Origin of the sequence: Streptomyces sp. NPDC098101, from assembly GCF_044760185.1 — a bacterium.
In the GTDB taxonomy this organism is placed as follows: Bacteria; Actinomycetota; Actinomycetes; order Streptomycetales; family Streptomycetaceae; genus Streptomyces.
Genome location: NZ_JBIWAS010000008.1, coordinates 1 through 57,671, shown reverse-complemented (window position 1 = coordinate 57,671; position 57,671 = coordinate 1). Strand labels below are relative to the sequence as shown.

General features: G+C 72.7%; 17 protein-coding genes and 2 pseudogenes (1 of these 19 running past the window's edge). All 19 read left to right on the top strand.

The window, feature by feature from the left end:
- Window positions 1–310, top strand: the 3' end of a protein-coding gene (locus tag ACIQVI_RS29335; protein ID WP_403601288.1) for a cytochrome P450. Its footprint begins 920 nt before the window's first position; the window shows 310 of its 1,230 coding nt (coding positions 921–1,230); its start codon lies beyond the left edge, outside the window; the stop codon is at window positions 308–310.
- A gap of 14 nt (window positions 311–324) precedes the next feature.
- The gene (locus tag ACIQVI_RS29330) at window positions 325–534 is read left to right on the top strand and encodes a ferredoxin (protein WP_053650170.1); all 210 of its coding nucleotides are present in this window, start codon (window positions 325–327) and stop codon (window positions 532–534) included.
- On the top strand, window positions 531–2,033 hold the full coding sequence (locus tag ACIQVI_RS29325) for an MFS transporter (protein WP_403601285.1): 1,503 nt from the start codon (window positions 531–533) through the stop codon (window positions 2,031–2,033). The genes ACIQVI_RS29330 and ACIQVI_RS29325 overlap by 4 nt, the downstream gene beginning before the upstream one ends.
- 7 nt (window positions 2,034–2,040) lie before the next feature.
- Window positions 2,041–3,951 carry a 2-oxoacid:acceptor oxidoreductase subunit alpha gene (locus ACIQVI_RS29320; protein ID WP_403601283.1) on the top strand — a complete coding sequence of 637 codons (1,911 nt, stop codon included), beginning with the start codon at window positions 2,041–2,043 and terminating at the stop codon, window positions 3,949–3,951.
- Window positions 3,944–4,996: a 2-oxoacid:ferredoxin oxidoreductase subunit beta gene (locus tag ACIQVI_RS29315; RefSeq protein WP_403601280.1), complete on the top strand. Its 1,053-nt coding sequence runs from the start codon at window positions 3,944–3,946 to the stop codon at window positions 4,994–4,996. Before ACIQVI_RS29320 ends, ACIQVI_RS29315 begins: the two co-directional genes overlap by 8 nt.
- 160 nt (window positions 4,997–5,156) lie before the next feature.
- A complete protein-coding gene (locus ACIQVI_RS29310) occupies window positions 5,157–6,782 on the top strand; it encodes an FAD-dependent oxidoreductase (protein WP_403601277.1) in 1,626 nt (541 codons plus the stop codon).
- A complete protein-coding gene (locus tag ACIQVI_RS29305; protein ID WP_403601274.1) occupies window positions 6,779–7,579 on the top strand; it encodes an SDR family NAD(P)-dependent oxidoreductase in 801 nt (266 codons plus the stop codon). Before ACIQVI_RS29310 ends, ACIQVI_RS29305 begins: the two co-directional genes overlap by 4 nt.
- A 47-nt stretch (window positions 7,580–7,626) precedes the next feature.
- Window positions 7,627–8,733 (top strand): NAD(P)-dependent alcohol dehydrogenase, encoded by a 1,107-nt coding sequence (locus ACIQVI_RS29300; RefSeq protein WP_403601271.1) that lies wholly within the window; start codon window positions 7,627–7,629, stop codon window positions 8,731–8,733.
- A gap of 186 nt (window positions 8,734–8,919) precedes the next feature.
- The gene (locus ACIQVI_RS29295) at window positions 8,920–23,604 is read left to right on the top strand and encodes an SDR family NAD(P)-dependent oxidoreductase (RefSeq protein ID WP_403601268.1); all 14,685 of its coding nucleotides are present in this window, start codon (window positions 8,920–8,922) and stop codon (window positions 23,602–23,604) included.
- Between the two features lie 171 nt (window positions 23,605–23,775).
- Window positions 23,776–32,100: pseudogene (locus tag ACIQVI_RS29290) on the top strand (type I polyketide synthase); the annotation flags it as partial.
- Between the two features lie 151 nt (window positions 32,101–32,251).
- The gene (locus ACIQVI_RS29285) at window positions 32,252–43,072 is read left to right on the top strand and encodes an SDR family NAD(P)-dependent oxidoreductase (protein ID WP_403601640.1); all 10,821 of its coding nucleotides are present in this window, start codon (window positions 32,252–32,254) and stop codon (window positions 43,070–43,072) included.
- A 124-nt stretch (window positions 43,073–43,196) separates the two neighbouring features.
- A pseudogene (locus ACIQVI_RS29280) lies at window positions 43,197–48,683 on the top strand (type I polyketide synthase); the annotation flags it as partial.
- Window positions 48,684–48,730: 47 nt separating this feature from the next.
- Window positions 48,731–52,516 carry a type I polyketide synthase gene (locus tag ACIQVI_RS29275; RefSeq protein ID WP_403601638.1) on the top strand — a complete coding sequence of 1,262 codons (3,786 nt, stop codon included), beginning with the start codon at window positions 48,731–48,733 and terminating at the stop codon, window positions 52,514–52,516.
- 29 nt (window positions 52,517–52,545) lie between these two features.
- The gene (locus tag ACIQVI_RS29270; protein WP_403601265.1) at window positions 52,546–53,766 is read left to right on the top strand and encodes a cytochrome P450; all 1,221 of its coding nucleotides are present in this window, start codon (window positions 52,546–52,548) and stop codon (window positions 53,764–53,766) included.
- Window positions 53,767–53,851: 85 nt separating this feature from the next.
- On the top strand, window positions 53,852–54,214 hold the full coding sequence (locus tag ACIQVI_RS29265) for a nuclear transport factor 2 family protein (RefSeq protein WP_403601262.1): 363 nt from the start codon (window positions 53,852–53,854) through the stop codon (window positions 54,212–54,214).
- Between the two features lie 60 nt (window positions 54,215–54,274).
- On the top strand, window positions 54,275–55,054 hold the full coding sequence (locus ACIQVI_RS29260; RefSeq protein WP_403601259.1) for a thioesterase II family protein: 780 nt from the start codon (window positions 54,275–54,277) through the stop codon (window positions 55,052–55,054).
- A 12-nt stretch (window positions 55,055–55,066) separates the two neighbouring features.
- Complete coding sequence (locus ACIQVI_RS29255) at window positions 55,067–56,011, top strand: metallophosphoesterase family protein (protein WP_403601256.1); 945 nt, start codon at window positions 55,067–55,069, stop codon at window positions 56,009–56,011.
- Window positions 56,008–56,721: a 4'-phosphopantetheinyl transferase gene (locus tag ACIQVI_RS29250; protein ID WP_403601253.1), complete on the top strand. Its 714-nt coding sequence runs from the start codon at window positions 56,008–56,010 to the stop codon at window positions 56,719–56,721. The genes ACIQVI_RS29255 and ACIQVI_RS29250 overlap by 4 nt, the downstream gene beginning before the upstream one ends.
- Before the next feature lie 3 nt (window positions 56,722–56,724).
- Window positions 56,725–57,671 (top strand): acyl-CoA carboxylase subunit beta (locus ACIQVI_RS29245; RefSeq protein ID WP_403601250.1); only part of this gene is annotated, 947 nt, incomplete at its 3' end.

Genomic DNA, 57,671 nt, shown 5'->3' with positions numbered 1-57,671 from the left:
CGAGGTCGGCGGCGTCACCATCCGCGAGGGCGACGGGATCATCTTCCTCAACCCCGCCGCCAACCGCGACGAGGCGCAGTTCGAGCGCCCCAACGAGCTCGACATCCACCGCAACGTCCGCAACCACCTCAGCTTCGGCTTCGGCATCCACCAGTGCATCGGCCAGAACCTGGCCCGCGTCGAACTCGACGTCGCCCTGCGCACCCTCTTCGACCGCGTCCCGGACCTCCGGCTCGACCGGCCCGTGGACGAGATCGAGGTCAAGCAGGGACTGGTGTTCGGCCTCGCCGAACTGCCGGTCGCCTGGTGACGGGGAGGCCGGCCGTGCCGCTCCGCATCACCGCGGACACCTCCGTCTGCATCGGCGCCGGACAGTGCGTCATGACCGCACCCGACCTCTTCGACCAGGACGACATCGGCACCGTCGTCGTCCTGCGCGACCGGGCCGTCCCCGCCGAGGCCGAGTCGGTCCACGAGGCCGCCTACCTGTGCCCCTCCCGGGCCATCACCTACACCGAGACGAGCGAGAAGTGACGACGAACACCGCGACCGGCAGCGCGAGCGGCAGCGCGAGCGACGAAGCCGGAGCCAAGCGGGACTCCCGCTGGTGGGGCCTGGTGGTCATCTCCCTCGCCCAGCTGATGGTGTGGCTCGACGCCACCATCATCGCCGTGGCCCTGCCCTCCGCACAGGAGGCCGTCGGCCTCACCGACGTGTCCCGCCAGTGGACCGTCACCGCCTACGCCCTCACCTTCGGCGGCCTGCTGCTGCTCGGCGGACGCATCGGCGACATCATCGGCGTCAAGCGCTCCCTGATGATCGGCGTCGTCGGCTTCGCCCTCGCCTCCGCGCTCGGCGGCATCGCGACCACCCCCGCGATGCTCATCGGATCCCGCGCGGCCCAGGGCGTCTTCGCCGCCCTCATCGCGCCCTCGACGCTCTCCCTGATCAGCAGCACCTTCACCGACGCCGCCGAACGCGCCAAGGCGTTCGGCATCTTCACCGCCATCTCGATGTCCGGCGGCGCCACCGGCCTCATCCTCGGCGGCGCCCTCACCGACTACCTCGACTGGCGCTGGTGCTTCTACATCAACATCCTCTTCGCCGCCGCGATCGTCGTCGGCGGCTACCTCGCCCTGCCCACCCCGAAGCGCAACCCCGAGACCAGGCTCGACGTCCCCGGCGCGGTCCTCGCCACCGGCGGAATGCTCGCCCTCATCTACGGCCTGGGCGAAGGCGGTACGAAGGGCTGGGGCTCGCCCGTCATCGTCGGCTCGCTGGTCGCGGCGGTGGTCCTGCTCGGCGCGTTCGTCGTCGTCCAGGCCAAGTCCGCGCGCCCCCTGCTGCCGCTGCGGGTCATCACCAACCGCAACAGCGGGGGCGCTTTCCTCGCCATGGCGATCTCCGCGTTCTGTATGCTCGGCATGTTCCTCGGCATGACGTACCAGCTCCAGACCGTCATGGAGTACTCGCCCCTGAAGGCCGGCCTGGCCTTCCTCGCGTACATCGTCACCGCCGCCGTCTACTCCACGAAGGTCGCCAGCAAGCTGCTGCTGCGCCTGCGGCCCAACGTGATGATCGTGGCCGGACTGGTGATCTCGGCGCTCGGCCTCCTCGTGCTGACCCGCCTCACCCCCGAGAGCGACTACCTGACCGGCGTGTTCCCCGCCCTGTTCCTCTTCGGGATCGGCGTCGGCAACCTGGCCGTGCCCGTCTTCCAGACGGCCATGTCCGCGACCGAGGCCCGCGACGCCGGAATCGTCTCCGCGGTCGTCAACACCTCGCAGCAGGTGGGCGGTTCGATCGGAACGGCCCTGCTCAACACCATCTCGACGAGCGCCGCGGCCACCTACCTCGGCTCCCGCGCCGTCACCGCCACGACGACGCAGGAGGCCTCCGTGCACGGCCTGGCCGTGGCCTGCGCGTTCGCCGCGGGCGTGGCCCTGCTCGGAGCGGTGCTCGCCGGCACGCTGATCAACGTGCGGCCGCAGCGGCCCGCGGCGCCCGCCGCCGCGAAGACGGACCAGGAGTAGCGGGCGGATGCGCACGTCGGAGAAGGCCGAGACGTCCGGGGAGACGGGGGAGTTCGCGGATCCCGTGAAGGAAGTGCGTCGGCTCGATCGGGTGATCATTCGTTTCGCGGGTGATTCGGGTGACGGGATGCAGTTGACGGGTGACCGGTTCACCTCGGAGACGGCGTCGTTCGGGAACGATCTGTCGACGCTGCCGAACTTCCCGGCCGAGATCCGGGCGCCGGCCGGGACCCTGCCCGGCGTCTCCTCGTTCCAGCTGCACTTCGCCGACCACGACATCCTCACCCCCGGTGACGCGCCGAACGTGCTGGTCGCGATGAACCCCGCCGCCCTGAAGGCGAATCTGGCCGATGTGCCGCGGGGCGGGGAGATCATCGTCAACACGGACGAGTTCGCGAAGCGGGCGATGGCGAAGGTCGGCTATGCGGTCTCGCCGCTGGAGGACGGTTCACTGGAGGGCTACCGGGTGCATCCGGTGCCGCTGACGACCCTGACGATCGAGGCGCTGAAGGACTTCGGGCTGTCCCGCAAGGAGGCCGAGCGGTCGAAGAACATGTTCGCGCTGGGTTTGCTGTCGTGGATGTATCACCGGCCGACCGAGGGCACGGAAGCGTTCCTGCGGGCGAAGTTCGCGAAGAAGCCGCGGATCGCGGAGGCGAACGTGGCCGCGTTCCGGGCCGGCTGGAACTTCGGCGAGACCACCGAGGACTTCGCCGTCTCCTACGAGATCGCCCCCGCCACCGCCGCCTTCCCGCCCGGCACCTACCGCAACATCTCCGGCAACCTGGCCCTGTCCTACGGGCTGGTCGCGGCGTCCCGGCAGGCCGACCTGCCGCTCTACCTCGGCTCGTATCCGATCACACCGGCCTCCGACATCCTGCACGAACTGTCGAAGCACAAGAACTTCGGCGTGCGCACCTTCCAGGCCGAGGACGAGATCGCCGGCATCGGCGCCGCCCTCGGGGCCGCGTTCGGCGGCTCGCTGGCGGTGACGACGACGTCGGGGCCGGGGGTGGCGCTCAAGAGCGAGACGATCGGTCTGGCGGTGTCCCTGGAGTTGCCGTTGCTGATCGTGGACATTCAGCGTGGTGGCCCCTCGACGGGGTTGCCGACGAAGACCGAGCAGGCCGATCTGCTGCAGGCGATGTACGGGCGCAACGGTGAGGCGCCGGTGCCGGTGGTCGCGCCCCGGACCCCGGGGGACTGCTTCGACGCGGCCCTGGAAGCCGCCCGGATCGCCCTGACGTACCGCACCCCGGTCTTCCTGCTGTCCGACGGCTACCTCGCCAACGGCTCCGAGCCCTGGCGTATCCCGGACACCGGGGAGCTGCCGGACTTGCGGACCGCGTTCGCCACCGGCCCCAACCACGAACTGGCCGACGGCAGTGAGGTGTTCTGGCCCTACAAGCGTGATCCGGAGACGCTGGCGCGGCCGTGGGCGGTGCCGGGGACGGCGGGGCTGGAGCACCGGATCGGCGGGATCGAGAAGCAGGACGGCACCGGGAACATCTCCTACGACCCGGCCAACCACGACTTCATGGTCCGCACCCGCCAGGCCAAAATCGACAACATCACCGTCCCCGACGTCGAGGTCGACGACCCCGACCGGGCCCGCACCCTGGTGCTTGGGTGGGGTTCCACCTACGGGCCCATCACCGCGGCCGTGCGCCGGATCCGCCGCGAGGGCGGGGCGATCGCGCAGGCGCATCTGCGGCACCTCAACCCGTTCCCGAAGAACCTCGGCGAGGTGCTCCAGCAGTACGACACGGTGGTGGTGCCGGAGATGAACCTCGGCCAGCTCGCCACCCTGCTGCGGGCGAAGTATCTGGTGGACGCGCGCAGTCACACCCAGGTCAACGGGATGCCGTTCAAGGCCGAACAGCTCGCCGCCGTCCTGAAGGAGGCCATCGATGCCTGAGCCACTGCTGAGCCTGGTCCCCCGGGCCGAGGCCGCCCAGTCGATGAAGGACTTCAAGTCCGACCAGGAAGTGCGCTGGTGCCCCGGCTGCGGCGACTACGCCGTCCTGGCCGCCGTCCAGGGCTTCATGCCCGAACTCGGCCTCGCCAGGGAGAACATCGTCTTCGTCTCCGGCATCGGCTGCTCCTCCCGCTTCCCCTACTACATGAACACCTACGGGATGCACTCCATCCACGGCCGCGCCCCCGCCATCGCCACCGGCCTCGCGACCTCGCGCCGTGACCTGTCGGTCTGGGTCGTCACCGGCGACGGCGACGCCCTGTCCATCGGCGGCAACCACCTCATCCACGCCCTGCGCCGCAACGTCAACCTCACCATCCTGCTCTTCAACAACCGCATCTACGGCCTCACCAAAGGCCAGTACTCCCCCACCTCCGAGACCGGGAAGATCACCAAATCCACCCCGATGGGCTCCCTGGACGCCCCGTTCAACCCGGTCTCCCTCGCACTCGGCGCCGAAGCCTCCTTCGTGGCCCGCACCATCGACTCCGACCGCAAACACCTCACCGACGTCCTGCGCCAGGCCGCCGACCACAACGGCACCGCACTCGTCGAGATCTACCAGAACTGCAACATCTTCAACGACGGCGCCTTCGACACCCTCAAAGACAAAGACCAGGCCCAAGAAGCCGTCATCCGCCTCGAACACGGACAGCCGATCCGCTTCGGCACCGACCACACCAGAGGCGTCGTGCGCAACCCGGCCACCGGCGACCTCGACGTCGTGGACATCACCCCCGAAAACGAGGACGACATCCTCATCCACGACGCCCACGCCACCACCCCCACCACCGCCTTCGCCCTCTCCCGCCTCGCCGACCCCGACACCCTCCACCGCACCCCCATCGGCGTCTTCCGCGCCATCGACCGGCCCGTCTACGACACCCTCATGGCCGAACAACTCGACACCGCCGTCGAACAACACGGCAAGGGCGACCTCACCCACCTCCTCACCGGCAACGACACCTGGACCGTCACCGACTGAACGAGCGACAGCCGGCAGCCTCACACCTCTCCCGGGGGTTTATAGGGGATGGATAGGGGACGGATAGGGGCTCCCTAGGGGATTGAATTCGGCCAGGGGCCGATAATCTCCTATCGAGCCGTTCGCGTTCTTTCCCATTCATGCTCAGGGGGGCTTTTCCATGTCTGTTCACACCAGACGAAAAGTAATAGTGGGGGCCGGTGCGGTGGCCGCAGGGCTCACCGTGGCCAATCAGGCGTCGGCCGTGGACGGTCCCGCGTCCATATCCACCGAATCCGCGGCGCCGGCCGTCACCGTACTTCCCAATGACCCGCGGTACGCGGATCTCCAGCTGCGCAACTGGAACAAGCTCTACAAAGCCGCTCCCGAGTCGTTCCGCATCGTGCGGGACACCTCCCAGGTGGCCAAGGCGGTGTACGAGGCGGTCGCCGCCGGAAAGCGCATCGCGGTCCGTTCCGGCGGGCACGGACTGGACGGTCTGGTCGAGGACCCGGCCACGCAGATCGTCATCGACTTCTCCGAGATGCGCGCGGTGACGTACGACTCCGGCCGCAAGGCGTTCTGCATCGAGCCCGGCGCCACGCTCGGCCAGATCTACCGCACGCTCGACTTCGGCTGGGGCGTCACCCTCCCCGCCGGCCTGTGCCCCGCCGTCGGCGCCGGCGGCCACATCATCGGCGGCGGCGTCGGGGCGCTCTCCCGCCAGTACGGCCTGGTCGCCGACCACCTGTACGCGGTCGAGGTCGTCACCGTCAACGCCTCGGGCGGCGTCAGCACCGTCATCGCCACCCGCGAGCCCAACGACCCCAACCGCGAGCTGTGGTGGGCCCACGCCGGTGGTGGCGGCGGCAACTTCGGCGTCGTCACCCGCTTCTGGATGCGCTCGCCCGGCGTCACCTCCACCAAGCCCGGCGACGCGCTGCCCAAGCGCCCGGCCGCCCTCATGACCGGCCGCGCCATCTGGAACTGGGCCGACATGGACAAGGTCTCCTTCGTCCAGCTGCTCAAGAACTTCGGCACCTGGCACGAGCAGAACAGCGCCCCCGGCCAGGCCGGCAACCAGCTCTACGCCTCGATGATCGCGCCCCGCAAGGAGGCCGGCCGCATCTTCGTCTCGGCCCAGGTCGACCCGACCGTCCCGGGCAACGAGCAGCTGCTCAACGGCTTCCTCACCGCCCTGACCGCCAACGTCACCCCGCGCGCCACCCTGATCAACACCGGCAGGCAGGCCTGGCAGTACACCACGGTCAACGCCCCCGACACCGCCGTCGCCATGGGAGTCCAGGGCCCGCCCCGGTCCCGCACCAAGGGCGGCCTGCTCGTCAAGCGGTACTCCGACGACCAGGCGGCCACCGTCTACGAGTACCTGACCTCGGCGACGTACTCCCACACCGCCTCCAGCTTCAGCCTGGGCTCCTTCGGCGGCCAGATCAACGCCCAGGCGGAGTCGGCGACCGCCTCCTCGCACCGCACCGCCATCATGCTGGCCTCGGTCTTCAGCTGCTGGGACGTGCCGGCCGACGACGCCCGCCACCTCGCCTGGAACAGGGAGTTCTACCGGGCCCTGTACGCCGACACCGGCGGCTACCCCGTCCCGAACGACCGCTACGACGGCCTCTTCGTCAACTGGCCGGACACCGACGTCCTCGACCCGGCGTGGAACTCCTCCACCGTGCCCTGGCCGACCCTCTACTACAAGGGCAACTACGCCCGGCTGCAGAAGGCCAAGGCCAAGTGGGACCCGCGCAACGTCTTCCGCCACAAGCTCTCCGTGCAGCTGCCGTGACCCCGGCCGCGCACTCCTTCGAGAACGCCGTCGTCCTGGTGACCGGCGGGGCGAGCGGCATCGGCGCCGCCGCCGTCCGCCGGTTCGCCGGGCACGGCAGCCGGGTCGTCGTCGCCGACGTGGACACCGGGCGCGGCGAGGCCCTGGCCGCCGAGACGGGCGCCCTCTTCGTCCGTACCGACGTCACGGAACTCGCCGACAACGAGGCGGCGGTCGCGGCCGCCGTGGAGGCGTACGGCCGGCTCGACGTCGTCCACCTCAACGCGGGCACCATCAGCGGCACGACCATCGGCGAGGCGTTCGCACCCGAGCGCTACCGCCGGCTGATGGGCGTCAACCTGGACTCGGTGGTCTTCGGCGTCCAGGCGGCGTACGGCCCGCTCAAGGCGAGCGGCGGCTCCGTCGTCGTCACCGCCAGCGCCACCGGGATGCGCCCCTCGTACGAGGTCTTCTACGCGGCCAGCAAGCACGCGGTCGTCGGACTCGTACGGTCCCTGGGGCCGGTCCTGGAGGCGGACGGCATCTCCATCAACGCCCTGTGCCCCGGGCTCGTCGACACCCCGCTCATCGCCGAGCGGATGGACGAGCTCACCCGGGCCGGCCTTCCCATCGCGACCTCGGCCGACGTGGTTGACGCCCTGGAGACCGTCCTCGCCGACCGGCGCACCGGGCAGGCCTGGCTCGTCATGGCCGACCGCGACGTCGCCCCGTTCGCCTTCGCGGACCTGCCCGTACCGCACGAGAAGAACCTGGCCTTCGAGAACGGAGGCGTCAGGGCCGTGCACCAGGCCGGCTGACCCGGCCACCGGTCACCGGTACCCCGCACCACGAGGAAGGAACTCCGATGTCTGTCACCAAGGCGGCGATCGTCAGGGAGAAGGGGGGCCCGTTCCTGATCGAGGACCTCCACCTGGAGGAACCCCGCATCGACGAAGTGACGGTCCGCCTCGTCGCGACCGGCCTGTGCCACACCGACCTGCTGGCCCGCGACCAGATCATGCCCCCCGGCGTCCCGGCCGTTCTCGGCCACGAAGGCAGCGGAGTCGTCACGGCCGTCGGGGCGGGCGTCGGCTCGGTCGCCGTGGGCGACCGGGTCGTCCTCGCCCCGATGAGCTGCGGCCAGTGCCGCAACTGCCGCAGCGGCCACCCCATGCACTGCGCCAAGTTCCTCGGCATGAACCTGTACGGCCGGCGCAAGGACGGCACCACCGCCTACCGCGACGCCGACGGCGGCGAACTCGGCGCGCACTTCTTCGGCCAGTCCTCCTTCAGCAACGAGGTCGTGGTCCACGAACGCAGCGTCGTCCGCGTCGAGGACGACATCGGCGACGCCCCCCTGGAACTCCTCGGCCCCATGGGCTGCGGGCTCCAGACCGGCGCCGGCACCGTCCTCGACTCGCTCGCGCCGCCGCCCGGCAGCAGCATCGTCGTCTTCGGCGCCGGAGCGGTCGGCCTGGCCGCCGTCATGGCGGCCCGCATCGCCGGCTGCGACCGGATCCTGGTCACCGACCACCACGACCACCGGCTCGACCTCGCCCTCGACCTGGGCGCCACCCACGTCCTGCGCGCCGGCTCCGACACCCTCAACCGGGACGTCGTCCACCTCACCGGCTCGGGCGCCGACTTCGCCGTCGACGCCGTCGGCGTCCCGCAGACCGTCCGCGCCTCCGTCGACGTCCTCAACACCGGCGGCACGGCGGCGATCGTCGGCTCGGGCGGCACCGGACAGGAGGTGTCCCTCGGCATCTCCCAGCTCTTCGGCCGCACCCTGAAGGCCGTCGTGGAGGGCGACACCGTTCCCGCGCTCTTCATCCCGCGGCTCATCGCCTTCCACCGGGCCGGCCGCTTCCCCTTCGACCGCCTCATCCAGACCTATCCCTTCGACGACATCAACAAGGCCGCCGAGGATTCCGAGCGGGGACGGACGGTCAAGCCCGTTCTCGTGTACTGAACATTTCGTACCGTGCGCGGCACCGTTAAATCGGTGCCGCGCCTTTGTCGTGCCCGCAGGACAAAGACCTGTAGGGGATTGTTAGGGGCTCACAAGGGGGTGCCGTCCGGCTACGGTGCAACGTAAGGAAGCAGTATTGGGTGCAAATTCAGAATGCCGTTGATTACTTAGTGGTGAGGTCGAGTGATGAGTGACACTGCATTCGTCGTGAATGGCGACTCGGACGACTCCGTCGATGTCGAGGTCGATCAGAATGACGCGATCGCAGTGGTCGGGATGGCCTGCCGCTTCCCGCAGGCCCCGACGCCGGGATCCCTCTGGGAACTCCTCCGCAGCGGAGCACACGCGATCACCGGGGTCCCCGAGGACCGCTGGGCCGGCGACACGCAGGGCGCCTTCCTCGACCGGATCGACCGGTTCGACCCCGGCTTCTTCGGCATCTCCCCGCGCGAGGCCTCCTTCATGGACCCGCAGCAGCGGCTCATGCTCGAACTCGCCTGGGAGGTCCTCGAAGACGCGGGCACCGTACCCGCCGACATCGAGGGCAGCCGGCTCGGCGTCTTCATCGGCACCATCTGGGACGACTACGCCAAGCTCGTCTACCGCGACGGCGTCGACGGCACCACCCAGCACACCACCACGGGCATCCACCGCAGCATCATCGCCAACCGGATCTCGTACTTCCTGGGCACCAGCGGCCCCAGCCTCATCGTCGACTCCGGCCAGTCCTCGTCCCTCGTCGCCGTCCACCTCGCCTGCGAGAGCCTGCGGACCGGCGAGGCCGACGCCGCGATCGTCGGCGGCGTCAACCTCAGCATCCTCGCCGAGACGACCGAACTCTCCGCCCGCTGGGGCGGCCTGTCGCCCGACGGCCGCTGCTACACCTTCGACAGCCGGGCCAACGGATACGTCCGGGGCGAGGGCGGCGGCGCCGTGCTCCTCAAGCCCCTGGCGCGCGCCCTCGCCGACGGCGACGACGTCTACTGCGTGATCCGCGGCAGCGCCGTCAACAACGGCAGCGACAGCAGCCTGACCACGCCCAGCGGGAACGCCCAGGAGGACGTCCTCCGCCGCGCCTACGCGCGCGCCGGCCTCGCCCCGCAGGACGTGCAGTACGTCGAACTCCACGGCACCGGCACGAAGGTCGGCGACCCCGTCGAGGCCGCCGCCCTGGGCGCGGTCCTGGGCGGCGGACACCGCGACGCCGGACAGCCCCTGCTGGTCGGCTCCGTCAAGACGAACATCGGGCACCTGGAGGGCGCGGCGGGCATCGCCGGGTTCATCAAGGCGGCCCTCGCCGTCAAGCACCGCGAGATCCCGGCCAGCCTCAACTTCGAGACCCCGAACCCCGACATCCCCCTCGACGAACTGAACCTGCGCGTCCAGCGCGACCTCACCCCGTGGCCCCACCCGGACCGCCCCCTGGTGGCGGGCGTCAGCTCGTTCGGCATGGGCGGGACGAACGCGCATGTGGTGCTGGAGCAGGCGCCGGAGAGCGTGGCCGTACTGGAGGAGGGTGTGGCTCCGGCGGTGGTGCCGTGGGTGGTGTCCGGGCGTACGGAGGGTGCGCTGCGGGATCAGATCGAGCGAGTGCGTACCTTCGCGGCTGGTACCGATGCTCGCCCCGTGGATGTGGGTGCGTCGCTGGTCTTGTCGCGGTCGGTGTTTGAGCACCGGGCGGTGATCGTCGGGGACGAGACCGTGGAGGGTGTGGCTGGTTCTGGTCGGGTGGGCGTGATGTTCACCGGTCAGGGTGCTCAGCGGGCCGGTATGGGCAAGGAGCTGTACGAAGCCTTCCCCGCCTTCGCTACGGCTTTCGACGAGGTCCTGTCGCACTTGGACGGCGATCTCCAGGAGGTCGTCTTCACCGGTGAGGGCCTGGACGAGACCGGGAACACGCAGCCGGCCCTCTTCGCGCTCGAAGTCGCTCTCTACCGTCTGATCGAGTCCTGGGGTGTGAAGCCCGAGGTCCTGACCGGGCACTCGATCGGTGAGATCACCGCCGCGCACGTGGCCGGGGTGTTGTCTCTGGAGGACGCTTCCAAGCTGGTGTCGGCCCGTGGTCGTCTGATGCAGGCCCTGCCTTCGGGCGGCGCGATGGTGGCTGTGCAGGCGTCGGAGGAGACGGTTCTGCCGTTGCTGGCTGGGCGTGAGGCCGAAGCCGGTATCGCGGCCGTGAATGGCCCCGAGTCCGTCGTCATCGCGGGTGTCGAGGCGGTCGTGTTGGAGATCGCCCGGTCCTTGGGTGTGAAGTTCAAGCAGCTCACGGTGAGCCACGCGTTCCACTCGCCTCTGATGGAGCCGATGCTGGAGGACTTCCGCGCGGTGGTGGCGGGGTTGTCGTTCAGTACGCCTCGTATCCCGATCGTCTCCACCGTCACCGGCCAGGTGGCCACGGCCGAGGAACTCCAGTCGGTCGAGTACTGGGTCGAGCACGTCCGCCGTCCGGTCCGTTTCGCCGACGCGATCCGCACCGTCGAGGCCCAGGGGGTGGAGAACCTCCTCGAACTCGGCCCGGATGCCGTTCTGTCGGCCCTGGCCAACGGCATCCCCGCCCTCCGTAAGGGCCGTCCCGAACCGCAGCAACTCGTCACCGCCCTCGCGCGCCTCTTCGTGAACGGCGTGGCCGTGGACTGGAAGGCGTACTACGAGGGTTCCGGCGCCCGTCGCGTCGACCTGCCCACGTACGCCTTCCAGCGGGAGCGCTACTGGATCGACGACGCCCCGGCCGCGCCGCAGGCCGCCGTCGCTGTGACCGCGCTCGCGCAGCGGCTCCACGGGCTGGGCGACGACGAGCGGGTGCGCGTGGTGGGCGAGCTCGTCGCCGCGCACGTCGCCGCCGTGCTCGGTGACGCGGGTGCCGTGGAGATGCGGCGGCCGTTCAAGGACCTGGGGTTCGACTCCTTCATGGCGGTCGAGCTCCGCAACAGCCTCGCGAGCGCGACGGGCCTGCGGTTCTCTTCCGGGCTGCTCTTCGACTACCCGACCCCGCACGCCCTGGCCGAACACGTCCTCGCGGAGGCGGACGGTACGGCCCCCGAGCAGGCCGGCGCCGGTCTCGTCCCGGCGGCCTACGCGGCCGACGAGCCGATCGCGATCGTCGGCATGGGCTGCCGCTTCCCCGGCGGCGTCGGCTCGCCCGAGGAGCTGTGGCGGCTGGTCGCCGGCGGCGCCGACGTGGTCTCCGGCTTCCCGGACGACCGAGGCTGGGACCTGGAGGCGCTCTACAGCGCCGACCCGGAGCGGTCGGGTACGACGTACGCCCGTGAGGGCGGCTTCCTGCACGACGCGGGACTGTTCGACGCGGGCTTCTTCGGGATCTCGCCGCGCGAGGCCCTGGGCATGGACCCGCAGCAGCGGCTCCTCCTGGAGACGGCCTGGGAGACCTTCGAGCGCGCGGGCATCACCCCGGAGGACGTACGGGGAAGCCAGACCGGCGTCTTCGTGGGCGCGACCGTCCAGGACTACGGACCCCGTATGCACGACGCCCCCGACGGCGTCGAGGGCCACCTGCTCACCGGCGGGACGCCCAGCATCATGTCGGGCCGCATCGCCTACTCCTTCGGGCTGCTGGGCCCGGCCATGACGGTCGACACGGCGTGCTCGTCGTCGCTCGTCGCCCTGCACCTGGCCGCGCAGGCGCTGCGCTCCGGCGAGTGTTCGATGGCCCTCGCGGGCGGCGTGGCAGTGATGTCGACGCCGGGCATGTTCCTGGAGTTCAGCCGCCAGCGCGGTCTGGCGGCGGACGGCCGCTGCAAGGCGTTCTCGGCGGACGCGGACGGTACCGGCTGGGCCGAGGGCGTCGGTCTGCTCCTCGTGGAGCGCCTGTCGGACGCGCGGCGCAACGGCCACCAGGTCCTCGCCGTCCTGCGCGGCTCGGCCGTCAACCAGGACGGCGCCTCCAACGGCCTGACCGCCCCCAACGGGCCTTCCCAGCAGCGGGTCATCCGCCAGGCGCTGGCCGGTGCCCGTCTGACGGCGGCGGACGTGGACGTGGTCGAGGCGCACGGCACGGGTACGCGCCTCGGCGACCCGATCGAGGCGGACGCCCTGCTCGCCACGTACGGGCAGGAGCACAGCACCGAACAGCCGCTCTGGCTCGGTTCCTTGAAGTCCAACATCGGTCACACCCAGGCGGCCGCCGGTGTCGGCGGTGTCATCAAGATGGTCATGGCGATGCGTCACGGGATCGTGCCGGCCACCCTGCACGCCGACGAGCCGTCCCCGTTGATCGACTGGTCGGCGGGCGCGATGGAACTCGTCACCGAACAGCGCTCCTGGCCCGAGACGGGCCGCGCCCGCCGCGCCGCCGTCTCCTCCTTCGGCATCAGCGGGACGAACGCGCATGTGGTGCTGGAGCAGGCGCCGGAGGTCCCGGTTGTGCCGGGGGAGGGTGTTGCTCCGGTGGTGGTGCCGTGGGTGGTGTCCGGTCGTACGGAGGGTGCGCTGCGGGACCAGATCGATCGGGTCCGTGCGTACGTTGCCGGGGCGGGTGTCCGTCCGGTGGATGTGGGTGCGTCGCTCGTGTCGTCGCGGTCGGTGTTCGAGCACCGGGCGGTGATCGTCGGGGACGAGACCGTGGAGGGTGTGGCCGGTTCTGGCCGGGTGGGCGTGATGTTCACCGGTCAGGGTGCTCAGCGGGCCGGTATGGGGAGGGAGTTGTACGAGTCCTTCCCTGCTTTCGCGGTGGCCTTCGATGAGGTTCTGTCGTACCTGGACGGCGGCCTGCGGGAGATCGTCTTCACCGGGGAGGGTCTGGACGAGACGGGCAACACGCAGCCGGCCCTCTTCGCGCTCGAAGTCGCTCTCTACCGTCTGATCGAGTCCTGGGGTGTGAAGCCCGAGGTCCTGACCGGACACTCCATTGGCGAGATTGCCGCCGCGCATGTGGCCGGAGTGCTGTCTCTGGAGGACGCCTGCACGCTGGTGTCGGCCCGTGGTCGTCTGATGCAGGCGCTTCCGGCCGGTGGTGCGATGGTGGCTGTCCAGGCGTCGGAGGAGGCGGTTCTGCCGTTGCTGGCCGGTCGTGAGGCCGAAGCCGGTATCGCGGCCGTGAACGGTCCCGAGTCCGTCGTCATCGCCGGTGTCGAGGCCGTCGTCTTGGAGATCGCCCAGACGCTGGGGGTGAAGTTCAAGCAGCTCACCGTGAGCCACGCGTTCCACTCGCCGCTGATGGACCCGATGCTGGACGACTTCCGCGCCGTGGTGGCCGGGCTCTCGTTCAACGAGCCCCGTATCCCGATCGTCTCCACCGTTACGGGTCAGGTCGCCACGGCCGAGGAACTCCAGTCGGTCGACTACTGGGTCGAGCACGTCCGCCGCCCGGTCCGTTTCGCCGACGCTCTCCAGACCGTCGAAGCCCAGGGCGTCGACAACCTCCTCGAACTCGGCCCCGACGGCGTCCTGTCGGCCCTGGCCAACGGCATCCCCGCCCTCCGCAAGGGCCGCCCCGAACCGCAGCAGCTCGTCACCGCCCTCGCGCGCCTCTTCGTCAACGGCGCGGCCGTCGACTGGAAGACGTACTACCAAGGCTCCGGCGCCCGCCCCGTCGACCTCCCCACCTACGCCTTCCAGCGGGAGCACTTCTGGCTGTCGAGCGGTGCGGGTGCGGCCGATGTCGCGGCCGCCGGGCTGGCTTCGGCCGAGCATCCGCTCCTGGGGGCGGCCGTCGAGCTGGCCGGGGGAGACGGGGTGGTCCTCACGGGCCGGCTGTCGCTGCGGACGCATCCGTGGCTGGCGGATCACGCGGTGTTCGGGACCGTCCTGCTGCCGGGTACGGCGTTCGTGGAGCTGGCGACGCAGGCCGGTGACCGGGTCGGCTGCGACACGGTCGAGGAGCTGACGCTCGCCGCGCCGCTCGTGCTTCCCGAGCACGGGGCCGTCCAGTTCCAGGTCACGGTCACCGGACGTGAGTTCGCCGTCTACGCGCGCCCCGAGGGCGAGGACCGGGCCTGGACCCGGCACGCCACCGGCACACTGACCGACGGTGGCGTCCCCGCCGCCGGAGACCTGGCCGCGTGGCCCCCGGCGGAGGCGGCCGAGGTCGAACTCGCCGACGTCTACGGGAACCTGGACGCGCAGGGGTACGGCTACGGCCCGGCCTTCCAGGGGCTGCGCCGGGTGTGGCGGCGCGACGGCGAGCTGTTCGCCGAGATCGCCCTCGGCGACGAGCAGCACGCCGACGCGGGCCGCTTCGCCCTCCACCCCGCCCTGCTCGACGCGGCGCTCCACCCGCTGCTGCGCGGGGTCGTCGACGGCGACCGCCCCACCGCCCTGCCGTTCGCCTGGTCCGGCGTGACCGTGCACGCCACCGGCGCGGCCGGGCTGCGCGTGCGCCTCACCTGGACCGGACCCGACACCGTGGCGCTCGACGTCGCCGACGACACGGGCGCGCCCGTGGTCACCGTGCGCGAGCTGCTGTGGCGCGAGGCGTCCGCCGAGGCGCTGCGCGGTGCGACGGCCGTGCGCCACGAGTCGCTCTACGAGGTGACCTGGACCCCGACGGCCGCGCCTGCGGCCGCTTCGGCGCCCGGCGACTGGGCCGTCATCGGTCCGGACCCGGTCCCGGGCCTGCCCGGCGGGGCCGCCGTCCACGACGACCTCGCGGCCCTCGTCCGCACCCTCGACGCGGGCGGCCCCGTCCCCTCCTTCGTCCTGGCCCCCCTCGGGGCGTCCGGCACCGGCACCACCGCTTCCGGCGACGTGCCGGGGCGGGCGCGGGCGCTGACGCTGCGCGCGCTGGAGCTCGTACAGGACTGGCTGGCCGACGAGCGGTTCGAGGCGTCGACCCTGGCCGTGCTGACGCGCGGCGCCGTCGCCCACGGAGGGGGCGGTGCGGACGACCCCGCGCCGGCCGCCGTCTGGGGGCTGCTGCGCTCGGCGCAGACCGAGAACCCCGGCCGTTTCGTCCTCGTCGACCTGGACGGCACGGAGGAGTCCGGCGCGGCGCTTCCCGCCGTGCCCGGCAGCGGCGAGGCGCAGCTGGCCGTACGGGACGGGGAGCTGTACGCCCCGCGTCTGACGCGGGCGGCGGCGACCGCGTCCGAGGAGCCGGCCTCCTCGCCCTTCTCCGCGAGGCCCGGGGGAACGGTGCTGGTCACCGGCGGTACGGGAGGCCTCGGCGCCCTGCTGGCCCGGCACCTCGTCACCGAGCACGGCGTACGGCGTCTGCTGCTCGTCAGCCGTCGCGGCGCGCAGGCGCCCGGCGCGGAGGAGACGGCCGCCGAGCTGACCGGGCTCGGCGCCCACGTGACCCTCGCCGCCTGCGACGTCGCCGACCGCGACGCCCTCGCCGGCCTGCTCGCGGGGATCCCCGGCGAGCACCCGCTGACCGGCGTCGTGCACACGGCCGGTGTCCTCGACGACGGCGTCGCGCACAGCCTCACGGCCGACCAGGTCGACCGCGTGCTGCGGCCCAAGGTCGACGCGGCCTGGCACCTGCACGAGCTCACGGCCGGCCTCGACCTGTCCGCGTTCGTCCTCTACTCGTCCATCTCGGGCCTCATCGGCGCGGCGGGCCAGGGCAACTACGCCGCCGCCAACACCTTCCTCGACGCCCTCGCCCACCACCGGCGCGCCCGAGGCCTGAACGCCGTCGCGCTCGCCTGGGGCCTGTGGGCGCAGGGCGGCGGCATGGCCGACACGCTCGACGCGGGCGACATGGCCCGCATGGCCCGCGCCGGTGTCGCCCCGCTGGAGCGCGCCGACGGCCTGGCCCTCTTCGACCTGTCCGTCGCGGAGCCCGCCTCCGCGCTGCTCGTCCCGATGAACCTGGACGCCGCGCAGCTGCGCGCCCAGGCCGAGCGCGACGAGGTCCACCCGCTGCTACGGGGCCTCGCCCCCCGTACCGACCGCCGCACCCGTGGTGCTGCGGCCCGCGGGTCCGCCGCCACCGCGTCGCTGCGGCAGCGGCTGGCCGGCCTCGGCACGGCCGACCGGTCGCGGGTGCTGGCCGAGGTGGTCGGCGCCCAGGTGGCCGCCGTCCTCGGTCACGGCGACCGGGCGGCGGTGAACCCGGAGCGGGCGTTCAAGGAGCTCGGCTTCGACTCGCTGACCTCCGTGGAGCTCCGCAACCGCCTCAACGCCGCCACCGGGCTGCGCCTGTCGAGCACCCTGGTCTTCGACTACCCGACGCCCGGGGCCCTGATCGAGCACCTCGCCGAGGAGCTGTCCGGCGAGGACGCGGGCAGCGCCCCGGCCGCCGCGACCGGCGTCTCCGGCACGGCCGCCGACGAGCCGCTCGCGATCGTCGGCATGGCCTGCCGCTTCCCCGGCGGCGTCGCCTCGCCCGAGGACCTGTGGCGGCTCGTCGCCGAGGGCACGGACGCGATATCCGGCCTCCCGGAGAACCGGGGCTGGGCGGACGACCTGTACGACCCCGACCCGGAGCGCCCCGGCAAGACGTACGTCCGCGAGGGCGGCTTCCTGCACGACGCGGGCCTCTTCGACCCCGGCTTCTTCGGGATCTCGCCGCGCGAGGCGCTCAGCATGGACCCGCAGCAGCGGCTCCTCCTGGAGACCGCGTGGGAGACCTTCGAGCGTTCCGGGATCGACCCGGCCACCCTCAAGGGCAGCCAGACCGGCGTGTTCACCGGCGTGATGTACCACGACTACGCGCCCAGGGTGGAGCAGATGCCGCAGGAGCTGGAGGGCATCCTGCTCACCGGCAACACCGGCAGCGTCATCTCCGGCCGCCTGTCCTACACCTTCGGTCTGACCGGTCCGGCCGTCACCGTCGACACGGCGTGCTCGTCGTCGCTCGTCGCCCTGCACCTGGCCGCGCAGGCGCTGCGCTCCGGCGAGTGCGACATGGCGCTCGCGGGCGGCGTGACCGTCATGTCGACGCCGGGGACCTTCGTGGAGTTCAGCCGGCAGCGGGGCCTGGCCCCCGACGGCCGGTCGAAGTCCTTCTCCGCCGGCGCGGACGGCACGGGCTGGGCGGAGGGCGTCGGCCTGCTGCTCGTGGAGCGCCTGTCGGACGCGCGGCGCAACGGCCACCAAGTCCTGGCGGTCGTCCGGGGGTCGGCCGTCAACCAGGACGGCGCGTCCAACGGTCTGACCGCCCCCAACGGTCCCTCCCAGCAGCGGGTCATCCGCCAGGCCCTCGCCAACGCCCGGCTCACCCCGGCCGACGTGGACGCCGTCGAGGCGCACGGCACGGGCACGCGTCTCGGTGACCCGATCGAGGCGGAGGCACTGCTCGCCACGTACGGGCAGGACCGGCCGGAAGAACAGCCGCTGTGGCTCGGTTCGCTGAAGTCCAACATCGGTCACACGCAGGCCGCCGCCGGTGTCGGTGGTGTCATCAAGATGGTCATGGCGATGCGCCACGGCGTCCTGCCCAGGACCCTGCACGTCGACGAGCCGTCCCCGATGATCGACTGGGAGTCGGGCGCCGTCGAGCTGCTGACCGAGGAGCGCGCCTGGCCCGACGCGGGCCGCGCCCGCCGCGCCGCCGTCTCCTCCTTCGGCATCAGCGGGACGAACGCGCACGTCATCCTGGAGCAGGCGCCGGGCGACCGCACCGCCACGGGCGGCGCCACCACCGGCACCGCGCCCACCACCGGCACCGCTGACAACGGTCCCGTGCCCACCACCAGCACCACCAACAACGGGTCCGCGCCCGCCACCGGCACCACCGACAACGGTCCCGCGCCCACCGCCGTCGTCCCCTGGATCCTCTCCGCCCGTGGCGAGGACGCCCTGCGCGGCCAGGCCGGCCGGCTGGCCGCCTTCGCCCGTACGGAGACCGACGGCGCCGCCCCCCGGCCGGACGACGTCGGCCTGTCCCTCGTCGCCACCCGCCCCTCGCACGAGCACCGCGCCGTCGTCCTCGGCACCGGCCGCGAGCACCTGCTCGCCGCCGTGGAGGCGCTCGCCGCGGGCGAGGACGCGCCCGGCGTGATCCGGGGCGCGGCGACCGCCGTCCACGACCGGACCGTGTTCGTCTTCCCCGGCCAGGGCTCCCAGTGGATCGGCATGGCCACCGAACTCCTCGACGCCTCGCCGGTGTTCGCCGAGACGATCCACGCCTGCGCGGACGCCCTCGCCCCCCACACCGACTGGTCGCTCCTCGACGTCCTGCGCGAAGATCCCGCCGACCCGGCGGGATCCTCCCTGGAACGCGTCGACGTCGTCCAGCCGGCGCTGTTCGCCGTCATGGTGGCGCTCGCCGCCGTCTGGCGCTCGTACGGAGTCGAACCGGCCGCCGTCGTCGGCCACTCCCAGGGCGAGATCGCCGCCGCCTGCGTCGCCGGGGTCCTCTCCCTCGACGACGCGGCCCGCATCGTCGCCCTGCGCAGCCGCGCGCTCCTCGCGATCGCCGGCCGGGGCGGCATGATGTCCGTGCCGCTGCCCCGCGAGCACACCGCCGAGCGGCTCGCCGCATGGGGCGAGCGCCTGTCCGTCGCCGCCGTCAACGGCCCCTCCTCCACCGTCGTGTCGGGCGACACGGAAGCCCTCGACGAGCTGTACGCGTCCCTCGTCGCGGACGACGTCAAGGCCCGCCGCATCCCCGTCGACTACGCCTCGCACTCGGCGCACGTCGAGCGCATCGAGGACGAACTCGCGGAGCTCCTCGCCCCCGTGCGCCCCCGCCCCGCCCGGGTACCGTTCTTCTCCACGGTCACCGCAGACTGGGCCGACGGCGCCGCCATGGGCGGCGGCTACTGGTACCGCAACCTCCGGCAGACCGTGCGCCTGGAGGACGCCGTCCGCGCCCTCATCGGCGAGGGCCACGACGTCTTCCTGGAGATGAGCCCGCACCCCGTGCTCGCCGTCGGCATCGAGGAGACCGTCGAGGCCACCGGCGCCGACGCCCTCTTCACCGGCTCCCTGCGGCGCGGCCGGGGCGGCCTCGACCAGCTCCTCGCCGCCCTGGCCGCGGCCCACGTCCACGGCGTCCCCGTCGACTGGTCCCGCCACTTCGACGGCACCGGCGCCCGGGCCGTCGACCTGCCCACGTACGCCTTCCAGCACGAGCACTTCTGGCTGGTCACCGAGGCGGCGACGGGCGACGTGACCTCGGCGGGACTGACCACGCCCGGGCACCCGCTGCTCGGCGCGGCCGTCGAACTCGCCGACGGCGAGGGCCTGGTGCTCACCGGCCGGATCTCCCTGCGCACCCACCCCTGGCTCGCCGACCACACCGTCTTCGACACCGTCCTGCTGCCCGGCACCGCGTTCGTCGAACTCGCCACCCAGGCCGGCGACCGGGTCGGCTGCGACCGCGTCGAGGAACTGACCCTCTCCGCGCCGCTCGTCCTGACCGGGCGCGGCGCCGTCCGGCTCCAGCTGACCGTCGCCGCCGCCGACGCCGACGGGCGGCGCGCGCTGAGCGTCCACTCCCGCCCCGAGGGCGAGGACCGGCCGTGGACGCGGCACGCCACCGCCGTGCTCGCCACCGGCCCCGAGGCCGCTCCGGCCGAGGGCCTCACCGCGTGGCCGCCCGCCGGGGCCACCGAGGCCGACCTCACCGGCGGCTACGACCGCCTCGCCGAGCAGGGCTTCGGCTACGGCCCGCTCTTCCAGGGCCTGCGCCGCCTGTGGCAGCGCGGCGACGAGGTGTACGCCGAGGTCGCCCTCGCCGACGAACTGGCCGCCGACGCAGGGCAGTACGCCCTGCACCCCGCGCTCCTCGACACCGCGCTGCACCTGCTGCTGCCCGGCCTCACCGAGGGCGAGCGCGAGGCCGGTCTGCCCTTCGCCTGGTCCGACGTCACCGTCCACGCCACCGGCGCGTCCGTGCTGCGCGTACGGGCCGTGTTCGACGGCCCCGACAGCGCCTCCTTCACCCTCGCCGACGGCACGGGAGCCCCCGTCGCCACCGTCGGCGCGCTGACCCTGCGGCCCGTCTCGCCCGACGCCCTGCGCGGCGCCGACACCCCCCGGGACGACGCCCTGTTCGTACTGGACTGGACCCCCCTGCCCGTCACCCCGCCCGTCACCCGCGACGGCGACGCCGGGGGAGACGGCAACGGGGGAGACGAGCCGTACGACGCCACCGGCTGGGTCCTCGTCGGCCCCGCCGGCCACCGACTCACCGGGGCGACCGGCGCCACGGTCCTCCCGGACCTGACCGCGCTGGCCGACTCGGTGACCGGAGGCGCCCCGGCTCCCGCGGTCGTCCTGCTGCCCCTCCGGGGCGGCGGTGTCGATGCCCACACCGCGGGAGCCGCGGCGCACCGGACCCTCGACACCGTGCGCGCCTGGCTCGCCGACGACCGGTTCGCCGACACCCGCTTGGCCGTCGTCGTCCACGGCGCCGCCGCCGTCCTCTCCGGCGAACCGGTCACCGACCCGGCCGCCGCCACCCTCTGGGGACTGCTGCGGTCGGCCCAGACGGAGAACCCCGACCGCTTCCTCCTGCTCGACACCGACGACACCGATATCCCGGCGCGCGCCCTGCACGCCGCGATCGGGGCCGGCGAACCCCAGCTGGCGCTGCGCTCCGGCGCGCCGTACGCCCCCCGCCTCGTCCGCCCGGCCACCGCCGGAGCCCCGCTGACCGTCCCCGACGTCCCCGAATGGCGGGTCGTCGCCCCCACCAAGGGCACTCTGCAGAACCTCGCCGTCGCCCCCTGCCCCGACGTCGCCGCACCCCTGCGGAACGGCGAGGTGCGGGTCGCGCTGCGCGCCGCGGGCCTCAACTTCCGGGACGTGCTGGTCGCCCTCGGCCTCGTCCCGGAGAACGGCGCGCAGATGGGCCGCGAAGGCGCCGGCGTGATCACCGAGGTCGGCCCCGGCGTCACCGACCTGGAGGTCGGCGACCGGGTCATGGGCCTGTTCGACGGCGCGTTCGCCTCCGTCGCCGTCGGCGACCGGCGGCTGATCGCCCGGATGCCCGAGGGCTGGACCTTCGCCCAGGCCGCCTCCGTCCCCGTCGTGTTCCTCACCGCCTACTACGGCCTGGTCGACCTCGGCCGGGTGCGCGCGGGCGAATCGGTCCTCGTCCACGCCGCCGCCGGCGGCGTCGGCATCGCCGCCGTCCAGCTCGCCCGCCACCTCGGCGCCGACGTCTACGGCACCGCGAGCCCCGGCAAGTGGGACACCCTGCGCGCCCTGGGCCTGGACGACGACCACATCGCCTCCTCCCGCACCCTCGACTTCGAGGACCGGTTCCGCGCCACCAGCGGCGGCCGGGGCGTCGACGTCGTCCTCAACTCCCTGGCGGCCGAGTTCATCGACGCCTCCCTGCGGCTCATGCCGGGCGGCGGCCGGTTCCTCGAAATGGGCAAGACCGACATCCGCGACGCCGGCCGGCTCGCCGCCGACCACCCCGGCGTGGACTACACGGTCTACGACCTCACCGTCCTCGCCCGCACCGAACCGGACGCCGAAGGCGGCATCCCGGACCGGGTCCAGGAGATGCTGGTGGAGATCCTGGTCCTGTTCGAGAAGGGCGTCTTCCAGCCCCTCCCCGTCACCGCCTGGGACGTCCGCCGCGCCCCGGAGGCGTTCCGCTTCCTCCAGCAGGGCCGCAACGTGGGCAAGGTCGTCCTGACGATCCCCGCCCGCCCCGCGCCCGGCGGCACCGTCCTCGTCACCGGCGCCACCGGCGGCCTCGGCACCCTCGCCGCCCGCCACCTCGTCACCGAGTACGGCGTGCGCCACCTGCTCCTGACCAGCCGGCGCGGCCCCGCCGCCCCCGGCGCCCGGGAACTGGAGGCCGAACTCACCGCCCTCGGCGCCCGCGTCACCCTCGCCGCCTGCGACGTCGCCGACCGCGACGCCCTCGCCGACCTGCTCGCCGGAATCCCCGCCGAGCACCCCCTGACCGGCGTCGTGCACACGGCCGGCGTCCTCGACGACGGCGTCATCGCCGCCATGACACCCGCACAACTCGACCACGTCATGCGGCCCAAGGCCGACGCCGCCTGGCACCTGCACGAACTGACCGCCGACCTCGACCTGACCATGTTCGTCCTGTACTCCTCCGTCGGCGGCCTCATGGGCGCCGGAGGCCAGGGCAACTACGCCGCCGCCAATGCCTATCTCGACGCCCTCGCCCAGCACCGCCGCCACCGAGGCCTGCCCGCCGTCTCCCTCGCCTGGGGCCTGTGGGCCGAGGCCAGCGGCATGACCGGCCACCTGGACGAGACCGACCTGCGGCGCATGGCACGCGGCGGACTGATCGCCCTGGAATCGGCCCGGGGAATGCGCCTGTTCGACGCCGCCCAGGACCTCGGCGAGGCCGTCGTCACCGCCACCGGACTGGACACGGCCGCACTCGCCCGCCAGAGCGGCGGCACGCCGCCGCTCTTCCGGAACCTGGTGCGCACCGCCCCCCGGCGGGCCGTCGCGAGCGGCGCCGCGGAGAGCACCGACACCCTGGAGCAGCGGCTCGCCGTCCTGTCGGACGAGGAGCGCGACAAGCTGCTCGTCGACCTCGTCCGCACCCAGGCGGCGACCGTCCTCGGCCACACCGGCCCGGAGACGGTGCAGAGCGACCGCGCGTTCAAAGCCCTCGGCTTCGACTCGCTGACCTCCGTGGAACTGCGGAACCGGCTCAACGCCGCCACGGGCCTGCGGCTCCCCACCGCCCTCGTCTTCGACTATCCGACACCGGTCGAACTCGCCGGACACCTCAAGGAGCAGTTCGCCTTGGACACCGCCGTCCCGGTGACCGGCTCCGGCGCCCGCGCCGCGCTCCAGGACCTCGACAAGGTCAGGAACGCGCTCGGCACGCTCTCCGGGGACGACGACACCACCCGCGCCGAGATCCGCGGCCGGCTCACCGAACTGCTGGCACTGCTCGGCACCGACGGCACCGGGGGAGCCGGTGGCGCCGGGGGCGACGACGAGGAGGCCGACGCCCTGGACGACGCCTCCGACGACGAACTCTTCGCCCTCATCGACGGAGGCCTGGAGTGACGACGACGACACGCCCCGGCACCGGACTCGCCCACCGCACGACCCCGCGACTTCCCGAGAGGCTGAACCAGAGTGGCTGAGGAACAGAAACTCCGCGACTACCTCAAGCGTGCCATCAACGACGCCCGCGAAGCGCACCGCCGACTCCGTGAGGCCGAGGAGAAGGAACACGAGCCGATCGCCATCGTCGGCATGGGCTGCCGCTTCCCCGGCGGCGTCGGCTCCCCCGAGGACCTGTGGCGGCTCGTCGCCGACGGCACGGACGCGGTCGGCCCCTTCCCCGAGGGCCGCGGCTGGCCCGAGGACCTGTACGACGCCGACCCGGAACGCTCCGGCAAGAGCTACACCCGCGCCGGCGGGTTCCTGTCGGGAGCCGGACACTTCGACGCGCCCTTCTTCGAGGTGTCGCCGCGCGAAGCCCTCGCGATGGACCCCCAGCAGCGCCTGCTCCTGGAGGTCGCCTGGGAGACCGTCGAACGCGCCGGCCTCGACCCGCTGTCGCTGCGCGGCAGCCGGACCGGCGTCTTCGTCGGCGCCACCGGCCAGGACTACGGCCCCCGGATGCAGGACGCCCCGCCGAGCGTCGAGGGCCTCGTCCTCACCGGCAGCACCTCCAGCATCATGTCCGGCCGCGTCGCCTACCACCTGGGCCTGACCGGCCCCGCCGTCACCCTCGACACGGCCTGCTCGTCCTCGCTCGTCGCCCTCCACCTCGCGGCCCGCGCCCTGCGGGCGGGGGAGTGCTCGATGGCCCTCGCCGGCGGCATCATGATCATGTCGACGCCGGGCACCTTCATCGAGTTCAGCCGCCAGCGCGGCCTCTCCGCCGACGGCCGCTGCAAGTCCTTCTCCGCCGACGCGGACGGCACGGGCTGGGGCGAGGGCGTCGGTCTGCTCCTCGTGGAGCGCCTGTCGGACGCGCGGCGCAACGGTCACCAGGTTCTCGCGGTCCTGCGCGGCTCGGCCGTCAACCAGGACGGCGCGTCCAACGGCCTCACCGCCCCCAACGGCCGCGCCCAGCAGGCCGTCATCCGCCAGGCCCTCGCCGGAGCCCGCCTCGCCCCCGCGGACGTGGACGTGGTCGAGGCGCACGGCACGGGCACGCGCCTGGGCGACCCGATCGAGGCGGAGGCCCTGCTCGCCACGTACGGACGCGAACGCGGTGACCAGGAACCACTGTGGCTCGGCTCCGTCAAGTCCAACATCGGCCACACGCAGCACGCGGCCGGCGTCGCGGGCGTCATCAAGATGGTCGAGGCCATGCGCCACGGCGTCGTCCCCGCCACCCTGCACGCCGACGAGCCGTCCCCGATGATCGACTGGTCGGCGGGCGCGGTGGAACTCCTCACGGAGGCGCGCCCCTGGCCGGACGCGGACCGCCCGCGCCGGGCGGCGGTGTCGTCGTTCGGGGTGAGCGGGACGAATGCGCATGTGGTGCTGGAGCAGGCGCCGGAGTCCGAGGCTGTGCCAGGGGAGGGCGTTGCCCCGGTGGTGGTGCCGTGGGTGGTGTCCGGGCGTACGGAGGGTGCGCTGCGGGACCAGGTGGAGCGGGTCCGTGCGTACGCCGCCGGGGCGGGTGTCCGTCCGGTGGATGTGGGTGCGTCGCTCGTTTCGTCGCGGTCGGTGTTCGAGCACCGGGCGGTCGTCATCGGGGACGAGACCGTGGAGGGCGTGGCCGGTTCTGGTCGGGTGGGCGTGATGTTCACCGGTCAGGGGGCTCAGCGGGCCGGGATGGGCAAGGAGCTGTACGAGTCCTTCCCTGCTTTCGCGGCGGCCTTTGACGAGGTCCTGTCGCACCTGGAGGAAGGCCTTCGCGAGATCATCTTCTCGGGTGAGGGTCTGGACGAGACCGGGAACACGCAGCCGGCGCTCTTCGCTCTCGAAGTCGCTCTCTATCGTCTGATCGAGTCCTGGGGCGTCAAGCCCGAGGTACTGACCGGGCATTCCATCGGTGAGATCGCTGCCGCCCATGTGGCCGGGGTGTTGTCTCTGGAGGACGCTTCCAAGCTGGTGTCGGCCCGTGGCCGTCTGATGCAGGCCCTGCCTTCGGGCGGCGCGATGGTGGCTGTGCAGGCGTCGGAGGAGACGGTTCTGCCGTTGCTGGCCGGTCGCGAGTCCGAAGCCGGTATCGCGGCCGTCAATGGCCCCGAGTCCGTCGTCATCGCCGGTGTCGAGGCCGATGTCCTGGAGATCGCGCAGTCCCTGGGCGTGAAGTTCAAGCAGCTCACGGTCAGCCATGCTTTCCACTCGCCGCTGATGGAGCCGATGTTGGACGATTTCCGTGCCGTGGTGGCGGGGTTGTCGTTCAGTGCTCCTCGTATCCCGATCGTCTCCACCGTCACCGGCCGGACGGCCACGGCCGAGGAGCTTCAGTCGGTCGAGTACTGGGTGGAGCACGTCCGCCGTCCGGTCCGTTTCGCCGACGCGGTCCGGACGATTGAGGCCCAGGGCGTCGACAACCTCCTCGAACTCGGCCCCGACGCCGTCCTGTCCGTCCTGGCCGGAGGCGTCCCCGCCCTCCGCAGGGACCGTCCCGAACCGCAGCAGCTCGTCACCGCCCTCGCGCGCCTCTTCGTCAACGGCGCCTCCGTCGACTGGAAGGCGTACTACGAAGGCTCCGGCGCCCACCTCGTCGACCTCCCCACCTACGCCTTCCAGCACGAGAACTACTGGCTGGAGCCCACCTCCTCCGGGACGTACGTCGCTCCGGTCGTCGAGCACCGCACCGCCCCCAAGGGCGGCGCCGCCGAGCTGGTCGAGGAGTTGGCCGGGCTCGGTGACGCCGAGCAGGACCAGCGGCTGCTGAGGCTCGTGCGCGAACAGCTGGCGGGCGTCCTCGGCTACGCCGACCCCGACGCCTTCGGGGCCGCTCAGGTCTTCACCGAACTGGGCCTGACCTCCATGACGGCCGTCGAACTGCGCAACCGCCTCAGCGCGGCGACCGGGCTGCGCATCCCCGCCACGGTCGGTTTCGACCACCCGACGCCGCAGGCCGTCGTCGCGTACCTGAAGTCCGAACTGCTCGGCTCCGACACCGTACGGCGGACCTTCGCCGCCACCCGTACGAGCGACGAGCCGATCGCCATCGTCGGCATGGCCTGCCGCTACCCCGGCGGGGCCGCGTCGCCGGAGGACCTGTGGCGGCTCGTCGCCGACGGCGTCGACGCCGTCGGACCGCTGCCCACCGGCCGAGGCTGGGACGAGGACCTGTACGACCCCGACCCCGACCGCTCCGGCAAGAGCTACACCCGCGAGGGCGGCTTCCTCTATGAAGCCGACCGGTTCGACGCCGGTTTCTTCGGGATCTCGCCGCGCGAGGCCCTGGGCATGGACCCGCAGCAGCGGCTCCTCCTGGAGACGGCCTGGGAGGCGTTCGAGCGCGCCGGCATCGACCCGGAGACGGTGCGCGGCGACCAGGTCGGCGTCTTCGCCGGCGGCAACGGCGCCGACTACGCGACGATGATGACCCGCGCGCCCGAGGGCGTCGACGGCTACCTCATGACGGGCAACGCCGCCAGCGTCGTCGCCGGCCGCATCGCGTACGCCTTCGGTCTCGAAGGCCCGGCCATGACGGTCGACACCGCGTGCTCGTCGTCGCTCGTCGCCCTGCACCTGGCCGCGCAGGCGCTGCGCTCCGGCGAGTGCTCGATGGCCCTCGTCGGCGGCGTGACCGTCATGTCGACGCCCGGAACCTTCATCGAGTTCAGCAGGCAGCGCGGGCTCGCTCCCGACGGCCGGTGCAAGGCGTTCTCGGCGGACGCCGACGGTACGGGCTGGGCCGAGGGCGTCGGCATGTTGCTCGTCGAACCGCTCTCCCAGGCCCGTCGCAACGGCCACGAGGTCCTGGCGGTCGTCCGGGGCACGGCGGTCAACCAGGACGGCGCGTCCAACGGCCTCACGGCCCCCAACGGCCCCTCCCAGCAGCGGGTCATCCGCCAGGCCCTCGCCAACGCCCGGCTCACCCCGGCCGACATCGACGCCGTCGAGGCACACGGCACGGGCACGCGTCTGGGCGACCCGATCGAGGCGGAGGCGCTGCTCGCCACGTACGGCCAGGAACGCGGTGACCAGGGGCCGCTGTGGCTCGGCTCCCTGAAGTCGAACATCGGCCACGCACAGGCGGCGGCCGGTGTCGGCGGCGTCATCAAGATGGTCCAGGCGATGCGCCACGGCGTCCTGCCGAAGACCCTGCACGTCGAGGAGCCTTCGCCCCTGATCGACTGGTCGGCGGGCGAGATCGAGCTGTTGACGGAAGCGCGCGCGTGGCCGGAGACCGGCCGCCCGCGCCGCGCGGCGGTGTCCTCCTTCGGCGCCAGCGGGACGAACGCGCATGTGGTGCTGGAGCAGGCGCCGGAGGCCGAGGCCGTACTGGAGGAGGGCGCGGCTCCTGCGGTGGTGCCGTGGGTGATCTCCGGACGTACGGCTGGTGCACTGCGGGGTCAGATCGAGCGGGTCCGTGCGTACGCCGCTGGGACGGATGCCCGCCCGGTGGACGTGGGTGCGTCGCTGGTGTCGTCGCGGTCGGTGTTCGAGCACCGGGCGGTGGTCGTCGGGGACGAGACCGTGGAGGGTGCGGCCGGGTCGGGTCGTGTGGGCGTGATGTTCACGGGCCAGGGCGCTCAGCGCGCCGGTATGGGAAGGGAGTTGTACGAGTCCTTCCCCGCCTTCACGAAAGCCTTTGACGAGGTTCTGTCGTACCTGGATGAAGATCTCCGGGAGGTCGTTTTCTCGGGTGAGGGTCTGGACGAGACCAGGAACACGCAGCCGGCCCTCTTTGCCCTGGAGGTTGCTCTCTACCGGTTGGTGGAGTCCTGGGGGGTGAAGCCGGAGGTGCTGACCGGGCACTCGATCGGTGAGATCGCCGCTGCGCATGTGGCCGGGGTTCTGTCCCTGGAGGACGCTTCCAAGCTGGTGTCGGCCCGTGGCCGTCTGATGCAGGCCCTGCCTTCGGGTGGCGCGATGGTGGCTGTGCAGGCGTCGGAGGTGACGGTTCTGCCGTTGCTGGCTGGGCGTGAGGCCGAAGCCGGTATCGCTGCCGTGAATGGCCCCGAGTCGGTGGTCATCGCGGGCGTTGAGGCGGTCGTGCTGGAGATCGCGCAGTCCTTGGGTGTGAAGTTCAAGCAGCTCACCGTCAGCCACGCGTTCCACTCGCCTCTGATGGACCCGATGCTGGACGACTTCCGTGCCGTGGTGGCCGGGTTGTCGTTCAGTGCTCCTCGTATCCCGATCGTCTCCACCGTCACCGGCCGGACAGCCACGGCCGAAGAACTCCAGTCGGTCGACTACTGGGTGGAGCACGTCCGCCGCCCGGTGCGTTTTGCCGACGCCCTCCAGACCGTCGAGGCCCAGGGCGTCGACAACCTCCTCGAACTCGGCCCCGACGGCGTCCTGTCCGCTCTGGCCAACGGCATCCCGGCTCTCCGCAAGGGACGTCCCGAGCCCCAGCAGCTTGTCACCGCCCTCGCGCGCCTCTTCGTCAACGGCGTGCCGGTTGACTGGAAGGCGTACTACGAGGGGTCCGGCGCCCGCCGTCTCGATCTCCCCACCTACGCCTTCCAGCGGGATTCGTACTGGCTCGTCCCCGTGGCCGACACGGCGGACGTGGCGTCGGCCGGGCTGGCGACGGCCGGGCATCCGCTGCTCGGGGCCGTCGTCGAACTCGCGGACGGAGAGGGCCTGGTGCTCACCGGGCGGCTCTCCCTCGCCACCCATCCCTGGCTGGCCGATCACGCCGTCGCCGGCACCGTGCTCCTGCCCGGTACCGCCTTCGTCGAGATGGCCGTCCAGGCCGGTGACCGGGTCGGCTGCGACCGGATCGAGGAGCTGACGCTCGCCGCGCCGCTCGTCCTCCCCGAGCGCGGCGCCGTACAGCTCCAGATCACCGTCGGCGCGGCCGACGACTCCGGGCGCCGCACCCTCGCGGTCCACGCGCGGCCCGAGGGCGACGACGGGACCGACGAGGCATGGGTCCGGCACGCCTCCGGCGTGCTGACGGCGGCGTCCGCGTCCGCGCCCGCCGACCTGGCGGCCTGGCCGCCGGCCGGGGCCGTCGAGGTGGACGTCGAGGGCGCCTACGAGCGCCTCGTGGAGCAGGGCTACGACTACGGGCCCGCGTTCCAGGGCCTGCGGCGCGCTTGGCGGCGGGACGGCGAGGTGTACGCCGAGGTCGTCCTGCCCGAGGAGCAGCACGCGGACGCCGGCCGCTTCACCCTGCACCCGGCACTGCTCGACGCGACCCTGCACGCCGTGATGCTCAAGGCCCTGGAGGACGCGTCCGATCCCGCCCTGCCGTTCTCCTGGGGCGGTGTCACCGTGCACGCCACCGGCGCGGCCGAGCTGCGCGTACGGTTCGTGTCGACCGGGCCGGACACCGTGTCGCTGGTGATCGCGGACGCGGCCGGCAAGCCCGTCGCGGAGGCGGACTCCCTGCTGTGGCGCACGGTGTCGGCCGACGCGCTCACCACCGCCCGCACGACCTACCACGACGCGCTGTTCCAGGTCGACTGGACGAAGGTCCCCGGCGGGCGGGCCCCGGCCCCGGGCCACACCGACGACTGGGTCCTGCTCGGCGACGCGACCGCATCGACCCTCCCCGGAGGCACGGGGGACGGCTTCCGGCGGTACGCGGACGTCGCCGCGCTGCTCGACGCGGTGGACGGGGGCCGCGCGGCCGTCCCGCCCGTGGCCCTCGTGTCCCTGGCGCCGAGCGGGAACGGCGACGTCCCCGGGGCCGTACGGGACGCGACGTACCGCGCGCTGGAACTGGCGCAGGCGTGGCTCGCGGACGGGCGGCTGGAGGACTCCACGCTCGTCGTGACCGCCCGTGGCGCCGAGAGCGGCGACCTCGCCCTCGCCTCCGCCTGGGCACTGCTGCGCTCCGCGCAGACCGAGAACCCCGGCAGGATCGTCCTGCTCGACCTCCAGGAAAGCGCGGAGGGCGCGGAGGGTGCGCAGACCACGGAGACGCGCGCCGCCCTGCTGGCCGCGCCGGTGGCCGGAGAGCCCCGGCTGGCCGTACGGGACGGAGAGCTGTACGCCCCGAGGCTCGCCCGCATGGCCGTCGCGCCCGTCGCGCCCGGCGCGTCCGCCGCGTCCGCCGCGGAGGAGCGGGAGCCGGTCTTCGACGGCGACGGCACGGTGCTGGTCACCGGCGCGACCGGCGTGCTCGGCGCGCTGCTCGCCCGCCACCTGGTCACCGCCCACGGCGTACGGCACCTGCTGCTCACCAGCCGGCGCGGCGAACGGGCCCCCGGCGCGGCCGAGCTGGTCGCCGAGCTGACCGCGCTCGGCGCGGCCGACGTGCGCGTCGCCGCCTGCGACGCCGCCGACCGGCCGGGCCTGGAGGCCCTGCTCGCGTCCATCCCGCCCGCGCACCCCCTGCGGGGCGTGGTCCACACGGCGGGCGTCGCCGACGACGGCGTCATCGGCTCGCTCACCCCCGAGCGGGTCGACGGCGTCCTGCGGCCCAAGGTCGACGGCGCGTGGAACCTGCACGAGCTGACCGAGGACCTGCCGCTCACGGCGTTCGTGCTCTTCTCGTCCGCGGCCGCCGTGTTCGGCGCCCCCGGCCAGGGCAACTACGCCGCCGCCAACGCCTTCCTGGACGCCCTGGCCGAACACCGCCGGAGCGCGGGCCTCCCCGCGACGGCGCTGTCCTGGGGCCTGTGGGCCGAGGCCAGCGGCATCACCGGCCACCTGGGCGAGGCCGACCTCCAGCGCATGACCCGCGCCGGCCTCCTGCCCATCACGGCCGACGACGGCCTGTCCCTCTTCAGCACCGCGCTCTCCGCCGAGAACCGCACCAGGACCGCCTGGATGCTGCCCCTCCGGCTGGACGTCAAGGCGCTGCGGGCCCAGGGCGACGCGCTGCCCGCCGTCCTGCGCGGCCTGGTCCGCCTCGCTCCCCGCAGGGGGACGGCGAGCGGCACCGGCGCCGGTGGCGCCGACGGGCAGGGGCGGTCGGCCCTGGCCCAGCGGCTGGCCGGTCTGGCCGAGGCAGAGCAGGGCGTGCTGCTGCGGGACCTGGTGTGCGCGCAGGTCGCCACCGTGCTCGGTCACGCCGGACAGGACACGGTCGACCCCGAGCGGGCGTTCAAGGAACTCGGCTTCGATTCCCTGACGGCCGTCGACCTGCGCAACCGGCTCAACACCGAGACCGGAATGCGCCTGCCGGCCACGCTCATCTTCGACTATCCGACACCGCAGGCGCTCGCCGAACACCTGCGGACGGAACTCGTCGACTCCGGCGTGTCTCCCGAACGGCTCGTACTGGAAAGGATCGAGGCCCTGGAGGCGGCGCTGACCGGAGCGGAGCTGGACGACATCGCCCGTGGTCAGACCAGGGTCAGGCTGCAAGCCCTGATGTCCGCCTGGGACGCCGGGGACCGCACGGCGGGAGCGGCGGAAAGCGCCGCCGTCGCGGAAGAGCTGGAATCGGCATCGGCCGAGGAACTGTACGAATTCGTCGGCAAGGAATTCGGAATCACCTTCGACTAGCACGATCGGTGCGAGGGGTGCGACCGGTGCGGTGAATGAGGCCGGTGCGTCGGAGTAAAAAGCCAACTTGCTGACAGGAATGGGTGGGGAACGTCGCATGTCGAACGATGAAAAGCTCCTCGGTGTATTCAAGAAGGTCACTGCCGACCTCGTGCAGACCCGCAACCGGCTGCAGGAGCTCGAGGAGAAGAACCAGGAACCGATCGCCATCGTGGGGATGGCCTGCCGCTACCCCGGCGACGTCACGTCCCCCGAGGACCTGTGGCGCCTGGTCGAGGGTGGCACGGACGCCATCACACCGTTCCCCACCCGGCGCGGCTGGGCCGAGGACCTGTACGACCCGGACCCGGAGGCCAAGGGCAGGAGCTACGCCCGCGAGGGCGGTTTCCTCCACGACGCCGACGCCTTCGACCCCGCCTTCTTCGACATGAGCCCGCGCGAGGCGCTCGGCGTCGACGCCCAGCAGCGCCTGCTCCTGGAGATCGCCTGGGAGACCTTCGAGCGCGCCGGCATCGACCCCGCCACCGTCAGGGAATCCGCGGTCGGCGTCTTCACCGGCGTCATGTACGGCGACTACGGCCTGCGGCTGCGTGACATCCCCGACGGTTACGAGGGACACATCCTCACCGGCAGCGCGGGCAGCGTCGCCTCCGGCCGCGTCGCCTACAACCTCGGCCTGACCGGCCCGGCCGTCACCGTCGACACGGCGTGCTCGTCCTCGCTCGTCGCCCTCCACCTCGCGGCGCAGGCGCTGCGGACGGGGGAGTGCTCGATGGCCCTCGCGGGCGGCGTGACGGTCATGTCGACGCCGGGCACCTTCATCGAGTTCAGCCGGCAGCGGGGTCTGGCGCCCGACGGCCGGTCGAAGTCCTTCTCCGCCGACGCGGACGGGGTGGGCTGGGGCGAGGGCGTCGGCATGTTGCTGGTCGAGCGCCTGTCGGACGCGCGGCGCAACGGCCACCAGGTGCTCGCCGTCCTGCGCGGCTCGGCCGTCAACCAGGACGGCGCCTCCAACGGCCTCACGGCCCCCAACGGCCCCTCCCAGCGCCGGGTCATCCGCCACGCCCTGCTGAACTCCCGCCTGACGGCGGCGGACGTGGACGTGGTCGAGGCCCACGGCACGGGCACGCGCCTCGGCGACCCGATCGAGGCGGACGCCCTGCTCGCCACGTACGGCCAGGAGCGGCCGGAAGGACAGCCGCTGCTCCTCGGCTCCGTGAAGTCGAACATCGGCCACACGCAGGCGGCGGCCGGTGTCGCGGGCGTCATCAAGATGGTCATGGCGATGCGCCACGGCGTCGTCCCGAAGACCCTCCACGTGGGCGAACCGTCCCCCGAGGTCGACTGGTCGGCGGGCGCGGTGGAACTCCTCACGGAGGCGCGCCCCTGGCCGGACGCGGACCGCCCGCGCCGCGCGGCGGTGTCGTCGTTCGGGATCAGCGGGACGAACGCGCACGTGGTGCTGGAGCAGGCGCCGGAGGTCCCGGTTGTGCCGGGGGAGGGTGCGGTTCCTGCGGTGGTGCCGTGGGTGGTGTCCGGTCGTACGGAGAGTGCGCTGCGGGACCAGATCGAGCGGGTCCGTACTTTCGCGGCCGAGTCGGATGTCCGTCCGGTGGATGTGGGTGCGTCGCTGGTGTCGTCGCGGTCGGTGTTCGAGCACCGGGCGGTGATCGTCGGGGACGAGACCGTGGAGGGTGTGGTCGGGTCGGGTCGTGTGGGCGTGATGTTTACCGGTCAGGGGGCTCAGCGGGCCGGGATGGGCAAGGAGCTGTACGAGTCCTTCCCCGCTTTCGCGGCGGCCTTTGACGAGATCTTGTCGTACCTGGATGAAGGTCTCCGGGAGGTCGTTTTCTCGGGTGAGGGTCTGGACGAGACCGGGAACACGCAGCCGGCGCTCTTCGCTCTCGAAGTCGCTCTCTACCGTCTGATCGAGTCCTGGGGCGTCAAGCCGGAGGTGCTGACCGGGCACTCGATCGGTGAGATCGCTGCCGCGCACGTGGCCGGGGTGTTGTCTCTGGAGGATGCTTCCAAGCTGGTGTCGGCTCGTGGTCGTCTGATGCAGGCCCTGCCTTCGGGTGGCGCGATGGTGGCCGTGCAGGCGTCGGAGGAGACGGTTCTGCCGTTGCTGGCCGGGCGTGAGGCCGAAGCCGGTATCGCGGCCGTCAATGGCCCCGAGTCCGTCGTCATCGCGGGCGTTGAGGCCGTCGTGCTGGAGATCGCGCAGGCGTTGGGCGTGAAGTTCAAGCAGCTCACGGTCAGCCATGCTTTCCACTCGCCCCTGATGGACCCGATGTTGGACGATTTCCGTGCCGTGGTGGCGGGGTTGTCGTTCAGTACGCCTCGTATCCCGATCGTCTCCACCGTCACCGGCCAGGTGGCTACGGCCGAGGAACTCCAGTCGGTCGACTACTGGGTCGAGCACGTCCGCCGCCCCGTCCGCTTCGCCGACGCGATCCGCACCGTCGAAGCCCAGGGCATCGACAACCTCCTCGAACTCGGCCCCGACGCCGTCCTGTCCGCTCTGGCCAACGGCATCCCCGCCCTGCGCAAGGGACGTCCCGAGCCGCAGCAGCTCGTCACCGCCCTCGCTCGCCTCTTCGTGAACGGCGTGGCCATCGACTGGAAGGCGTACTACGAAGGTTCTGGCGCCCGCCCCGTCGACCTCCCCACCTACGCTTTCCAGCACGAGCGCTACTGGCTGCTCCCCGCCCAGGGCATCGGGGACGTCACCTCGGCCGGGCTCTCCGCCGCCGGGCACCCGCTGCTCGGTGCCGCCGTCGAGCTGGCGGACGGCGACGGGCTCGTGCTGACCGCGCGACTGTCGCTCCAGACGCACCCGTGGCTGGCCGACCACGCCATCCTGGACACGGTGCTGCTGCCGGGTACGGCGTTCGTGGAGCTGGCGACGCAGGCCGGTGACCGGGTCGGCTGCGACACGGTCGAGGAGCTGACGCTCGCCGCGCCGCTCGTCCTCTCCGAGCGCGGCGCCGTGCGGCTGCAGCTCACCGTCGGCGCGGCCGACGACTCCGGGCGCCGTGAGCTCGCGGTCTTCTCCCGCCCCGACCGCTCCGACCGCCCCGACCGCTCCGACGGCGAGGAGCACCCGTGGACCCAGCACGCCACCGGCACCCTGGTGGCCGGTGGCGCCCGTACCCCCGAGGGCCTGGTGGTCTGGCCGCCGGCCGGGGCCGTCGAGGTGGACGTCGAGGGCGCCTACGAGCGTCTCGTGGAGCGGGGCCACGGCTACGGGCCCGCCTTCCAGGGCCTCCGCAAGGTGTGGCAGCGCGACGGCGAGGTGTACGCCGAGGTCGCCCTGCCGGACGAGCGGCGCACCGAAGCCGGTCTGTTCGCCCTCCACCCCGCGCTGTTCGACGCGGCGCTCCACCCGCTGCTGCGCGGTGTCATCGACGACGAGCGGCAGGGCGGTCTGCCGTTCTCCTGGTCGGGCGTGACCGTGCACAGCACCGGCTCCTCCGTACTGCGCGTCCGCCTGACCCTGCGCGGCCCCGACACGCTCTCGCTCGTCGCCGCCGACGGCACCGGCGCGCCCGTGGTCACCGTCGACTCGCTGCTGTCCCGTGCCGTTTCGGCCGAGGCGCTGCGCGGCGCGGGCGGTGGCGGCGACGCCCTCTTCCGGGTCGACTGGACGAAGGTGACCGCCACATCCCAGGAGCCTTCCGGCGACGCGGAGCCCATCTGGGCGGTCCTGGGCGACGCGCCCGACGCCCCGCTGCTGCCCGCGACCGGGACGGGCGCCGGGGCCGGGATCGCGACGGGAACCGGAACCGGAACCGGGATCGAGTCCGGGGCGCACGCCCACACCGACTGGGCCGCGTTCCGTGCCGCCCTCGATGCGGGCGGCCCCGTCCCGTCCGTCGTCCTGGCGCCGTTCCTCTCCGAGCGGGACCCGGCCGGCACCGACCTGGCCGCGCGGACGCGCGCCACCACGCTGCACGCCCTGGAGCTGGTCCAGGGCTGGCTGGCCGACGACCGGCTCGCCGACTCGAAGCTCGTCGTCGTGACGCGCCACGCGGTCGCCACCGACCCCTTCGGAGCGGGTGACCCCGCCCTGGCGGGCGTCCGTGGTCTGGTTCGTACGGCACAGACCGAGAACCCGGACCGTTTCGTCCTCCTCGATCTGGACCTCGACACGGCCGAGGCGTCACAGGACCGGCTCACCGCCGCTCTCACCGCCGCCCTCGCCACCGGCGAACCGGAACTGGCCCTGCGCGGCCCCGACGCCTTCGCCCCCCGTCTCGCCCGCGTCCCGGCCCAGGACACCGAGCCGGCCCGCCCCCGGACCCCCGACCGGACCCGCGACCAGGCCGACGACCGGACCCCCCTCCGGGCGCCCTTCGGGCCCGACGGCACGGTCCTCGTCACCGGCGCGACCGGTGACCTGGGCACCCTGCTCGCCCGCCACCTGGTCACCGAGCACGGTGTGCGCCACCTCCTCCTGGTCAGCCGGCGCGGCGACCGGGCGCCCGGCGCCGCCGAGCTGGAGACGGAGCTCACCGGGCTCGGCGCCCACGTCGCCTTCGCCGCCTGCGACGTCGCGGACCGCGAGGCCCTGGCGGCCGTACTCGCCGCAGTACCGGCCGAACACCCGCTGACCGGCGTCGTGCACACGGCAGGCGTCCTCGACGACGCGATCGCCGCGACCCTGACCCCCGAGCAGCTGGAGAACGTCCTGCGGCCCAAGGTCGACGCGGCGTGGAACCTCCACGAACTCACCGCGGACCTCGGCCTGACCGCCTTCGTCCTCTACTCCTCCTCCGCCGCCACCTTCGGCGGCCCCGGCCAGGCCAACTACGCCGCCGCCAACGCCTTCCTCGACGAACTGGCCCGGCACCGCCGCGCCGCCGGACTCCCCGCGACCTCCCTCGCCTGGGGCCTGTGGGCGCAGACGGGCGGCATCACCGAAAGCCTCTCGCAGAACGACGTCACCCGCATCGCCCGCGCCGGAATGCTGCCGCTGACCGAGGACGACGGCATGGCGCTGTTCGACACGGTCGTCCGCGCCGGACTCGCCTGGGCCCTGCCCACCCGCCTGGACCTCGCCACCCTGCGCTCCCTCGGCAGCGGCCTGCCCGCACTGCTCCGGGGCCTGGTACGGGTCGCGCCCCGGCGCGGCACGGCGGCCGGGGGCACGGCGGCCCCGTCCACGCTCGCCCAGCAGCTCGCCGCCCTGACCGGGGCCGAACGCGAACGCGTCCTCGTCGACCTCGTACGCGGCCATGTCGCCGCCGTTCTCGGACACAGCGACCGCGAGGCCATCGACCGGGACCGCGCCTTCAAGGAGCTCGGCTTCGACTCCCTCACCGCCGTCGAACTGCGCAACCAGCTCAACGCGGCCACCGGCCTGCGCCTCTCCGCCGCGCTGATCTTCGACCACCCGACCCCGGCGGCCATCGCGCACCACCTGGACACCGAACTCGTGGGCAGCGAAACGGAGTCCACGATCACGGCCGTTCCGGGGAACTCCGGCACGCGGACGGACGACGACCCGATCGCCATCGTCGGCATGGCCTGCCGCCTGCCCGGCGGCGTCGGCTCCCCCGAGGACCTGTGGCGGCTCGTCGCCGACGGCACGGACGCCATCACCGGCTTCCCCACCGACCGGGGCTGGGACACCGAGGGCATCTACGACCCCGACCCGGAGGCCAAGGGCAAGAGCTACGCCCGCGAGGGCGGCTTCGTCGACGGAGTCGACCGCTTCGACCCCGCCCTCTTCGGCATCTCGCCGCGCGAGGCGCTGGGCATGGACCCGCAGCAGCGCCTGCTCCTGGAGACCGTCTGGGAGAGCATCGAGCGCGCCGGCATCGACCCGGTGTCGCTGCGCGGCAGCCAGACCGGCGTGTTCGTCGGCGTCAGCGGCCAGGACCACGGCGGCGTCCTCGCCCAGGTGCCGGGCTACGAGGGCCAGTTGCTGACCGGCAGCGCCAACAGCATCGCCTCCGGCCGCATCGCCTACCACCTCGGGCTGACCGGACCCGCGATCACCCTCGACACGGCGTGCTCGTCGTCGCTCGTCTCGCTGCACCTCGCGGCGCAGGCGCTGCGGTCGGGCGAGTGCGACCTCGCGGTGGCCGGCGGCGCGCTCCTGATGTCCACGCCCACGCTGTTCGTGGAGTTCAGCCGGCAGCGCGGCCTCGCGCCCGACGGCCGCTGCAAGGCCTTCTCCGCCGACGCGAACGGCACCGGCTGGGCCGAGGGCGTCGGCGTCCTCCTGGTCGAACGCCTCTCCGACGCCCGCCGCAACGGCCACCACGTCCTGGCGGTCGTCCGGGGCACGGCCGTCAACCAGGACGGCGCCTCCAACGGCCTCATGGCCCCGAACGGCCCCTCCCAGCAGCGGGTCATCCGCCAGGCGCTGGCCGGTGCCCGTCTGACGGCGGCGGACGTGGACGTGGTCGAGGCGCACGGTACGGGCACGCGTCTGGGTGACCCGATCGAGGCGGAGGCCCTGCTCGCCACGTACGGCCAGGACCGGCCGGAAGGACAGCCACTGCTCCTCGGCTCCCTCAAGTCGAACATCGGCCACACCCAGCACGCGGCCGGCGCGGCCGGCGTGATCAAGATGGTCATGGCGATGCGCCACGGCCTCGTCCCGAAGACCCTCCACGTCGGCGAACCCTCCCCGATGATCGACTGGTCGGCGGGCGAGATCGAACTCCTGACGGAAGCGCGCGCCTGGCCGGAGACCGGCCGCCCGCGTCGCGCGGCTGTGTCGTCGTTCGGCGTGAGCGGGACGAACGCGCACGTCGTACTGGAGCAGGCACCGGAACCCGAGGCCGTACTGGACGGGGGCGTGGCTCCGGCGGTGGTGCCGTGGGTGGTGTCCGGCCGTACGGAGGGCGCGCTGCGGGGCCAGTTGGAGAGGGTCCGTACCTTCGTGGCCGATACCGATGCCCGCCCGGTAGATGTGGGTGCGTCGCTCGTTTCGTCGCGGTCGGTGTTCGAGCACCGGGCGGTCGTCATCGAGGACGAGACCGTGGAGGGTGTGGCTGGTTCTGGTCGGGTGGGCGTGATGTTCACGGGCCAGGGGGCTCAGCGGGCCGGTATGGGCAAGGAGTTGTACGAAGCCTTCCCCGCCTTCGCCAAGGCCTTCGACGAAGTCCTGTCGCACCTGGACTACAGCCTTCGCGAGGTCGTCTTCACCGGGGAGGGTCTGGACGAGACGGGGAATACGCAGCCGGCGCTCTTCGCGCTCGAAGTCGCTCTCTACCGTCTGATCGAGTCCTGGGGCGTGAACCCCGAGGTCCTGACCGGGCACTCGATCGGTGAGATCGCCGCTGCTCATGTGGCGGGGGTGCTGTCTCTGGCGGACGCCTGCACGCTGGTGTCGGCCCGGGGGCGTCTGATGCAGGCGCTTCCTTCCGGTGGCGCGATGGTGGCCGTCCAGGCGTCCGAGGAGACGGTTCTGCCGCTGCTGGCGGGCCGCGAGGCGACCGTCGGTATCGCCGCCGTCAACGGCCCCGAGTCCGTCGTCATCGCGGGTGTCGAGGCCGATGTCCTGGAGATCGCCCAGGCGTCGGGTGTGAAGTTCAAGCAGCTCACGGTCAGCCACGCCTTCCACTCGCCCCTGATGGAGCCAATGCTGGACGACTTCCGCACGGTCGTGGCTGGACTTTCGTTCCATCAGCCTCGTATCCCGATCGTCTCCACCGTCACCGGCCGGACGGCCACCGCCGAGGAGCTTCAGTCGGTCGAGTACTGGGTGCAGCACGTCCGCCGCCCGGTGCGTTTCGCCGACGCCCTCCAGACCATCGAAGCCCAAGGCGTGGACAACCTCCTCGAACTCGGCCCGGATGGCGTCCTGTCGGCCCTGGCCAACGGCATCCCGGCTCTCCGCAAGGGCCGTCCCGAACCGCAGCAGCTCGTCACCGCCCTCGCGCGCCTCTTCGTCAACGGCGTGCCGGTCGACTGGAAGGCGTACTACGAAGGTTCCGGCGCCCGCCGCCTCGACCTGCCCACCTACGCCTTCCAGCACGAGCGCTACTGGCTTCTGCCTCCGGCCGACAAGGGGGACGTCGTGTCCGCCGGGCTGGCTTCGGCCGAGCATCCGCTTCTGGGCGCGGCCGTCGAGCTGGCGGACGGCGAGGGCGCGGTCCTGACGGGCCGGCTGTCGCTGCGGACGCATCCGTGGCTGGCGGATCACGCGGTGTTCGGGACGGTGTTGCTGCCGGGTACGGCGTTCGTGGAGCTGGCGACGCAGGCGGGTGACCGGGTCGGCTGCGACACGGTCGAGGAGCTGACGCTCGCCGCGCCGCTCGTCCTCCCCGAGCACGGGGCCGTACAGCTCCAGGTCACCGTCACGGGCCGTGAACTCGCGATCTACTCCCGTCCCGAGCGCTCCGACGGCGAGGAGCAGCCCTGGATCCAGCACGCCACCGGCACCCTGACCGACGGCGGCGTTCCCACGGCCGAAAGCCCGGCCGCGTGGCCCCCGGCGGGGGCCGAGGAGATCGACCTCACCCACCTCTACGGACGCCTGGACGAGCGGGGTTACGGATACGGGCCCGCGTTCCAGGGCCTGGCCCGCGCCTGGCGGGCGGCGGACGGCGAGCTGTACGCCGAGGTCGCCCTGCCGGAGGAGCAGCACGGCGAGGCGGCCCGCTTCGCCCTCCACCCCGCCCTGCTCGACGCGTCCCTGCACATCCTGCTGCCGGGCGTCGCGGAGGCGGACGGGCAGCCGGGCCTGCCGTTCTCGTGGTCGCGCGTCACCGTCCACGGTGCCGGTGCCACCGCGCTCCGCGTACGGCTGATCCGTACGAAGGCCGAGACCGGGCTCGACGAGGTCTCGCTGGTGATGACCGACCCGGCGGGCGCCCCCGTCGCGACGGTGGGCACCCTGCTCTCCCGCGAGGTCTCCGCCGAGATGCTGCGCGGCGCGGGAGCCACCCACCACGAGTCGCTGTTCCAGGTCGACTGGACCCCCCTCCCGCTCTCCGACGACCTCAGCGGAGAGGAGGAGACGGCGGCGGCCATGGCGCACTGGGCCGTTCTCGGCACCGGAAGCACCGGAAGCACCGGAAGCACCGGAAGCACCGGAAGCACCGGAAGCGCCGGAAGCGCCGAGAGCCCCGAGATCACCGGGATCGGTGTCCCCCTCCCCTCATACGAGCACCTCGCCGCCCTCCGCGCGGCGGCCGACGCGGGCACCGCAGTGCCCCCCGTCGTCCTCGTACCTCTCTCCGGTTCCGAAGCCGGCGACCTCGGCGAGACCGCTCGCGCACTCACGCACCGGGCCCTGGAGCTGGTCCAGGCATGGGTGGCCGACGACCGTTTCGCCGCCTCGCGGCTGGTCCTGGTGGCCCGTGACGCCGTGGCCGCCGACGACGGCGACGGGCTGGAGAACCTGGCGCTCTCCGGCGCCTGGGGCCTGTTCCGTTCGGCCGCGACCGAGAACCCCGGCCGGTTCGCCCTCGCAGACCTGGGCAACCCAGTCGACCTGAGCGCTTCGGGCTCCCCGGCCCGGCTGCTCCCGGCCGCGCTCGCGACCGGCGAGCACGAGCTGGCGATCCGCGGCGGCCGGGTCCTCACCCCGCGCCTCGCCAGGACGCAGGTGGGCGCCCCGGCGGCGGAGTCCCCCTGGGACGGCGACGGCACGGTGCTGATCACGGGCGCGACCGGCGGCCTCGGCGCGCTGCTCGCCCGCCACCTGGTCACCGAGCACGGCGTGCGCCACCTCCTCCTGCTCAGCCGGCGCGGCGACCGGGCGCCCGGCGCGGCCGAACTGGAGGCGGAGCTCACCGGCCTGGGCGCCCGCGTCACGATGGCGGCCTGCGACGTGGTCGACCGCGCGGCCCTGGCCGAGGTGATCGCCGCCGTACCGGCCGAGCACCCGCTGACCGGCGTCGTGCACACGGCCGGCGTCCTCGACGACAGCATCGTCGCGTCGATGACCGGCGAGCAGCTGGACACCGTGCTGCGGCCCAAGGTCAACGCCGCGTGGAACCTGCACGAGCTGACGCGCGAACTCGGCCCGGACCTGCGCGCCTTCGTGCTCTACTCCTCCGTCTCCGGCATCCTCGGCCCGCCCGGACAGGCCAACTACGCCGCCGGCAACGCGTTCCTGAACGCCCTGGCCCAGCACCGGCGTTCGCTCGGGCTGCCCGCCACCTCGCTCGCCTGGGGCCTGTGGGCCCAGGCCAACGGGATGATCGGACACCTCGACGAGGCCGACCGCAAGCGCGTCGCCAAGGGCGGAGTGACGCCCATGTCCGAGGACGAGGGGATGGCGCTGTTCGACACCGCCGTCGCCGAGGACCGCAACCTGCTGGCCCCCGTACGCTTCGACACCGCCGCCCTGCGCGCCCTCGGCGACGGCCTGCCGCCGCTGCTGCGCGGTCTCGTACGGGCGGCGCCCCGGCGCGGCTCCGCCGCAACGGCCGGAGCCGCCACCGGCACGGCCACCGGCGGCGCGGACGGCACCTCGCTGGCGCAGCGGCTCTCCGGACTCGACGCCGCCGAGCGCGGGGCGGCGCTGGTGGAGCTCGTACGCGTCGAGGTCGCGGCCGTCCTCGGCCACGCGGGGCCCGAGGCGGTGGACCAGAACCGCGCGTTCAACGAGCTGGGATTCGACTCGCTGTCCGCCGTCGAACTCCGCAACAGGCTGAACGCGATGAGCGGTCTCCGCCTCCCGGCGACGCTCGTCTTCGACTATCCGACGCCGGCCGCCGTCGCCGGACACCTCGCGGAGGAGATTCCCGTCCTGGGCGGCACGGCCCCCGTGGGAACCCTCGGCGAGGAGATCGACCGGCTGGAGGCCAGCTTTGCCGCGTCGGGGTCGGCTTCCGACCACGCGGGAGAGTACGAGGCCGCCGCCGAGCGGCTGGAGAAGATCCTGCTGCGCCTGCGCGAGTCCGCCGGACCGGCGAAGCAGGCCGGAGCGTCGGAGGACGACATCCACACGGCGACCGTGGACGAGCTGCTCCATCTCATCGACGAAGAGTTCGACCTCGCGTGAGGTCGCGGAATATTCGGAAACTTCGACGTATTCGCCCCTCGCGGCAGAGGAAGTGACACAGGTGCAGGAAAGCCAGCAGAGCCCGCAGAGCCCGCAAGGTACGCAGAGCCAACAAGGTACGCAGGACAAGGTCGTCGACTACCTGAAGCGGGTGACCGCCGACCTCCGGCGCGCCCGCCAGCGGATCCAGGAGCTGGAGTCCCGGGGCGACGAGCCGATCGCCATCGTCGGCATGGCCTGCCGCTACCCGGGCGGCGTGGCCTCGCCCGAGGACCTGTGGCGGCTCGTCGCCGACGGCACGGACGCGATATCCCGTTTCCCGACCGGCCGAGGCTGGGACGAGGACCTCTACGACCCCGACCCCGACCGCACGGGCAAGAGCTACACCCGCGAGGGCGGCTTCCTCCACGACGCCGACGCCTTCGACCCCGCCTTCTTCGGCATCTCGCCGCGCGAGGCGCTCGGCATGGACCCGCAGCAGCGGTTGCTGCTCGAAACCACGTGGGAGACCTTCGAGCGCGCCGGCATCGACCCGGCCGCCGTGCGCGGCACCGACACCGGCGTGTTCGCGGGCGTCATGTACTACGACTACGCCCCGCCCGTGCGCCAGATCCCGCAGGAGCTCGAAGGCGTCCTGATGACCGGCAACGCCGGAAGCGTCATCTCCGGCCGCCTCGCCTACTCCTTCGGCCTGACCGGCCCCACGGTCACCGTCGACACAGCGTGCTCGTCGTCGCTCGTGGCCCTCCACCTGGCCGCCCAGGCGCTGCGGGCGGGGGAGTGCTCGATGGCCCTCGCGGGCGGCGTGGCGGTCATGCACACCCCGAGCACCTTCGTGGAGTTCAGCCGGCAGCGGGGTCTGGCGCCCGACGGCCGGTCGAAGTCCTTCTCCGCCGACGCGGACGGGGTGGGCTGGGGCGAGGGCGTCGGCATGGTGCTCGTGGAGCGCCTGTCCGACGCACTGCGCAACGGCCACCAAATCCTCGCGGTCCTGCGCGGCTCGGCCGTCAACCAGGACGGCGCCTCCAACGGCCTCACGGCCCCCAACGGTCCCTCCCAGCGCCGGGTCATCCGCCAGGCGTTGGAGAACGCCCACCTCACCCCGGCCGACGTCGACGTGGTCGAGGCGCACGGCACGGGCACGCGCCTCGGTGACCCGATCGAGGCGGACGCCCTGCTCGCCACGTACGGACGCCAGCGCGGCGACCGGGGCCCGCTCTGGCTCGGCTCGCTGAAGTCCAACATCGGCCACACGCAGGCCGCCGCCGGCGTCGGCGGCGTCATCAAGATGGTCGAGGCGATGCGCCACGGCGTCCTCCCGAAGACCCTCCACGCCGAGGAGCGTTCCCCCGAGGTCGACTGGTCGGCGGGCGAGATCGAGCTGTTGACGGAAGCGCGCGCCTGGCCGGAGACCGGCCGCCCGCGCCGCGCGGCGGTGTCGTCGTTCGGCGTGAGCGGGACGAACGCGCACGTCGTACTGGAGCAGGCGCCGGAGGCCGAGGCCGTACTGGAGGAGGGTGCGGCTCCGGTGGTGGTGCCGTGGGTGGTGTCCGGCCGTACGGAGGGCGCGCTGCGGAACCAGATCGAGCGGATCCGTACCTTCGCGGCCCAGTCGGATGCTCGCCCCGTGGATGTGGGTGCGTCGTTGGTGTTGTCGCGGTCGGTGTTCGAGCACCGGGCGGTGATCGTCGGGGACGAGACGGTCGAGGGCGTGGCTGGTTCTGGTCGGGTGGGCGTGATGTTCACGGGCCAGGGTGCTCAGCGGGCAGGTATGGGAAGGGAGTTGTACGAGTCCTTCCCCACCTTCGCCAAGGCTTTTGACGAAGTCCTGTCGCACCTGGACGGTGATCTCCGCGAGATCGTCTTCTCGGGCGAGGGTCTGGACGAGACCGGGAACACGCAGCCGGCGCTCTTCGCCCTGGAAGTCGCTCTCTACCGCCTGATCGAGTCCTGGGGCGTGAAGCCGGAGGTCCTGACCGGGCACTCGATCGGTGAGATCGCCGCTGCTCATGTGGCGGGGGTGCTGTCTCTGGCGGACGCCTGCGCACTGGTCTCCGCCCGTGGCCGTCTGATGCAGGCGCTCCCCGCCGGCGGCGCGATGGTGGCCGTCCAGACCTCCGAGGAAAAGATTCTGCCGCTGCTGGCGGGCCGCGAGGCAACCGTCGGTATCGCCGCCGTCAACGGCCCGGAATCCGTCGTCATCGCGGGTGTCGAGGCCGATGTCCTGGAGATCGCCCAGACGCTGGGGGTGAAGTTCAAGGAGCTCACCGTCAGTCATGCCTTCCACTCGCCCCTGATGGACCCGATGCTGGACGACTTCCGCAAGGTCGTGGCCGGGCTCTCGTTCAGCAAGCCTCGTATCCCGATCATCTCCACCGTCACGGGCCAGGCGGCCACGGCCGAGGAGCTTCAGTCGGTCGACTACTGGGTGCAGCACGTCCGCCGCCCCGTCCGTTTCGCCGACGCCGTCAACACCGTGGAGCAGCGGGGCATCGAGCTTCTGCTCGAACTCGGCCCGGACGGTGTCCTGTCCGCTCTGGCCAACGGCATCCCGGCTCTCCGTAAGGGCCGTCCCGAACCGCAGCAGCTCGTCACCGCCCTCGCGCGCCTCTTCGTCAACGGCGTGCCGGTTGACTGGAAGGCGTACTACGAGGGCTCCGGCGCCCGTCCCGTCGACCTGCCCACGTACGCCTTCCAGCACGAGCGCTACTGGCTGGTCACCGCCCCCGACGCCGGTGATGTCGCGGCCGCCGGGCTGGCCTCGGCCGGGCACCCGCTCCTGGGTGCGGCCGTCGAGCTGGCCGGGGGAGACGGGGTGGTCCTCACGGGCCGGCTGTCGCTCCGTACGCACCCGTGGCTCGCTGACCACACCGTCCTGGGCTCGGCGGTCCTGCCCGCCTCCGCCCTGGTCGAGCTGGCCGTCCGGGCCGGTGACCACGTCGGCCGCGACACGATTGAGGAGCTGACGCTCGACGCGCCGCTGGTCCTCACCGAAGACGGGGCCGTCCAGCTCCAGGTCACCGTCACGGGAAGCGAGTTCGCCGTCTACGCGCGCCCCGACGGCGAGGACCAGGCCTGGACCCGGCACGCCGCCGGCACCCTCGGCACCGGCTCCGCCCCCACCGCCGAAGACCTGTCCGCGTGGCCCCCGGCGGGGGCGACCGAGGTCGACGTCGAGGACGCGTACGCGCGGCTCCAGGAGCAGGGGCACGGCTACGGCCCCGTCTTCCAGGGCCTGCGCAAGGTGTGGCAGCGCGACGGGGAGGTGTACGCCGAGGTCGCCCTGGACGACGAACAGCGCACCGAGGCCGACCGGTTCGCCCTCCACCCCGCGCTCCTCGACGCCGTCGTGCAGGCCGCCCTCCTCACGGGGGCGGCCGGCGCGAGCGCCGAGGGCGAGGTGACCGTCCCGCACACCTGGTCCGGCCTGAGCCTGTACGCGACGGGCGCGTCCGTCCTGCGGGTGCGGCTGGCGGCGTCCGCCGACAGCGGCACCCCGGCCGTCCGCGTCGCCGACGGCACGGGCGCACCCGTCGCCTCCGTCGACCGCCTGACCTGGCAGACCGTACGCGCCGAGGACGTGGCCGACACGCGGCTCCGGTCCGGCCGGGGGCTCTTCCGACTGGACTGGCTGCCCGCCCCGACCACACCGACCACACAGGCAACACCTTCCGACTGGTTCACGCTGGAGACGGACGCCGAGCCCGCCGAGGGCCTGGCCACGCTGGCCCGGGCCCTGGAGGACGGCACCGTCGCGACCCCGCCGGTCGTCCTCGCCCCCCTCACGTACCCCCCGGCATCCGAGCCGTCCGACACGCCTGACACGCCCGGCACACCCGATGCCGTCCGGCACGCGGCGCACCAGGCGTTGCGTCTTGTCCAGGGCTGGCTGGCCGGCGACCGGTTCGCCGGGTCGAAGCTCGTTGCCGTCGTACGGGGCGGCCCTGCGGCCGCCGCCGCACGAGGCCTGCTGCGGACCGCCCAGACGGAGAACCCCGGTCGCTTCGTCCTGATCGACACCGACGCGGAGCAGCCGCACGACGTCCTGGCGGCGGCCGTCGCCACCGGCGAGCCCCAACTCGCCGTACGCGGGGGCGAAATGCTCGTCCCGCGCCTCGTGCGCACGACCTCCGGAAGCGCCACGACCGCACCCGCCCCCGCGACCACACCCGTACCCGCCCCCGACCAGCCGTCCCCCTTCGACCCCGACGGCACGGTCCTGATCACCGGTGCGACCGGCGCCCTGGGCGGTCTGCTCGCCCGCCACCTGGTCACCGAGCACGGCGTGCGCCACCTCCTCCTGACCAGCCGCCGCGGCCCCGCCGCCCCCGGCGCCGAAGAGCTCGCGGCCGAGCTGACCGGCCTGGGCGCCGCCGTCACGGTGGCGGCCTGCGACGCGGCCGACCGCGACGCGCTGGCCGCGCTGCTCACCGGCGTTCCGGCCGAACACCCGGTCACCGCCGTCGTGCACACCGCCGGCGTGACCGACGACGGCGTCCTGGCCTCGCTCACCCCGGACCGGCTGGACGCCGTCCTGCGGCCCAAGGTCGACGCGGCCTGGAACCTCCACGAGCTGACGCGCGAACTCGCCCCGGACCTGCGCGCCTTCGTGCTCTACTCCTCGGTGTCCGGGCTCCTCGGCGGCGCGGGCCAGGGCAACTACGCGGCGGCCAACGCCTTCCTGGACGCCCTCGCCGAGCACCGCACCGCCCGGGGCCTGCCCGCCCTGTCCCTCGCGTGGGGAGCCTGGGGCGGAGCCGCCGCGGGACTGGCGGGCGAACTGGACGAGGCCGACCTCACCCGCCTGCGCCGCAGCGGCGTCGTGCCGCTCGCGCCGGAGCAGGGCCTCGCGCTGTTCGACGCCGCCGTCACCGGCCACGAGGGGCGCCCGCTGCTCGTACCGGCGCCGTTCGACACGGCGGTGCTCTCCCGGCGCCGCACCGACGAACTGCCCGCCGTCCTGCGCGCCCTCGTACCGGCGACCGGGCGGCGCAGCGCGGCGGACGGCACCGACCGGGAAGGCGCGGATGCGCTGACCCGACGGCTCGCCGGACTGCCCGCCGGGGACCAGGAACGCGAACTGACCGCGCTCGTACGCGCCCAGGTGGCCCGCGTCCTCGGCCACGCGGGCACGGACAACGTCGCCGCGGACCGCGCGTTCAAGGACCTCGGCTTCGACTCCCTGACCTCCATCGAACTGCGCAACCGCCTCAACGCCACCACCGGACTGCGGCTCCCCGCCGCCCTGGTCTTCGACCACCCCACCCCGGCCGCGGTCGCCGCGCACCTGCGGACGGAACTCCTGCCGCAGCTCGGCGGTGGCGGCGGGGCGGCGGGCGACGACACCGACGACCCGCACGACAGGCGACTGCGCGAGGTGCTGGCGTCCATCCCGCTCGACCGGATCCGCCGGGCCGGCCTGCTCGACGCCCTGCTCGGCCTGGCCGCCCCCGACCCCGCCGCGACACCGGCCGACGCCACGGGCGGCGCCGGTGCCGCCGGACCGGGCGACGCGGGCGACGGGACCGGAGCGGCCGACGCGATCGGAGCGATCGACGACATGGACGCCGAGAGCCTGCTGCTGCTGGCGACCGGCACGGAGAGGTCATGATGAGCACGTCTTCCAACGAACAGTTCGTCGCCGCGCTCCGCTCCTCCCTGAAGGAGGTGGAGCGGCTGCGGCAGCAGAACCAGCAGCTGATCGCCGCCTCCCTCGAACCGGTCGCCATCGTCGGCATGGCCTGCCGCTTCCCCGGCGGCGTGGCCTCCCCCGAGGACCTGTGGCGGCTCGTCGCCGACGGCACGGACGCGATCGGCCCCCTCCCCGACGACCGCGGCTGGCCCGAGGACCTGTACGACCCGGACCCGGCCGCCTCCGGCACCGCGTACGCCCGCGAAGGCGGGTTCCTGTACGACGGAGACGAGTTCGACGCCCCCTTCTTCCGCGTCTCGCCGCGCGAGGCCCTGGCGATGGACCCCCAGCAGCGGCTGCTCCTGGAGGTCGCCTGGGAGACCGTCGAACGCGCCGGCATCGACCCGGTGTCGCTGCACGGGAGCAGGACCGGCGTGTTCGTCGGCGGCAACGGGCAGGACTACCCGCTGCTGCTCACCGATCCGCCCAAGGAGGTCGAAGGGCTCCTGATCACCGGCAACGCGGCCAGCGTCGCTTCCGGCCGGATCTCCTACACCCTGGGCCTGACCGGCCCCGCCGTCACCCTCGACACGGCCTGCTCCTCGTCGCTCGTCGCCCTGCACCTGGCCGTGCAGGCGCTGCGGGCGGGGGAGTGCTCGATGGCCCTCGCGGCCGGGGTGACCGTCATGTCGACGCCGTCCGGCTACATCGAGTTCAGCCGGCAGCGCGGCCTCGCCCCGGACGGCCGCTGCAAGGCGTTCTCCGCCGACGCGGACGGGGTGGGCTGGGGCGAGGGCGTCGGCATGGTGCTCGTGGAACGCCTGTCCGACGCGCGCCGCAACGGCCATCAGGTCCTCGCGGTCGTCCGGGGCACGGCGGTCAACCAGGACGGCGCGTCCAACGGCCTCACGGCCCCCAACGGCCCCTCCCAGCGGCGCGTCATCCGCCAGGCCCTGGAGAACGCCCGCCTCACCCCGGCCGACATCGACGCCGTCGAGGCCCACGGCACCGGCACCCCCCTGGGCGACCCGATCGAGGCGGACGCCCTGCTCGCCACCTACGGCAAGGAACGCCCCGCCGGACGGCCCCTGTGGCTCGGCTCGGTGAAGTCCAACCTGGGCCACACCCAGGCGGCGGCCGGCGTCGCGGGCGTCATCAAGATGGTCGAGGCCATGCGCCACGGCGTCCTGCCGAAGACCCTCCACGCCGAGGAGCGCTCACCCGAGGTCGACTGGTCGAGGGGCGGCGTCGAACTCCTCACGGAGGCGCGCGCGTGGCCCGAGACGGACCACCCGCGCCGGGCGGGCGTCTCCGCCTTCGGCATCAGCGGGACGAACGCGCACGTCGTACTGGAGCAGGCACCGGAACCCGAGGCCGTACCGGCCGGGGGCGTGGCTCCTGCGGTGGTGCCGTGGGTGATCTCCGGCCGTACGACGGACGCGCTGCGGGGCCAGCTGGAGAGGGTCCGTACCTTCGCGGCCGGTACCGATGCCCGCCCGGTGGATGTGGGTGCGTCGCTGGTGTCGTCGCGGTCGGTGTTCGAGCACCGGGCAGTCGTCATCGAGGACGAGACCGTGGAGGGCGTGGCTGGTTCTGGCCGGGTGGGCGTGATGTTCACGGGCCAGGGGGCTCAGCGGGCCGGGATGGGCAAGGAGCTGTACGAAGCCTTCCCCGCCTTCGCCAAGGCCTTTGATGAGGTCCTGTCGCACTTGGACGAAGGCCTCCGCGAGATCATCTTCTCGGGCGAGGGTCTGGACGAGACGGGCAACACACAGCCGGCCCTCTTTGCCCTGGAGGTTGCTCTCTACCGGCTGGTGGAGTCCTGGGGTGTGAAGCCGGAGGTGCTGACCGGGCACTCGATCGGTGAGATCGCCGCTGCTCACGTGGCCGGGGTTCTGTCCCTGGAGGACGCCTGCACGCTGGTGTCGGCCCGGGGTCGCCTGATGCAGGCGCTCCCCGTCGGCGGCGCGATGGTGGCTGTCCAGGCCTCCGAGGAAAAGATTCTGCCGCTGCTGGCGGGCCGCGAGGCGACCGTCGGTATCGCCGCCGTCAACGGCCCGGAATCCGTCGTCATCGCAGGCGCCGAGGCCGATGTCCTGGAGATCGCGCAGTCCCTGGGCGTGAAGTTCAAGCAGCTCACGGTCAGCCACGCCTTCCACTCGCCCCTGATGGACCCGATGCTGGAGGACTTCCGCGCCGTGGTGGCCGGGTTGTCGTTCAGTACGCCTCGTATCCCGATCGTCTCCACCGTCACCGGCAAGACCGCCACGGCCGAAGAACTCCAGTCGGTCGACTACTGGGTCGAACACGTCCGCCGCCCCGTCCGCTTTGCCGACGCCATCCGCACCGTCGAGGCCCAAGGTGTAGACGATCTCCTCGAACTCGGCCCCGACGCCGTCCTGTCCGTCCTGGCCGGAGGCGTCCCCGCCCTGCGCAGGGACCGTCCCGAGCCGCAGCAGCTCGTCACCGCTCTCGCGCGCCTCTTCGTCAACGGCGCCTCCGTCGACTGGAAGGCGTACTACGAAGGCTCCGGCGCCCGCCCCGTCGACCTCCCCACCTACGCCTTCCAGCGTCGGCGCTACTGGCCCGACGTCACGTCGGACGGGCGGCGTAAGGACAGGGAGAGCGCGGTCGAAGAGGCGGCGCGGCCGGAGTTCGGGGAACTCACCGGTCCCGAGCGGCTCGTCGCCCTCCGAGAGCTGGTCCGCGTGGAGGCGGCCGCCGTGCTCGGGCACACCGAGCGGGACACGCTCGGTGACCGGCAGACGTTCACGGAGCTGGGCTTCAACTCCATCACGGCCGCCGAGTTGCGCGACCGCCTCCGTACGGCGTCCGGGCTGCGGCTGAGCGCCGCCGACGTCTTCGACCACCCGAGCGTGGAGGCGCTGGCGGTCCACCTGGCCGGCGGGACAACCGTGAAGGTTCCGGAGGCCCGTACCGGCACGGCTCCGGCACCGGTCGACGCCCCGCTCGTGGAGATGTTCCGCCGGGCCTGCCTGGCGGGCCGGGCAGCCGAGGGGCTGCGGTTCCTCGCCGCCGCGTCGCGCCTGCACGACTCCGCCGCCCCCGGCCCCGTCGCGGGCGCCCCGCGCGAACCCGTCCGGTTCTCCGAAGGCGACGGCGAAGGCGAAGGCGGCGGGACCGTACCGGAGTTGCTGTGTCTGCCGTCCTTCGTCGCCCCCGCCAGCCCGTTGCAGTACGCGCGGCTCGGCGCCGAGTTCCGGGGCCGGCGCGGCGTACGGGCCCTGACGCTCCCCGGTTACGAGGACGGTCCGGCGCGGCTGCCCGACACCCCGGCGGACGCCGTGCGCGCGCAGGTCGACGCGGTGCGCCGCGCCACCGGCGGACGGCCGTACGTGCTCGTCGGCTACTCCTCCGGCGGCTGGCTCGCGCACGCCGTGACCCGGGCCCTGGAGGCGGACGGCGGCCCGGCGCCCTCGGGGCTCGTACTGATCGACACGTACCTGCCCGGGGACCGGGAGACCGCCGAACTCCAGAGCACGCTGTTCCGCGAGCTGGCCGACCGGCCGGAGGTGGTCGGGACGGTGGACGACGCGAAACTGATGGCGATGGGCCGGTACCTGACCCTGTTCGAGGACTGGACCCCGGACCGCACGGCGACGCCGACCCTCGTCGTGCGGGCGGCGGACTTCCTGCTGGATCCCGGCACGACGCCGCTCGCCGGTGCACGGGCCGGCTGGCCGCTGCCGCACACCGAGGTGGTGACGCCCGGCAGCCACCTCTCCGTCGTCGAGGAATGCGCCCCGACGACCGCCAAGGCCCTCGACGACTGGCTGGCCGACCACTCATGAACACGAGCCCCCACCGAAAGGACCCTCTCTTGTCGACCTCGTCGTCCGGCGCCGACCTGCTGAGCTGGAGCTTCGTCCAGGACCCCTACTCCACGTACGAGAAGCTGCGGGAGTCCGGCGTCGTGGGCCGGCACGTCGTGAAGACCCTCGCCACCGAACTCGACGCGTGGGTGGTCACCGACTACGACAACGGCCGCGCCCTGCTCGCCGATCCGCGGCTCTCGAAGGACGCGGTGAACCTGCCGGCGATCGTGAACGCCCGGTCGCTCGACCCGGAGTACTCCGCACCGGAACACCCCCGCAGCATGTTGTTCAGCGACCCGCCCGAGCACACCCGGCTGCGCAAGCTCATCGGCAGGGCCTTCACCATGCGCCGCGTGGAGAAGATGCGCCCCTGGATCGAGCGCACGACGGACGCGCTCCTCGACGGCGTCCGCCCCGGCCGGGAGTTCGACCTCGTCGACGACATCGCCCTCGCCCTGCCCATCTACGTGATCGGCAACCTCCTCGGCGTCCCCGAGGAGCGGTTCGACGACTTCAAGACCTGGAGCGGGGCGCTGGCGAGCGTCGACATCTCCGCCGAGGAGAAGCAGAAGGCGATCGGGCAGGCGTTCGCGTACCTCGCGCAGCTCATCCAGGAGAAGCGCGCCTCCCCGGGCGACGACATGATCTCCGCGCTCATCGAGGCGGACGACGACGGCGTCCGCCTCACCGACACGGAACTCATGTCGACGGTCTTCCTGGTGATGAACGCCGGGTACGAGACGACCGCCAACATGATCAGCAGCGGCGTCCTCGCCCTGCTCACCCACCCCGGACAGCGGGACGTGCTGCGCGCCGACCCCACGCTGGTGCCGGGCGCGGTCGAGGAGTTCCTGCGGTACGAGAGCCCGCTCAACGTGTCGACGATCCGCTTCACCACCGGCCCGGTGGAGGTCGGCGGGGTCACCATCCCGGAGAACGAGATCGTCTTCATCGCCCTGATGTCGGCGAACCGCGACCCGGCCCGGTTCGCCGAGCCGAACCGGCTGGACGTGACCCGGTCCGGCGCCCACGCCCACCTGTCGTTCGGGCACGGCGTCCACCACTGCCTCGGGGCGCCGCTCGCGCGCCTGGAGGGCGAGATCGTCTTCCGGAAGCTCCTGGAACGCTTTCCGACGTGGGAACTGGCCGTCGATCCGGAATCCCTGGAATGGCGTTACACGGCCCAGTTCCGCGGCCTGGAGAAACTGCCGGTCCGCCTGAGCTGACCGGACGGCCGAAAGCAACGAGCACGACAACGAGTACGACAACGAGTACGGCAACGAGTACGACAACAAGGAGAGGTGTATCGGAATGGGTGCTGGCAAGGACGTCGTGAACCGGTTCTTCGAGGCCGGTCTGCGGGACGACATCGAGGCCGCGTCGGACTGCTTCGCCGACGACGGCCGCTGGATCATGGCGGAGGGCCCGGAGCCGGGCACGACGTACTCCCGGGACGAGATCCCCGGGTTCCTCGGGAAGATCATCGGCCTCCGCAAGGAATACGAGGCCAAGGGCATCACGCTGGAATACGGTGAACCGATCGAGGCCGCCGACAAGGTCGTCCTCGAATTCACCGTCAATTCCCCCGAGGGAAAGGTACTCGACCGCGCCGTCGACATCTTCACCATCCGCGACGGAAAGATCGCCGTGAAGGACGTCTTCCGCAAGGCGTGAAGCCCGCGGCGCTCCGTGCGAGCGCGTCCGCCGAACCGTGTGAAAGGCCCTGAGGAACCCATGACCGCACAGACCGAAGACCTCTGGATACGGAACTTCCATCCGGCACCGGACGCCGCCGTCCGGCTCGTGTGCTTCCCGCACGCCGGAGGCTCGGCCAGCTTCTACTTCCCCGTCTCCCGGGCCCTCGCGCCCGGCGCCGACGTCTTCGTCGCCCAGTACCCCGGGCGCCAGGACCGCCGGACCGAACCGGTCGTCACGGACATCGGCGAGCTGGCCGACCGGATCGCGGACGACCTGGCGGCCCGCGCCGACGACCGCCCGATCGTCCTCTTCGGGCACAGCATGGGCGCGTTGGTGGCCTTCGAGGTCGCCCACCGCCTCCGGGCCCGCGGGACCGGACCGGCCTCCCTGGTCGCCTCCGGCCGCCGCGCCCCGCACCTGTACCGCGACGACGCGGTGCACCGGCGGTCCGACGAGGGTCTGGTGGCGGAGCTCAAGGACCTCAGCGGCACCGACGCCGGGCTCCTGGGCGACGACGAGATCCTGCGCATGATCCTGCCCGCGATCCGCGGCGACTACCGGGCCGTCGAGACCTACCGCCTCGCCGACGGCACCGCCCCGCTCGACTGCCCCGTCCTCGCCCTCGTCGGCGACAGCGACCCCCGGGTCGACGTCGACGAGGTCCGCGGCTGGGAACGGCACACCACCGCCGGCTTCGCCCTGGAGGTCCTGCCCGGCGGCCACTTCTACCTCGTGCGGGAGCAGGCCGCCGTCCTCGCCGCCCTCCGGGAGCGGATCGCCGCCCTCCCCGCCTCCTCGCTCCCCGTGGCGGGGTGACGAAGACCCGCCATGGCATACGAGACGCGCGGTGCCGCGCCACCCCCCACCGGGCGGTCGACCCGGTCCGGCTCCCTGGTGGCCCTGAGCGACCTCCACATCCACTACGCCGAGAACCGGCGGATCGTGGAGGAGCTCAGGCCCGAGTCGGACCGGGACTGGCTGCTCGTCGCGGGCGACGTCGGCGAGATCGTGGAAGAGATCGAGTGGGCGCTGACGCTCCTCGCCGACCGGTTCGCCAAAGTCGTCTGGGCGCCGGGCAACCACGAACTGTGGACGCCCCGCGAGGACCCCGTGCAACTGCGCGGCGAACGGCGCTACCGGCACCTGGTGGAGCTGTGCCGCTCGCTCGGCGTCGTCACCCCCGAGGACCCGTACCCCGTCTGGGAAGGTGAGGGCGGGCCGGTCACGATCGCCCCGCTGTTCCTGCTGTACGACTACACCTTCCGGCCGCCCGGGGTGACCTCCAAGGAGGTCGCGCTCGCCCGCGCGGAGGAGGCCGGGGTGGTGTGCACCGACGAGTTCCTGCTCCACCCCGACCCGTACCCCAGCCGCGAGGAGTGGTGCAGGGCCCGGCTCGCGCTCACCGAGGCCCGGCTGGCCGCGCTGCCGCCCGGCACCCGGACGGTGCTGGTCAACCACTTCCCGCTGGTCCGCAAGCCCACCGAGGTGCTGTGGCACCCCGAGTTCGCGCTGTGGTGCGGCACCGAGGCGACCGCGGACTGGCACCGCAGGTTCCACGCGGCGGCGGTCGTCTACGGCCATCTGCACATCCCCCGCACCCTCACGCTGGACGGAGTTCCGTTCGAGGAGGTGTCGCTCGGCTATCCCCGGGAATGGCGCCGGCGCACCACCCCGCCGGGCCGCCCGGTCCGCATCCTCCCGGCGACAGGGACCGCGGCGGGGACCGCGGCGGGGACCGCGGCGGAAACCGCGACGGGGACGGAGGGCCCGTGATCAAGGAGCTGCTGCCCGCGTCCGTCGAGGTCGAAGAGGCCTTCGGCGACCTGCCGGAGTCGGTCCTGTACGAGCAGGAGAAGGCGCTCGTGGCCGGAAGCACGGCCGAGCGCCGCAAGGAGTTCACGACCGTACGAGGCTGCGCCCGCGAGGCGCTCGCCCGGCTCGGCGTGCCGCCCGCACCGATACTGCCCGGCCCGCGCGGCGCGCCCGGCTGGCCCGGGGGAGTCGTGGGCAGCATGACGCACTGCGCGGGCTACCGGGCGGCGGCGGTCGCGCACGCCGGGGAGGTGACGGCCCTCGGCATCGACGCGGAGCCCAACCGGCCGCTCCCCAGCACCGGAACGCTGGAACTGGTCACCGTCCCGGAGGAACGGCACTGGCTGTCGCGCATGGCCGCCCGGCACCCCGGGGTGAACTGGGACCGGCTCGTCTTCAGCGCCAAGGAGAGCGTCTACAAGGCCTGGTTCCCGATCACCGGGCGCTGGCTGGAGTTCGAGGACGCCCTGATCACCGTCGACGCGGAGGCCCGCACGTTCCACGCCCGGCTGCTGGTCCCCGGCCCGGTGACCCCGGACGGACGGCGGCTCACCGGCTTCAGCGGCAACTGGGCGGTCCGGCAGGGCCTCGTACTCACCGCGATCGCCCTCCCGGCCGCTTCCACACCTCCGGACGCGTCCACCATGTCCCCATCGACGAGGAGCAGTTGAGAGATGTCGCAGTCCGATCGGGCCGAGCCCGCCGATGCCCGTGGCCGGGTGGCCGAGCTGCACGTCCTGCGCGAGCGGGCCCTGGCGGGCCCGAGTGAGCGCGCGACCGAGGCGCAGCACGCCAAGGGCAAGCTGACCGCCCGCGAGCGCATCGAGCTGCTCCTCGACCCTGGTTCGTTCAACGAGGTCGAGCAGCTGCGCCGGCACCGGGCGCAGGGCTTCGGCCTGGAGGCGAAGAAGCCCTACACCGACGGCGTCATCACCGGCTGGGGCACCGTCGAGGGCCGCACGGTCTTCGTCTACGCGCACGACTTCCGGATCTTCGGCGGCGCCCTCGGTGAGGCGCACGCGACGAAGATCCACAAGATCATGGACATGGCCATCGCGGCCGGCGCCCCCCTGGTCTCCCTCAACGACGGCGCCGGCGCCCGCATCCAGGAGGGTGTGTCCGCGCTCGCGGGCTATGGCGGGATCTTCCAGCGCAACACCCGCGCCTCGGGTGTCATCCCGCAGATCTCGGTGATGCTCGGCCCGTGCGCGGGTGGTGCGGCCTACAGCCCCGCCCTGACGGACTTCGTGTTCATGGTCCGTGAGACCTCGCAGATGTTCATCACCGGCCCCGACGTCGTCAAGGCGGTCACCGGCGAGGAGATCACCCAGAACGGCCTGGGGGGTGCGGACGTGCACGCCGGGACGAGCGGGGTGGCGCATTTCGCGTACGACGACGAGGAGACCTGCATCGCCGAGGTCCGCTACCTCCTGGCGATGCTCCCGCAGAACAACCGGGAAAACCCCCCGGCCGCCCCGTGCGAGGACCCGGCCGACCGCCGCTCCGAGGTCCTCCTCGACCTGGTCCCGGCGGACGGCAACCGGCCGTACGACATGCACAAGGTGATCGAGGAGCTCGTCGACGACGGCGACTACCTGGAGGTCCACGAGCGCTGGGCCCG

Coding starts and splice junctions, on each gene's coding strand:
- ACIQVI_RS29295 (WP_403601268.1), top strand. CDS start 8,920: ATGAGTGACACTGCATTCGTCGTGAATGGCGACTCGGACGACTCCGTC.
- ACIQVI_RS29310 (WP_403601277.1), top strand. CDS start 5,157: ATGTCTGTTCACACCAGACGAAAAGTAATAGTGGGGGCCGGTGCGGTG.
- ACIQVI_RS29320 (WP_403601283.1), top strand. CDS start 2,041: ATGCGCACGTCGGAGAAGGCCGAGACGTCCGGGGAGACGGGGGAGTTC.
- ACIQVI_RS29265 (WP_403601262.1), top strand. CDS start 53,852: ATGGGTGCTGGCAAGGACGTCGTGAACCGGTTCTTCGAGGCCGGTCTG.
- ACIQVI_RS29300 (WP_403601271.1), top strand. CDS start 7,627: ATGTCTGTCACCAAGGCGGCGATCGTCAGGGAGAAGGGGGGCCCGTTC.
- ACIQVI_RS29260 (WP_403601259.1), top strand. CDS start 54,275: ATGACCGCACAGACCGAAGACCTCTGGATACGGAACTTCCATCCGGCA.
- ACIQVI_RS29315 (WP_403601280.1), top strand. CDS start 3,944: ATGCCTGAGCCACTGCTGAGCCTGGTCCCCCGGGCCGAGGCCGCCCAG.
- ACIQVI_RS29255 (WP_403601256.1), top strand. CDS start 55,067: ATGGCATACGAGACGCGCGGTGCCGCGCCACCCCCCACCGGGCGGTCG.